52 protein-coding genes, 1 tRNA gene and 1 pseudogene (1 of these 54 running past the window's edge) are annotated in these 57,671 nt (G+C 61.9%); 29 read left to right on the top strand and 25 right to left on the bottom strand.

All coding sequences use genetic code 11. The features are described from left to right. The 6 genes in view from GQB03_RS20250 to GQB03_RS20225 are tightly spaced (at most 40 nt apart) and all read right to left on the bottom strand, a layout consistent with a single transcriptional unit that may run on beyond the window. Positions 1-556, bottom strand: the 5' portion of a protein-coding gene (locus GQB03_RS20250; protein WP_200832334.1) for a polysaccharide biosynthesis/export family protein. It extends 1,370 nt beyond the left edge of the window; only the first 556 of its 1,926 coding nucleotides appear in the window; it begins with the start codon at positions 554-556; its stop codon lies beyond the left edge, outside the window. 4 nt (positions 557-560) lie between these two features. Further along, positions 561-1,709, bottom strand: coding sequence for a hypothetical protein (locus GQB03_RS20245; protein ID WP_200832332.1), 1,149 nt, complete (start codon positions 1,707-1,709; stop codon positions 561-563). Beyond that, positions 1,706-2,371 (bottom strand): ABC transporter ATP-binding protein, encoded by a 666-nt coding sequence (locus GQB03_RS20240; RefSeq protein WP_159693184.1) that lies wholly within the window; start codon positions 2,369-2,371, stop codon positions 1,706-1,708. The genes GQB03_RS20245 and GQB03_RS20240 overlap by 4 nt, the downstream gene beginning before the upstream one ends. Continuing rightward, positions 2,368-3,201 carry an ABC transporter permease gene (locus tag GQB03_RS20235; RefSeq protein ID WP_200832330.1) on the bottom strand — a complete coding sequence of 278 codons (834 nt, stop codon included), beginning with the start codon at positions 3,199-3,201 and terminating at the stop codon, positions 2,368-2,370. The genes GQB03_RS20240 and GQB03_RS20235 overlap by 4 nt, the downstream gene beginning before the upstream one ends. A 40-nt stretch (positions 3,202-3,241) precedes the next feature. Beyond that, positions 3,242-4,357, bottom strand: coding sequence for a non-hydrolyzing UDP-N-acetylglucosamine 2-epimerase (wecB, locus tag GQB03_RS20230; protein WP_159693182.1), 1,116 nt, complete (start codon positions 4,355-4,357; stop codon positions 3,242-3,244). Positions 4,358-4,388: 31 nt separating this feature from the next. Beyond that, positions 4,389-5,396 (bottom strand): NAD-dependent epimerase, encoded by a 1,008-nt coding sequence (locus GQB03_RS20225; RefSeq protein WP_159693180.1) that lies wholly within the window; start codon positions 5,394-5,396, stop codon positions 4,389-4,391. A 227-nt stretch (positions 5,397-5,623) separates the two neighbouring features. On the opposite strand from GQB03_RS20225, the gene waaA reads away from it, so the two are divergent. Then, on the top strand, positions 5,624-6,943 hold the full coding sequence (gene waaA / locus GQB03_RS20220) for a lipid IV(A) 3-deoxy-D-manno-octulosonic acid transferase (protein ID WP_159693178.1): 1,320 nt from the start codon (positions 5,624-5,626) through the stop codon (positions 6,941-6,943). 123 nt (positions 6,944-7,066) lie between these two features. On the opposite strand, the gene GQB03_RS20215 is transcribed toward waaA, so the two are convergent. From GQB03_RS20215 to GQB03_RS20200, 4 genes are all read right to left on the bottom strand, one after another. Next, on the bottom strand, positions 7,067-8,371 hold the full coding sequence (locus GQB03_RS20215) for a TolC family outer membrane protein (protein WP_159693176.1): 1,305 nt from the start codon (positions 8,369-8,371) through the stop codon (positions 7,067-7,069). A 33-nt stretch (positions 8,372-8,404) separates the two neighbouring features. Continuing rightward, positions 8,405-8,728 carry a rhodanese-like domain-containing protein gene (locus tag GQB03_RS20210; protein WP_159693174.1) on the bottom strand — a complete coding sequence of 108 codons (324 nt, stop codon included), beginning with the start codon at positions 8,726-8,728 and terminating at the stop codon, positions 8,405-8,407. A 7-nt stretch (positions 8,729-8,735) separates the two neighbouring features. Continuing rightward, a complete protein-coding gene (locus tag GQB03_RS20205; protein WP_159693172.1) occupies positions 8,736-9,389 on the bottom strand; it encodes a protein-L-isoaspartate O-methyltransferase family protein in 654 nt (217 codons plus the stop codon). A gap of 147 nt (positions 9,390-9,536) precedes the next feature. After that, positions 9,537-10,658 carry a rhomboid family intramembrane serine protease gene (locus tag GQB03_RS20200; protein ID WP_159693170.1) on the bottom strand — a complete coding sequence of 374 codons (1,122 nt, stop codon included), beginning with the start codon at positions 10,656-10,658 and terminating at the stop codon, positions 9,537-9,539. A gap of 148 nt (positions 10,659-10,806) precedes the next feature. On the opposite strand from GQB03_RS20200, the gene GQB03_RS20195 reads away from it, so the two are divergent. Next, positions 10,807-11,853, top strand: a complete 1,047-nt coding sequence (locus GQB03_RS20195; protein WP_159693168.1) for a GGDEF domain-containing protein — start codon at positions 10,807-10,809, stop codon at positions 11,851-11,853. A gap of 24 nt (positions 11,854-11,877) precedes the next feature. Here the strand turns inward: GQB03_RS20195 and GQB03_RS20190 are convergent, their stop codons facing one another. The 3 genes from GQB03_RS20190 to GQB03_RS20180 all read right to left on the bottom strand — a co-directional run bounded on the left by GQB03_RS20190 (position 11,878) and on the right by GQB03_RS20180 (position 15,665). Continuing rightward, positions 11,878-12,165 (bottom strand): hypothetical protein, encoded by a 288-nt coding sequence (locus GQB03_RS20190; RefSeq protein ID WP_159693166.1) that lies wholly within the window; start codon positions 12,163-12,165, stop codon positions 11,878-11,880. Between the two features lie 83 nt (positions 12,166-12,248). Further along, positions 12,249-13,223 (bottom strand): quinone oxidoreductase family protein, encoded by a 975-nt coding sequence (locus GQB03_RS20185; RefSeq protein ID WP_159693164.1) that lies wholly within the window; start codon positions 13,221-13,223, stop codon positions 12,249-12,251. Positions 13,224-13,367: 144 nt separating this feature from the next. Continuing rightward, positions 13,368-15,665 carry an NADP-dependent malic enzyme gene (locus GQB03_RS20180; RefSeq protein ID WP_159693162.1) on the bottom strand — a complete coding sequence of 766 codons (2,298 nt, stop codon included), beginning with the start codon at positions 15,663-15,665 and terminating at the stop codon, positions 13,368-13,370. A gap of 307 nt (positions 15,666-15,972) precedes the next feature. Here GQB03_RS20180 and GQB03_RS20175 point away from each other — a divergent pair, with 307 nt between their 5' ends. Further along, complete coding sequence (locus tag GQB03_RS20175) at positions 15,973-16,752, top strand: ParA family protein (protein ID WP_159693160.1); 780 nt, start codon at positions 15,973-15,975, stop codon at positions 16,750-16,752. A 52-nt stretch (positions 16,753-16,804) separates the two neighbouring features. Here GQB03_RS20175 and GQB03_RS20170 read toward each other — a convergent pair whose 3' ends face one another. After that, entirely contained in the window at positions 16,805-19,042 is a 2,238-nt protein-coding gene (locus GQB03_RS20170) for a UvrD-helicase domain-containing protein (RefSeq protein ID WP_159693158.1), read from the bottom strand. A 299-nt stretch (positions 19,043-19,341) separates the two neighbouring features. Between GQB03_RS20170 and GQB03_RS20165 the strand changes: the two genes are divergently transcribed. From GQB03_RS20165 to GQB03_RS20105, 13 genes are all read left to right on the top strand, one after another. Beyond that, positions 19,342-19,668 (top strand): hypothetical protein, encoded by a 327-nt coding sequence (locus GQB03_RS20165; RefSeq protein ID WP_159693156.1) that lies wholly within the window; start codon positions 19,342-19,344, stop codon positions 19,666-19,668. A gap of 228 nt (positions 19,669-19,896) precedes the next feature. Continuing rightward, on the top strand, positions 19,897-21,903 hold the full coding sequence (locus tag GQB03_RS20160; RefSeq protein ID WP_159693154.1) for a TonB-dependent receptor plug domain-containing protein: 2,007 nt from the start codon (positions 19,897-19,899) through the stop codon (positions 21,901-21,903). 84 nt (positions 21,904-21,987) lie between these two features. Then, positions 21,988-22,902, top strand: coding sequence for an ABC transporter substrate binding protein (locus tag GQB03_RS20155; RefSeq protein WP_159693152.1), 915 nt, complete (start codon positions 21,988-21,990; stop codon positions 22,900-22,902). Further along, a complete protein-coding gene (locus GQB03_RS20150) occupies positions 22,899-25,019 on the top strand; it encodes a sensor domain-containing diguanylate cyclase (protein WP_159693150.1) in 2,121 nt (706 codons plus the stop codon). Before GQB03_RS20155 ends, GQB03_RS20150 begins: the two co-directional genes overlap by 4 nt. Positions 25,020-25,059: 40 nt before the next feature. Beyond that, positions 25,060-27,681 (top strand): leucine--tRNA ligase, encoded by a 2,622-nt coding sequence (leuS, locus tag GQB03_RS20145; protein ID WP_159693148.1) that lies wholly within the window; start codon positions 25,060-25,062, stop codon positions 27,679-27,681. Between the two features lie 113 nt (positions 27,682-27,794). Then, positions 27,795-28,304: an LPS-assembly lipoprotein LptE gene (locus GQB03_RS20140; RefSeq protein WP_159693196.1), complete on the top strand. Its 510-nt coding sequence runs from the start codon at positions 27,795-27,797 to the stop codon at positions 28,302-28,304. 6 nt (positions 28,305-28,310) lie between these two features. Continuing rightward, positions 28,311-29,330 carry a DNA polymerase III subunit delta gene (holA, locus tag GQB03_RS20135; protein ID WP_159693146.1) on the top strand — a complete coding sequence of 340 codons (1,020 nt, stop codon included), beginning with the start codon at positions 28,311-28,313 and terminating at the stop codon, positions 29,328-29,330. Between the two features lie 64 nt (positions 29,331-29,394). Then, the gene (locus GQB03_RS20130) at positions 29,395-30,672 is read left to right on the top strand and encodes a glutamate-5-semialdehyde dehydrogenase (protein WP_159693144.1); all 1,278 of its coding nucleotides are present in this window, start codon (positions 29,395-29,397) and stop codon (positions 30,670-30,672) included. A 145-nt stretch (positions 30,673-30,817) separates the two neighbouring features. Beyond that, positions 30,818-31,396 carry a chalcone isomerase family protein gene (locus GQB03_RS20125; RefSeq protein ID WP_159693142.1) on the top strand — a complete coding sequence of 193 codons (579 nt, stop codon included), beginning with the start codon at positions 30,818-30,820 and terminating at the stop codon, positions 31,394-31,396. Between the two features lie 84 nt (positions 31,397-31,480). Then, positions 31,481-31,945, top strand: coding sequence for a methylated-DNA--[protein]-cysteine S-methyltransferase (locus tag GQB03_RS20120; RefSeq protein WP_235027152.1), 465 nt, complete (start codon positions 31,481-31,483; stop codon positions 31,943-31,945). Continuing rightward, entirely contained in the window at positions 31,942-32,859 is a 918-nt protein-coding gene (xerD, locus tag GQB03_RS20115) for a site-specific tyrosine recombinase XerD (RefSeq protein WP_159693138.1), read from the top strand. The genes GQB03_RS20120 and xerD overlap by 4 nt, the downstream gene beginning before the upstream one ends. A 79-nt stretch (positions 32,860-32,938) precedes the next feature. After that, positions 32,939-33,433 carry a Cys-tRNA(Pro) deacylase gene (ybaK, locus tag GQB03_RS20110; RefSeq protein ID WP_159693136.1) on the top strand — a complete coding sequence of 165 codons (495 nt, stop codon included), beginning with the start codon at positions 32,939-32,941 and terminating at the stop codon, positions 33,431-33,433. Positions 33,434-33,517: 84 nt separating this feature from the next. After that, the gene (locus GQB03_RS20105) at positions 33,518-33,970 is read left to right on the top strand and encodes an H-NS histone family protein (RefSeq protein ID WP_235027151.1); all 453 of its coding nucleotides are present in this window, start codon (positions 33,518-33,520) and stop codon (positions 33,968-33,970) included. Positions 33,971-34,057: 87 nt separating this feature from the next. Here the strand turns inward: GQB03_RS20105 and GQB03_RS20100 are convergent, their stop codons facing one another. Beyond that, positions 34,058-34,447 carry a dihydroneopterin aldolase gene (locus GQB03_RS20100; protein ID WP_159693134.1) on the bottom strand — a complete coding sequence of 130 codons (390 nt, stop codon included), beginning with the start codon at positions 34,445-34,447 and terminating at the stop codon, positions 34,058-34,060. 164 nt (positions 34,448-34,611) lie between these two features. Between GQB03_RS20100 and plsY the strand changes: the two genes are divergently transcribed. Continuing rightward, entirely contained in the window at positions 34,612-35,217 is a 606-nt protein-coding gene (plsY, locus tag GQB03_RS20095; RefSeq protein ID WP_159693132.1) for a glycerol-3-phosphate 1-O-acyltransferase PlsY, read from the top strand. A 13-nt stretch (positions 35,218-35,230) separates the two neighbouring features. Here the strand turns inward: plsY and tsaD are convergent, their stop codons facing one another. Continuing rightward, complete coding sequence (gene tsaD / locus GQB03_RS20090; protein ID WP_159693192.1) at positions 35,231-36,250, bottom strand: tRNA (adenosine(37)-N6)-threonylcarbamoyltransferase complex transferase subunit TsaD; 1,020 nt, start codon at positions 36,248-36,250, stop codon at positions 35,231-35,233. A gap of 133 nt (positions 36,251-36,383) precedes the next feature. Here tsaD and rpsU point away from each other — a divergent pair, with 133 nt between their 5' ends. The 7 genes from rpsU (at position 36,384) to GQB03_RS20055 (ending at position 45,656) form a co-directional block, all read left to right on the top strand. Beyond that, positions 36,384-36,596 (top strand): 30S ribosomal protein S21, encoded by a 213-nt coding sequence (gene rpsU / locus GQB03_RS20085; RefSeq protein WP_159693130.1) that lies wholly within the window; start codon positions 36,384-36,386, stop codon positions 36,594-36,596. 95 nt (positions 36,597-36,691) lie between these two features. Then, positions 36,692-37,141, top strand: coding sequence for a GatB/YqeY domain-containing protein (locus GQB03_RS20080; RefSeq protein ID WP_159693128.1), 450 nt, complete (start codon positions 36,692-36,694; stop codon positions 37,139-37,141). Positions 37,142-37,150: 9 nt separating this feature from the next. Further along, complete coding sequence (gene dnaG, locus GQB03_RS20075; protein ID WP_159693126.1) at positions 37,151-38,947, top strand: DNA primase; 1,797 nt, start codon at positions 37,151-37,153, stop codon at positions 38,945-38,947. A gap of 47 nt (positions 38,948-38,994) precedes the next feature. Continuing rightward, a complete protein-coding gene (gene rpoD, locus GQB03_RS20070; protein WP_159693124.1) occupies positions 38,995-40,992 on the top strand; it encodes an RNA polymerase sigma factor RpoD in 1,998 nt (665 codons plus the stop codon). Between the two features lie 40 nt (positions 40,993-41,032). Then, positions 41,033-41,111: transfer RNA gene (locus GQB03_RS20065), tRNA-Ile, on the top strand. A 415-nt stretch (positions 41,112-41,526) separates the two neighbouring features. Beyond that, the gene (locus GQB03_RS20060; protein WP_159693122.1) at positions 41,527-42,564 is read left to right on the top strand and encodes an HD domain-containing phosphohydrolase; all 1,038 of its coding nucleotides are present in this window, start codon (positions 41,527-41,529) and stop codon (positions 42,562-42,564) included. 29 nt (positions 42,565-42,593) lie between these two features. Continuing rightward, positions 42,594-45,656 carry a response regulator gene (locus GQB03_RS20055; RefSeq protein ID WP_159693120.1) on the top strand — a complete coding sequence of 1,021 codons (3,063 nt, stop codon included), beginning with the start codon at positions 42,594-42,596 and terminating at the stop codon, positions 45,654-45,656. 18 nt (positions 45,657-45,674) lie between these two features. Here the strand turns inward: GQB03_RS20055 and gloA are convergent, their stop codons facing one another. Together gloA and GQB03_RS20045 are read right to left on the bottom strand one after the other, a co-directional pair. Then, complete coding sequence (gene gloA / locus GQB03_RS20050; protein WP_159693118.1) at positions 45,675-46,058, bottom strand: lactoylglutathione lyase; 384 nt, start codon at positions 46,056-46,058, stop codon at positions 45,675-45,677. 3 nt (positions 46,059-46,061) lie between these two features. Continuing rightward, entirely contained in the window at positions 46,062-46,862 is an 801-nt protein-coding gene (locus tag GQB03_RS20045) for a M48 family metallopeptidase (RefSeq protein ID WP_159693116.1), read from the bottom strand. A gap of 63 nt (positions 46,863-46,925) precedes the next feature. Here GQB03_RS20045 and GQB03_RS20040 point away from each other — a divergent pair, with 63 nt between their 5' ends. After that, positions 46,926-47,306 carry a hypothetical protein gene (locus GQB03_RS20040; RefSeq protein ID WP_159693114.1) on the top strand — a complete coding sequence of 127 codons (381 nt, stop codon included), beginning with the start codon at positions 46,926-46,928 and terminating at the stop codon, positions 47,304-47,306. An 18-nt stretch (positions 47,307-47,324) separates the two neighbouring features. On the opposite strand, the gene GQB03_RS20035 is transcribed toward GQB03_RS20040, so the two are convergent. The 5 genes from GQB03_RS20035 to GQB03_RS20015 all read right to left on the bottom strand — a co-directional run bounded on the left by GQB03_RS20035 (position 47,325) and on the right by GQB03_RS20015 (position 51,851). Then, a complete protein-coding gene (locus GQB03_RS20035; RefSeq protein ID WP_159693112.1) occupies positions 47,325-48,074 on the bottom strand; it encodes a competence/damage-inducible protein A in 750 nt (249 codons plus the stop codon). Positions 48,075-48,095: 21 nt separating this feature from the next. Continuing rightward, a complete protein-coding gene (locus GQB03_RS20030) occupies positions 48,096-48,860 on the bottom strand; it encodes an EI24 domain-containing protein (RefSeq protein ID WP_159693110.1) in 765 nt (254 codons plus the stop codon). A 117-nt stretch (positions 48,861-48,977) separates the two neighbouring features. Then, entirely contained in the window at positions 48,978-50,276 is a 1,299-nt protein-coding gene (locus GQB03_RS20025) for a TRAP transporter large permease (RefSeq protein WP_159693108.1), read from the bottom strand. A gap of 10 nt (positions 50,277-50,286) precedes the next feature. Further along, on the bottom strand, positions 50,287-50,805 hold the full coding sequence (locus GQB03_RS20020) for a TRAP transporter small permease (RefSeq protein ID WP_159693106.1): 519 nt from the start codon (positions 50,803-50,805) through the stop codon (positions 50,287-50,289). A gap of 56 nt (positions 50,806-50,861) precedes the next feature. Further along, the gene (locus GQB03_RS20015) at positions 50,862-51,851 is read right to left on the bottom strand and encodes a TRAP transporter substrate-binding protein (protein WP_159693104.1); all 990 of its coding nucleotides are present in this window, start codon (positions 51,849-51,851) and stop codon (positions 50,862-50,864) included. Between the two features lie 156 nt (positions 51,852-52,007). Between GQB03_RS20015 and GQB03_RS20010 the strand changes: the two genes are divergently transcribed. The 4 genes from GQB03_RS20010 to GQB03_RS19995 are packed head-to-tail and all read left to right on the top strand — an operon-like array spanning position 52,008 to position 55,160. After that, a complete protein-coding gene (locus GQB03_RS20010; RefSeq protein ID WP_159693102.1) occupies positions 52,008-52,550 on the top strand; it encodes a winged helix DNA-binding protein in 543 nt (180 codons plus the stop codon). Positions 52,551-52,560: 10 nt separating this feature from the next. Then, entirely contained in the window at positions 52,561-53,310 is a 750-nt protein-coding gene (gene pxpB, locus GQB03_RS20005) for a 5-oxoprolinase subunit PxpB (RefSeq protein WP_159693100.1), read from the top strand. Then, entirely contained in the window at positions 53,307-54,353 is a 1,047-nt protein-coding gene (locus GQB03_RS20000; RefSeq protein WP_159693098.1) for a 5-oxoprolinase subunit C family protein, read from the top strand. Before pxpB ends, GQB03_RS20000 begins: the two co-directional genes overlap by 4 nt. An 18-nt stretch (positions 54,354-54,371) precedes the next feature. After that, positions 54,372-55,160, top strand: coding sequence for a LamB/YcsF family protein (locus tag GQB03_RS19995; RefSeq protein ID WP_159693096.1), 789 nt, complete (start codon positions 54,372-54,374; stop codon positions 55,158-55,160). Between the two features lie 70 nt (positions 55,161-55,230). On the opposite strand, the gene ggt is transcribed toward GQB03_RS19995, so the two are convergent. Then, the gene (gene ggt / locus GQB03_RS19990; protein ID WP_159693094.1) at positions 55,231-57,162 is read right to left on the bottom strand and encodes a gamma-glutamyltransferase; all 1,932 of its coding nucleotides are present in this window, start codon (positions 57,160-57,162) and stop codon (positions 55,231-55,233) included. Between the two features lie 369 nt (positions 57,163-57,531). After that, positions 57,532-57,671: pseudogene (locus GQB03_RS19985) on the bottom strand (IS5/IS1182 family transposase); the annotation flags it as partial.

Below are 57,671 nucleotides of genomic sequence, written 5' to 3'. Positions count from 1 at the left end.
CGACTTCGGAATCAAAATCGAAAGCACCCCACAGACGTACTTGCAATCGATCACCAACGGTAACTAGATAGTCGGGATTGAACTGGGTGGCGCCCTGTCTGGCAAATGCACCACTGAAAAGGTTGGCGCCGAACACGTCACTCTCAAGATTGCGCCGGTAATCGAAATTCTGGGGAGAGGCAATCTCAATCGGAGGAGCAGGCTCAGCCGCTTTGCCGGAGGGAATGATTTTCGGAGCCGCCGGGATTTGCTGCGAATTCACTGAGCTCTGCATCCCGAGAGCATCATCCAGAATGGAGGACGCCGCATTGGCATTGACGTTGGCCATCGAGATTACGATCACCAGCGCAAAAAGGGTGATCCGCGACATCATGAGCCCCTGGGTTCCAGTATTTGTCCTTCCTTCAAATTTTTTCCGAAGCCATATGACCGAAACGACACTCTGGGTATACAAGCGGCACTTAGAACAGATTTGACTGAAAATCCCGAAAAAATCGATACGAAAAATGGGGGAAAGTGTCATCCGCAGGAGAAACAATGTAAGAGAGTCAATCATGGATTCAATCCTTGTGGTCGCGAATGATCGCACCAAGCAAGTGAGCAATACCGGCCAACAAGAGAGCACCGAGCGCGACCACTACGATGTTGTACACCCGACGGGGCTCCAGCGGATATTCCGGCAAAGTCGGCGACTGGACGATGGTAAGTTTCTTCAGAGTACGCGTCGCCTCTACGCGACCTTTCTCCAGTGCAACAATCGCGGTTCGGTAGACGTCCTGGGCAAACTCGGCTTCGAGCTGCAACCGCTGATACTCTTCGACTATACGGTTCAGCGCCTTGCCTTTAGTAGAGGTCAAACGACTCTCTTCTTCTCTCTTCTGCTGTTCGAGCGCTTTGATCTGGAAATCAATCTGGGCTATGTCGGGCGCGTCTAGACTCAGATATCCGAGCATTGCCTGCCGTCTAGCCTTCAACTCGCTGACTTGACTTTCAATTCGAGCAGCGATAGTGGCAAGCGTTTCGACTGCGCCTTGCGGCGACACAAGCCCGTTTGAATTCTGGAACTGTATCAGCGCACTGCGGGCCTTGCTAACCCGCAATCCAATCTGCCCGACTTGCTCTTCGATGAAAAGAACTTGATTACGTGCAAGTCGGTGAGCAATTTCGTTCAGAAACGCCTCACCCTCGGCGACCAGCTCGCGGCTTACAGCTTGGGCAAATTCGGGGGTGTAGGCTTGAACCCGAATTCGCAGCACACCGGAAAAATCGTCCAGGTCCGCACTTACGCGGGACAAATAGTATTCGTGAAACTCCTCGAGTGGGACATCCCTTCGCCACAGTCGAGACACGATGTCATACGAAACATCGCTATAGTGCCCGCGCAGGTCGAGCTTCTCATCCAGCTTTCTAAGCATATCCATGGAAAGCAGGTGATCGCGAAGCAGCAGAAGATCGTGGTTTCCTTTTGTGCCGGTGAGAAGCGCGCCAAAATCCATTACTTGCGAACTGCCTAGGTCAGTGCGATCCACTATCACATGGGCTTCCGAGACGTAACGATCGGAGGCAACCAGCCCCCAGTAGACCAGCGCAAGAAGGATTGCCAACATGGCAATCTGCAGCGGTCTTCTCTCAGAGAACCGTTTATGTGTCCGCAGCGCAAACCCTGAAACAGATTGTACGGAGATAGTCTCACGAATCTTTTCAATCATGCGGATATACTGTCCTTATAGCAGGCGAGCGCCTCGTCAATGTTGTCAAACCAGTGGGCGCGCCCTTCATGGAGCCAGATTCCGGCAGAACAAAACTCTTTGAGAGAGCGCTCATCGTGCGAAACCATAATCAGCCCGGCGTGATCGGCCAGTTCTTGAAATGCTGCACGACTTTTTTTCTTGAATGCGGCATCGCCGACGGCAGTCAACTCGTCGACGAGATAAACCTCAAAATCGAACACCAGCGATAACGCAAATTTAAGCCTAGCGCTCATTCCAGACGAGTACGTCTTGATCGGCTCGTCAAAGGCATCACCCAACTCAGAAAACGTTTGGACAAAGGCCATCTGCTCCGAAAGATGCTCATCAAAGCCGTGCAGACGACATACGAACTTGACGTTTTGCCTACCGGTGAGAGAGCCTTGCAAACCACCACCGAAACCCAGTGGCCACGAAACTCGACAACGGCGCTCGACCGAGCCGCGAGTCGGCTGATCGATACCTCCGATTAGCCGTAACAAGGTCGATTTTCCTGCCCCGTTTCGCCCGACAAGTCCCACACTACAACGCCTCGGAATTGTGAGCGTCACGTTTGTAAGCACCCACTTGCTGGTGCCGGCATCGGAGCGATAGCGCTTGGCGACATCCTTAAGAACAATCACAGAGCCACCAATCGCTTTTCGAAGCGCACATGTAATGCAAGGCCGAAAAATACCGATACAAAAGCAAACGTTGCCAAGTACTCGATATCCACGCCAGGGGTCAGGTGATAACCCGGGAAAAAGCCGCTGCGAACATATTCCAGCCCATGCATGATCGGATTCAACAGCAACCAATCGCGCGCTGCTGGTGGCAGCGCAGCCGGAGAGAACATGACTCCAGACATGAAATACAAGGGGGTAAGCATCAACGTAACGATTCGACCAATTTCGGGGATCAACTCGTTACCAACGGAAAAAACCAATCCAAGCCCGAAGCCAAAAACCCAAAGTAAACATACTCCCAATAGCGCCCGGAGCGGATCATGGGGAATTGCATCCATTCCTACAAACGCGGCACCAGCTATCACAAGGAGAAACACAATCGCCTCGATAAACCCCTCAAGCAGTGCGCGAACGATGACCGCGTCGACCGGCTTGACCTGGCGGTAGGCAAAGAGCGCCCTATTGGCATTGACGGCATTCATGCATCGGGTAGTCGGATTCCTGAACATGTGGTATCCCATCACCCCCAATGCTAGGAAAACCGCAAAATCTGTTCCCGATAACACCCGGCTCCGCAGTGTCGAGAAAACCACCATCAGGAACACCACGTGAACAATCGGCTGAAACAACAACCACAACCACGCAGCTCGGCCCGCGGCAAGGCGAGCCACCCCTTCTCTCAGGAAGAGCGCTCGCCACACGGATAACGTGACATCAAGTGAAGTGCGAGGCAAACGGGGCGTTACGTCGTTACTTTTGGACGCCTCGATCAAGGGATCAGCAGTCAAACAAATGCTCCGTCAGCTCACAATTCGTACGCAGCGCAAATCAAACCCCATCCGCTTCCAATGCTGCCGAGATCAAGACCACGATCCGTTCTGCTGCCCTACCATCCCAGAATTCGGGCCGTTGCCCCCGCTTCCCTTTGCCCGCCAAGACGGTCTTGACCTCTTCAACGATCCGCTCTGGATCCGTACCGACAAGCACATTCGTCCCCTCGTCCACGGTAACAGGCCGTTCCGTATTCTCCCTGATCGTGATGCAAGGCACGCCTAGGGCGGTGGTTTCTTCCTGCAGGCCACCACTGTCCGTAAGCACCATTACGGCGTCCTTCCAAAGGTTGAGGAACTCCATATATGCACGCGGACCGACGAGAGTGACATTTTCACCAAGCACGATGCCAAATCTTTCCAGATTACTGCGGGTACGTGGATGCACGGGAAAGATCAGCGGCAACTCCGCCGAAATCCCTTTTAATGCGCCCGCAATTCGCTTCATCGTCGCCGCGTCATCGACATTTGATGGACGGTGTAAGGTCACCACACCATAGCGAGCGTTTTCAGCCTTGAAGCGCGAGGTTTCAAAATCGGCAATATTGACCTGATCAAGCTTCTTTGCCTGATACAGCAGATTATCGACCATCACGTGACCAACGTAGTGCACGGCTTCAGCCGGCTTGCCCTCCTTGAGCAGATTGTCGCGACCACTCGGTTCGGTAACAAAGAACCAGTCGGTGATCGCGTCGGTGACGAGCCGGTTGATTTCCTCCGGCATGGCCATATCACCACTCCGGAGACCGGCTTCCACATGCGCGACCCGAATACAAAGCTTCTTGGCGACGATGGAGCAGGCGAGCGTCGAGTTCACATCGCCGACCACCAGTACACAATCGGGCCGCTCTGCCTGGCAAAGCTCTTCGAACGCAACCATGATCTTGGCCGTCTGCTGGGCGTGGCTACCGCCACCGGCGCCCATGAATACATCCGGTTGAGGAATCCCGAGTTCTTCAAAGAACACGTCATTCATCTCACGATCGTAGTGCTGGCCGGTATGAATTATCTTGAAGTCCATTCCGCCATGTGCCTGCAGGGCACGCACGATCGGCGCGATTTTCATGAAGTTGGGACGGGCGCCCGCCACGAGGAAGATCATAGGCTTTGTCATGATGTGTTTCCTGCCCTGGGGAGGGAGGCGCTCAGGCCTTGTAATAATCGCGATACCAATTTACGAAACGTGCAACCCCCTCCTTGACCGGCGTCGCCGGCTGGAATCCGGTCCAGGCCTGCAGGTCAGCGGTATCGGCGTAGGTGGCGGGAACATCGCCGTCCTGCATCGGGAGGAAATTCTTTTGCGCCTTCCGCCCAAGCGCCTCTTCGATCGCCTCGACGAAGCTCATGAGCTCCACGGGGTTGTGATTGCCGATATTGAAGACTCGAAATGGTGCACTGCTGCGGCCCGGATCCGGTTGATCAGGATCAAAGTCGGGATCGGGCGCGGCTACACGATCCAGCGTGCGGACCACACCCTGGACAATATCGTCGATATAGGTGAAATCCCGGCGCATCTTCCCATGATTGAATACATCGATCGGCCGGCCCTCGAGAATGGCCTTGGTAAACAGGAACAGTGCCATATCCGGCCGGCCCCACGGGCCATAGACGGTAAAAAACCGCAGACCGGTTGTCGGCAGACCGAAGAGGTGGCTGTATGTGTGCGCCATCAACTCGTTGGCCTTCTTCGTGGCCGCATACATGCTGATCGGGTGGTCGACGCTGTGATGCTCCGAAAAGGGCATCAGTGTATTGCCGCCGTAGACGCTGGAACTGCTGGCATAGACCAGATGCTCGACCTTGTTGTGGCGGCACCCTTCGAGGATATTCATGAAGCCTACGATATTGCTATCTACGTAGGCGTGTGGATTCTCGAGCGAGTAGCGCACACCTGCTTGTGCTGCGAGATGAATCACCCGATCGAACCGCTCGTCGACAAAGAGCTTCTCAACCCCCTCACGATCCGCCACATCGAGTTTAACGAAACGAAATTTCGGGCTCGGTTTCAAAAGATCCAGCCTCGCCAACTTGAGGTTCGGATCGTAATAGTCGTTCAGGTTGTCAAGCCCAACCACCTCATCGCCACGGGCCAGAAGCACGCGAGCCGTATTCATACCGATGAATCCCGCTGCTCCGGTAACCAGAATCTTCATCGCGTCGCAACCCCAGTACGGTCTAAACTCGACATTTTCGCATAGACAGATTACGTATGCGAAATCGTGATGCACCTATGAGCAGCGCACAACCGCTCTCCGCACGACAATCGGCTCCACAAGCCTTCCGCGCGCGCGCTCCCTTCGAGTGGCAAGCGAATCGGAGGGGGGGTTTCGGGTCGTGGCAGGATCGCCGTGATCCACGGCAGCGGTTAGACTCGTTCCCCATGTGGCGATCAATTTATACAGCGATCTGGATACTTGCCCTGCCGTTGGCCCTGCTGCGGGTCGGCTGGAGGGGACTCAGCCAGAGGCCTTACTGGCAAGGCGTCGGCGAACGTCTCTCGCTTTACCGAAACCCGCCCGCTATCGACAGGCCGATCTGGATTCATGCCGTATCCGTTGGAGAAACCCGAGCCGCCCAGCCTCTGATCGAGGCATTGCTGGCACGTTCGGGACAAACTCGCATCCTGCTCACTCAGATGACGCCTACCGGACGGGAGACGGCCGCGGAGCTGTTCCGTCACCACGGAGATCGAGTGCGCCTCGCCTATCTGCCATGGGATCTACCATGGTTTGCCCGGCGTTTCCTGCATCATTTTTCACCGACCCTTGGCGCGGTAATGGAAACCGAGGTCTGGCCAAATCTGATCTTCGAGGCGCGCGCGATGGACATCCCGATGGCGCTTGTCAACGCACGCCTCTCGCCGCGGTCAGCGCAAGGATATGGACGTCTCGGCACCTTTGGCAAAGCGGTATTCGGCGCATTCGACCTTGTTGCTGCCCAAACGGACGCCGATGCACGGCGACTTCTCGCGTGCGGAGCCAATGCGCCGGAAGTGACCGGCAACCTTAAATTCGACATCCTTCCACCTCCACGCCAGCTTGATCTGGCGCAGACGTTTCGAAAATGGATCGGCGGACGCAGAACGATCCTTGCAGCAAGTACACGAGAGGGCGAAGAAGTCCCGCTCATGACGGCGTTCATGAAACAGCGCCACCCCGGCGATCTATTGATTCTGGTTCCTCGCCACCCTCACCGCTTCATCGAGGTCGCGGAGCAGGCCCGCAGCCGGGGACTGCGAATCGCGCTTCGCTCGGACAATCGCATGATCGATCACGCCATCGATGTCTTGGTTGGGGACAGCATGGGCGAGATGTTTGCCTACTACGCTGCCGCCGACATTGCCCTCATCGGTGGGTCCTGGCAGCCGCTAGGGGGACAAAACCTGATCGAATCCTGCGCAGTGGGCACGCCAGTCGTCATCGGCCCGCATACATTCAATTTTGCTGACGTCAGCCGACTCGCTCTAGAGGCGGGCGCTGCCGTCAGAGCCGAAAATGAGGACGATGGGATGCAAACCGCCCTGGATCTGCTCGACCGCCCTCTAGAGCTCACCCTGATGGCGGACGCCGGGCTGGCATTTGCGCGCGCTCATCGTGGCGCGACGGAAAGGACGGTCCACCTGCTGGAAGGCTGGATCCACCCCGATCAGATAGCGCCCGGTGCAAACATTTGCAGCCATGGCTCAAGCAGCGGGGCTTAGCCATCACTCGTCATCCGAGACCAGCCATGGCCATGGGCAACAATGCAGACGCAGAGAGGCTATCGCGCAATGCCAGCCCCGATCAGAGCATCTCTGAACAGCCCGCGGCCACCTGACAAACGATCAATCCGGCGCCGTCTCCAGCAAGGCATTGACTCGCTGGACGTCTTCTTCGTCAAGCGCCCCGGCAGCCGCTTCAAGCTGCAACTGGGCGAGAAGGGTATCGTAACGCGCCTTGGCTAGCTGCTTGGTAGTATCGGCAAGCTGCGACTGGGCGTTGAGCACGTCAATGTTGATTCGCACACCAACTTCGTAGCCGAGGCGGTTGGCATCCAAGGCCGAGCGGGAAGATATCTCCGCTGCCTCCAGCGCCTTGATCTGAGCCATCCCACTGGTCACGCCGAGGTAGGCCTGTCGCGCAGCCAATGCCGATGCTCGCCGTGCAGACTCGAGATCCGAATCGGCCTTGAGCTTGAGCGCTGCGGCCTCCCGATCACGCGACGTCAGAGCGCCTCCCTGAAAGAGCGGCATGTTGAGTTCGAGGCCGATGCTCCGAATCGTCGTTCGGTCGGCAGTCGCGATCGGCAAGCCAGTATTGGCCTGATTGTAACGGGCGACCACATCCACAGTAGGGAGGTGGGCGGCGCGATTCCTGTCAACTTCACGGCTGGCAATCTCTGCAGCGAGCTTTTGCGCCTGGACACTATAGCTTTCGTCGACAGCAGCTTTCACCCATTGCTGCATGTCGTCGGGTTGAGGGCGCTCGAGCGTGACGCCCTTGCGCAACCTGCTCAACAACTCGGGCTCCTTGCCTACGAGCCTCGCGAGCGTCTGGCGTTTGACCACGAGATCGTTACTGCCGGCAATTTCCTGAGCACTGGCGAGATCGTGGCGTGACTGAGCCTCATGCACATCCGTGATCGTCACGGTGCCGACCTCGAAGCTCTTCTTCGCAAGCTGCAGCTGCTGCTCTGCTGCGGCTTTGAGAGAACGTACGGCATCGAGCGCATCCTGGGCATTCAAGACGTCGAAATACGCTGTCGCCACCCTCAGGATCAAATCCTGCCGGGCAAGCTCGAAACGGGTCGTTGCCAGCCCGGTCTGCAATTGCCCCTGCTTGTATTGAACCCAGTTCTGCATGCGAAACAACGGCTGGCTGAGTTCCGCACCATAGCCGTTGCTGTTATAGCGATAGTCACGCGTCGCGTAAGTAGCGTCGTTGAACGTGGTATTCGCAGCCAGGCCGATACCGGGCATCAGGCCGGCACGCCCCTGAACGGCCTTCTCCTGGCCTGCATCACGCTCCGCCCGCGCCGAGGCGAAATCGGCATCATTGGCAATTGCATCGCGATAGACTTCGAGTAGATTCGCAGCCCCCGCACCCGATGACAGTACGCCAGATATCAGTACCGCTATTGCCCTCTTCATCTTGCCTCTCGCTTGTTCGCCATGTTGGCCGATTCAGTACGTTGCCATCGATGAATCGACCTGCGCCGCCCACCCCGCAACACCCCCTGCCAGGTTGATTACCTGGGAAAAACCTTGGCGCTCAAGAAACATTGCCACCTGCATGCTACGACCGCCGTGGTGGCAGATCACCACGACCTGCCGCCCCGCATCGAGCTCTCGGAAGCGGGCCGGGACGGAATTCATCGGCATGGCCAGAGAACCTTCGATGCTGCACATGCTGAATTCCCATGGCTCACGCACGTCGAGCAGCAACGGCGGCTCCCGACCACGGTCGTCAAGCCATGCTTTGAGCTCGGTCGGCATCATCTGCTTCATGCTTTTCTCAGAAACTGAAGTGATCGCGCGCCGGCGCATTACGCAGCATCGGCACCATGGTCTCGAAAAGATCTTCAGTACGGAACTGGCCTTCGGCCACGCAGGTAATCAGACGGGCACTCATCATCGGCGCCTCGCCCACGAAGGCAAACAGGCGCCCACCTACCTTGAGCTGCTCAAGCAGACCATGGGAAAGCACGGGGACGCCACCCGAAAGAACGATCAGATCGTACGGTGCGTTTCTTGCCCAGCCCTGGGCTCCGTCACCCTCTTCGACGATCACATTCTGGACATCATTACGCGCAAGGTTGTCGTGAGCCAGGGCCACCAACGCGGGCTCGATCTCGATGCTTCTCACCCACTCTGCACGCGCAGCAAGCAAGGCTGCAAAATAGCCCGAACCTGCCCCGATCTCGAGAACCTGATCGGAGCGCTTCACCTGGACGGCCTGCAGCACCTTTCCTTCCATGACCGGCGTAAGCATGACCTGACCACAACCAATCGGAATCTCGGTTTCCGAAAAGGCCAGCGTCTTGTGGGCTGCCGGGACAAACTCTTCACGCTTTACGGTCATCATGAGATCGAGGACGTCGTTGTCCAGAACCTCCCAGGGCCTGACCTGTTGCTCGACCATATTGAAACGCGCTCGTTCGAAGTTCATCTGTAGCTCCCGGCGAAATATTAGCACGCCCTTATAAAGAAGCGCACTTCTTCAAAAATTCCCGCATTTTACCCCAGCGCAAAGGCTACGTGCAGTGCCGCACGACAAGGTCCGCCCGCCGTTCAGAAGGAGGAAATGTCACCGAAATCAGCGAGTTCCCACCCCTCTTGCCTCACGGGCGCGCTCCAGTGAATCGCGCAGCCGATAATCGGCGAGTGCATCCGCGGCTTCCCGACGAAGCGTCGCGGCACTCTCGATCCACCCGACGTGGCCGGTCTGCAGCCCCAACGCCAAAGCACGAAGTGCGTCGCGCCGCGCACCTGCGTAACGAAGCAGCTCAGCGGCACGCCAGTCACCCGTCCGCGGGGCCTCTGCGGTAAGGGCCGCGACCAACCGCTCCCATCGCGGTAGAAGCTGGCGCTCGATCTCTTCGAGCGCAGACACCTTCGAGACCGAACCATCTCCCAGCCCGCGAACGATGGCTTCTTCGGTACCGACCAGATCCGGTTGGGCCTCGATCAGCGACTGGACAGCGTCGAGTCTGAACGCATCGGGAAGGACCGTGCGACGCGGCGCCGGGATATCGTGCCACACAAGCAGACAAAGCGCGGCGCTCGCGACCACGCCGACGATACTCGCACTGCGCCGGAGGGGCCGAGGCACCGCAAGCGACACTCCGAGCAGCACCCCACCGATCAAGCCACCGACATGGGCAGCGTTGTCAATTCCCGGAATCACGAAACCGATCAGCAGTGAGTATCCGATCAGCCCCAGCGTCGCCTTGCGCAGGGAGCGAAACACCTCGGCATGAATTGCGCGGCGATGCACCAGCAGGAACACCAGCATTGCACCGAACAGTCCAAAAATCGCACCGGAAGCCCCGATGCTGACCACATTTTGTCGCCACCACAGACTTGCGACGCCGCCCACCACCCCCGACCCCAGGTAAACGGCCAGATAGCGCCAATGCCCGAACATCCTCTCGACCAACTGGCCGATCTGGTAGAGCGCCAGCATATTCAGCCCAACGTGTAGCGCGCCGCCATGAAGGAATAATGCGCTCAGCAACCGCCACGGCTCCCCGGCCAATGTATGTGCCCCTTCGTTGCCCCCCCAGGCAAGCAATAGCGGCGTACCCAGGGTCCAGATCCGGCCGGACTGGAATGCAAGGACGGCATAGATCGCCAGGTTCAGGGAAACCAGAGCGAGCGTCACGCCGGCTCGCGGCACCCGGGCGTAGAGTCCTTCGAGAAAATCGTCGTAATGCATGTGACCAGGAACAAGAGTCGAGCCGAGAGTGTAGCGGTTAGCGACCGATCGGTATGCCGGACGCCGCAGGCCTGGACAAACAGGTCGGCGATCCCGCAAAAGCGGGCTAGAATCGGCGTCAGCCGGACCTTTTCGAGCCCCAGCCGCGATGATTCATCTGCTTACCCATGTCGAACCTGTCGCCAAGCACAGCGAGCGCACCATAGTCGAACTCGGCATTGCCTGTTCATTGCGACAACTGGTCGGGGCCACCGAGACGAGCGTACACCGGATCCAGGCCGCGGGTACGGCAACCCTGCTGGAGCAGGTGACCCGGGTTCGAGGTGACTCGGTAGTTTTCGTCGACTCCGACTATCAGCAACCCCTGTCGTCCATCAAGCTGGAATCGCGGCCCGAGATGGAGGCTTGCGTCAGTGGAGAGCAGATCCTTGCGTGCGATGTACCCGACCGCCCGGAAATCATCCATTGCATACCCGTGGCGTTCGACGGCAAGGTTGCGGCCGTGATTGAACTCGTACGGGAACGCACGCTCACCGTAGCCGAACTCGAGGTGACCGGAGAAGTCGTCGCGTTCTACCGCAACGTTCTGAGCCGACTCGACGACAGCGAACGCGACGCGCTTACGGGCCTGCTGAATCGCAGCACCTTCGATCGCAGCCTCGGACAAGTATTGGCGTCGATTCAGACAGCACCGCCGGACCGTGGGGACAATCCCGAGCGTCGCGCGAGCCCCGATGTCGCCACGCCGCACTGGCTTGCCATGATCGATATCGATCACTTCAAGCGGATCAATGAAAAATTCGGCCAGCTCTATGGTGACGAGGTACTGATACTGCTGGCCAATCTCATGCGCGAGAGTTTTCGCCACCAGGACAGGCTTTTCCGATTTGATGGTGAAGCCATGGTGGTCGTCATGCGTCCTGCCGCTTTCGACGATGCGGCGCGTGCCCTCGAGCGCTTCCGCCTGCGGGTCGCAGCCCACCTCTTCCCTCAGGTTGGCCACATAAGCGTGTGCATCGGACTTGCCGCAATTGCCGGCAGCGACACGGCCGAGAACGTGCTGGCAACCGCCCAACAGGCGCTACGCCACGCCAAGAGCCATGGCCGCAACCAGCTTGCATGCTATGAAAAACTTGTCGCCGCGGGAGAAATCAAGGCGCAGCGGGCGAGTGGCGGCATCGACCTTTTCCGCTGATCCGCTCCGAATGGTCTGCGCCGGCTAGCGCGACGGTCGTCTTAGGTTGCCGAGCGCATCGCGCCGTTGACGGTCAGCGCGCCGGATTTCCCCCTTTTCTTCCTCGGAAAGCGGCCTGATCCGCGCTTCGATTGCTTCGATGAAGCGCTCCGAGCGAACCGTGATCCGGCGATCGTCGGGAAGCAGCTTTTCGATCCGGGCGGGCGGCACGCCCGCGATCGCCGCTACCCGTGCATTGAAATCATCCTCGACGCGACGCCCTTCGTTCTTCTCGCGCGCGATATCCGCCGCGGAGGGCGGCGTCTCGGCCACGCCCGTGACCGCCCAGGCGGCAAGGACAAACGCCAGCAGGCCGCTGGCAGCCCAGGTCCGACAGTGGCGCGCGCCGGATTTCATCAAGGAACCAGGATGGTCGAGCCGGTGGTTCGCCTGGCTTCGAGATCGACATGTGCCTGGGTGGCGTCCGCCAGCGCATAGCGCTGATTCACCTCGATCTTTACCTTGCCCGCTCGCACCACGTCGAAAAGATCTCCTGCCGTGGCAATCAAGTCATCACGACGGGCAACGTAGGTAAACAACGTCGGCCGGGTCACGAAGAGCGAGCCGTGCTTCGCCAGCAACCCAAGGTCGACCGGCGGAACGGGTCCGGAGGATGCACCGAACAACACCATCGTTCCGATGGGGCGCAAGCAGGTCAGCGAATCCATGAAGGTATCCTTGCCGATAGAATCGTAGACCACGGCCACACCGGCCCCCGATGTAATCTCGCGCACACGCTCTGCAAAGTTTTCCCGGGTATAGACAATCGGATGATCACAGCCGTGGGCGCGCGCGAGTTCGGCCTTCTGCTCCGATCCGACCGTACCGATCACCGTGGCCCCCAAGGCCTTCGCCCACTGGCAGGCGATAAGACCCACTCCGCCAGCGGCCGCATGGATGAGGATCGTGTCACCCGCCTGAACCCTGTAGGTCCGTCGCAGCAGGTACTGGGCCGTCATGCCTTGCAGCATCATTGCCGCACCGGTCTCGAAATCGATATCCCCGGGCAGCTTCACCAGATTTGCCGCCGCGATGTTACGTACTTCGGCGTAGGCGCCAAGCGGACCACCCGCATAAGCAACCCGGTCGCCCGGCTTCACTTCGGTTACACCTTCGCCAACGGCCTCTACGACCCCGGCGCCTTCCTGACCGATTCCCGACGGCAATGGCACCGGATAGAGGCCGTTTCGATGATAGGTATCGATATAGTTCAGGCCGATCGCCTGATGGCGCACCTGCGCTTCACCCCTCGCTGGTGGGGGTACATCGAGTGATTCCCACTTGAGGACGTCGGGTCCGCCGGTCTGATGGAATCGGATTGCGTGGCTCATGGCGTGTCTCCTCAGCGCGATGCGCACGATCTGGAGTCACGATTCTAGCGCTGATCCCGATGGGCAGGATTTCCATGCACGATCAGCCGCCGGACACGAAAATGGGGCAGCCGAAGCTGCCCCATCCCTTTGCCACGCCGTGCCTCAGACCTTACGGGCAGCGCGCAACTCCTCCGCATCGACCACTGCGATCGCCGTGATATTCACGAGACGACGCACCGTTGCCGACGCCGTAAGCACATGGACGGGACGGCCGGCGCCGAGCAGGATCGGACCAACCGTCACGCCGTCGCTGTTGGCCGACTTGCACAGATTGAAGCTGATGTTCGCCGCGTCGATGTTGGGCATCACCAGCAGGTTTGCCTCACTCTCCAGAGTCGATTCGGCAGCCGCGTTCTTGCGGATATCCAGGTTCAATGCCGCGTCGGCGTGCATCTCGCCATCACTTTCGATATCCGGCCGACGGGTCCGCAGCAAGTCCCTTGCGGCACGCATCTTGAGCGCCGAACTCGAGCGCGAACTACCGAAGTTGGAGTGAGACAGCAGCGCTACCTTCGGCTCGATCCCGAAACGCTTCAACTCATCGGCGGCCATCTCGGCGATGTCAGCGACCTCCTCGGCGGTGGGGTTCTCGTTCACATAGGTATCGGCAATCGCCAGAACCCGCTTGGGCAGCAAGAGAATGCTCATGGTTGCAAGAAGCTTGGCGTCGGGACTCAGCCCGATCACGTCGCGAACCTGCCGAACGTGGTAATCGTAGGTGCCGAACGTGCCGCACACCAACGCGTCGGCATCGCCGCGGCGAAGCAGCATCGCGCCAATCAGCGTCGTATCGCGACGCAGCTTTGCCTTTGCGGTCTCGGGCGTCACGCCGCCCCGGAACATCATCTGGTGATAATCGGTCCAGAGTTCGCGATAACGCGGATCGTCCTCGACGTTGACCAGCTCGAAGTCACGTCCCGGAACGAGATTGAGGCCGATCTTCTTGATCCGCTGTTCGATCACCGCAGGGCGGCCGATCAGGATCGGGCGTGCCAGCTTCTCCTCGATGACGACCCGCACGGCATGCAGAACGCGCTCATCCTCACCCTCCGCGTAGATAACCCGCTTCTGCTCGGGTGCCAGTGCCTTGGCACGCGAAAACAAGGGCTTCATGATGATGCCGGAGGTGTATACCAGATCAGTGAGGCTGGCGACGTAGGCATCCATGTCCTCGATCGGGTGGGTCGCCACGCCGGAATCCATCGCCGCCCTGGCAACCGCTGGAGCGATCTTGACGATCAGTCGCGGATCGAAAGCCGTCGGGATGATGTAATCCGGGCCGAAACTCAGATCCGCACCCGCGTAGGCATTGGCGACGATGTCGGACTGCTCCGCCTCGGCAAGCTCGGCAATCGCCTTGACGCAGGCGAGCTTCATTTCTTCGTTGATCTTCGTCGCACCGACATCGAGCGCGCCACGGAAGATGAACGGAAAGCACAGCACGTTATTGACCTGATTCGGGTAATCCGAACGACCGGTTGCGATGACGCAATCCGGACGCACCCGCTTTGCCTCTTCCGGCAGGATTTCGGGAGTCGGGTTCGCCAGTGCAAAGATCAGGGGCTTGTCTGCCATGGACTCGACCATGGCGGGCTTGAGTACGCCTGCAGTGGAAAGACCCAGAAAGACATCCGCACCGGCCATTGCATCGGCAAGGGTGCGGTATGCCGTGTTCTGGGCATAGCGAGCCTTGTTCGGCTCCATCCTTTCATCCCGGCCTTCCCAGATCACGCCCTTGGAATCGCAGACGTAGACGTTCTCGCGCCTGAGACCCAGACTCACCATCAGATCGAGACAAGCGATCGCCGCCGCACCGGCGCCGGAGCACACCAGCTTGACCTCATCGATGCGCTTGCCTACCACCTTGAGACCGTTCAGCAGGCCTGCCGACGAAATGATCGCAGTGCCATGCTGATCGTCGTGGAAGACCGGAATCTTCATGCGCTCGCGCAGCTTCTGTTCGATGTAGAAGCATTCCGGTGCCTTGATGTCCTCGAGATTCACGCCACCTAGCGTAGGCTCGAGCGCGGCGATGATCTCGATCAGCTTGTCGGGGTCATTCTCGGCCAGTTCGATATCGAACACATCGATGTTCGCGAACTTCTTGAAAAGGCAGCCCTTGCCCTCCATCACCGGTTTCGACGCAAGCGGGCCAATGTTGCCAAGCCCGAGCACTGCGGTGCCGTTGGTGACGACCGCCACGAGATTGCCACGCGAGGTGTACTCCCGTGCATCGCCCGGATCCGCAACGATGGCGTCGCACGCAGCCGCCACCCCCGGCGAGTAGGCCAGGGCAAGATCACGTTGATTGGTGAGGCTCTTGGTCGGGGTGACCGAAATCTTGCCCTTGGTCGGTGAACGATGGTACTCGAGCGCTGCTGCGATGAAATCCTGATTCATTTACTGTTCTCCCTCTCTCCATACGGTCTTTGAACGCCGCCGCGCAAGCTTGCAGCAAGACCTGCAACTTCGCCATCGTGGTCATCCACAGCTGTGCTCTGCATTATTGTTCCCCGGCCGCTGGCGCTGGCGGGATGCCATGAATCGGGATCAGCGGCACCGACCCCGCATACCGGGCCCTTCGGGAGGAGCGAGATCCGGCATGGAAACGAGGCAGGCAGTTTAGCCCAGTGGCCGGGAATTTGGCATAGCACCACCGCGGCCGGAGCCTTTTTGGCAGAATGGCGCCATTAGAGGGAGAATTTCGATGAGACGGGTGGTGTTCAACCAGAAAGGCGGGGTCGGCAAATCGACCATAACCTGCAACATGGCGGCAATCAGCGCGAGCAATGGCCTTCGCACTCTGGTGGTCGATCTCGATCCACAGGGAAATTCTAGCCAGTATCTTCTGGGTCGGGGTGCAGACGAAATTGACGGCACGCTCGCCGACTTCTTCGATCAGACCCTCAACTTCAAGCTCAACCCACGCTCCACTGGCGAATTCGTGCACCAGACGCCGTTCGAACGCCTCCACCTGCTGGCCTCCTCTCCTGCCCTCGAGGAGCTCGCCAGCAAGCTCGAATCACGCTACAAGATCTACAAGTTGCGCGACGCCCTCGACGAACTCGGCGACGATTACGACGTGGTCTGGATCGACACCCCCCCGGCGCTCAATTTCTATACCCGATCGGCGCTCATCGCGGCCCAGCGCTGCCTGATCCCGTTCGATTGCGACGACTTTTCCCGCCGGGCGCTCTACTCGCTGCTTGAAAACGTCGAAGAGATCCGCTCCGACCACAACCGCGACCTGGAGGTCGAGGGCATCGTGGTCAATCAGTTCCAGCCACGCGCCAGCCTGCCTCGCAAGGTGGTCCAGGAACTCATCGACGAAGGCCTGCCGATCATCGAGCCCTATCTCTCCGCCTCGGTCAAGATCAAGGAATCCCACGAGCACGCAAAACCGATGATCCATCTCGACCCCAGGCACAAGCTGTCACAGGAGTTCATCGCGCTGCATGACAGTCTGGCCCGAAAATACGGGACCTGAGGCAGGCTGTGGCCGGCAGGTGCAACGCCTCGCACCGGCCGCGTAAACGCGCTCACACGGGACTGAGCTTGGCGACCCTCAGCAACAGCCACTTGATGCCTGGCTTGCCAAAATTGACCTGCACGCGCGCCTCGGCGCCGCTCCCCTCGGCCGCGATGATGACGCCCACGCCGAACTTGGCGTGAGACACGTTCTGCCCGACCCGCAGGCCGCCGAGATCGCGACTTGGCGCCGGCGGTACCGGAGCCGAAGGGGGCACCGTCCGCGGCGACAGCCCCGAATCGTAATGACGCCTGAAACCCGCATCGGCCGTCTGTCCGCGCATGCGCGGCGGGGTCAGCCACTTCGTCAACGCTTCGGGGATCTCTTCGAGAAAACGGGAACGCAGGTTGTAGCGAGTCTGTCCATGCAACATCCGGCTCTGCGCAAACGACAGGTAAAGACGCTGGCGCGCACGGGTCACCGCTACATACATGAGCCGCCGCTCCTCCTCGAGCCCCTCGGTTTCCTGAATGCTGTTCTCGTGCGGAAACAAACCCTCCTCCAGACCGGACAGGAACACCACGTCGAATTCCAGCCCCTTTGCCGCATGCACCGTCATGAGTTGCACCGCATCGGAACCGGCCTCCGCCTGGTGGTCACCTGCTTCGAGGGAGGCATGAGCGAGGAAATCGACCAGCAATGGATGGGATGTGTCGCGCCGGTCGACCGGAATCTCGTCCGACGGCGCCCCATGAGTCGCTTCTTCGGCGACGAAGTTGGCCCCGGCGTTGATCAGTTCGTCCAGGTTCTCGAGGCGGTCCTGCCCCTCCCGTTCGGAGGCGTAATGTGCTCGCAAGGACGACATCTCGAGGACGTGATCAAAGAGTTCGGGCAGGGGAAGACCGGTCGTGTCCCGGCGCATCCGCTCGACGAGGGCGACGAATTGTGCAAGGACCGTACCGGCCTTGCCCGACAAATGGGGCACCGTGGCATAGAGACTTGTATTCCAGGTGCGGGCAGCATCCTGCAGTTGCTCCAGTGAGCGAGCCCCGATTCCCCGTGTGGGGAAATTGACCACCCTCATGAACGCGGTATCGTCGTCAGGATTGGCGATCAATCGCAGGTAGGCCAGCGCGTGCTTGATCTCCTGGCGTTCAAAGAAACGCAGGCCACCATATACGCGATAGGCGATTCCCGCAGAAAACAGCTGATGTTCGAGAACCCGCGACTGCGCGTTCGAACGGTACAGCAGCGCAACATCACTGCGCGAATGGCCATCTCGGATCAGCGCCTGGATCTCTTCGACCACCCAGCGGGCCTCGTCGAGATCGGCAAAGGCCTCGAATATCCGGATCGGCTCGCCCTCTCCCTGATCGGTCCATAGATTCTTGCCGAGGCGATTGCTGTTGTGCGTAATGATGGCGTTCGCGGCGGCGAGGATGTTGCCGTGCGAACGATAATTCTGCTCCAGCCGGATGATGTTCTCGACCCGGAACTCCCGCTCGAAATCGCGCATGTTGCCGATTTCCGCACCCCGAAAGCGGTAGATGGACTGATCGTCGTCGCCGACACAAAACAAGCTTGCCCCCTCCGCCTCGCCATTCGCCGCCAGCAACTTCAACCACTGGTACTGGAGGCGGTTGGTATCCTGAAACTCATCGACCAGGATATGACGGAAGCGATTCTGATAGTGACGTCGTATCGGTTCGTTACGCTCCAGCAGCTCATAGGTACGCAGCAGCAGTTCTGCGAAGTCGACAACCCCCTCGCGCTGGCACTGGGCCTCGTACTCGATGTACAGCTCCAGCCGGCGCTTTGCGAAATCGTCCCACGCAGGGACCGCATGCGGCCGGCAGCCGGCCTCCTTCTGGCCGTTGATGAAATGCTGGAGATCACGAGGCGGGAACTTCTCGTCATCGACGTTGAGCGTTTTCAGGAGACGCTTTATCGCCGCGAGCTGATCCGCGCCATCGAGGATCTGGAACAGTTGCGGCAGTCCGGCTTCACGGTAATGCGCACGCAGGAGCCGGTTGCACAGTCCGTGAAAGGTGCCGATCCACATTCCACGGGTATTGATCGGCAGCATCGCAGACAGGCGGGCAAGCATTTCCCTGGAAGCCTTGTTGGTAAACGTCACCGCAAGGATGCTCTGCGGGACCGCCTGCCCAGTCTGCAGCAGCCAGGCGATGCGAGTGGTCAATACCCGGGTCTTTCCCGAGCCGGCACCCGCCAGGATGAGCGCGTGACGCGACGGCAACGAAACCGCCTGGAGTTGTTCCTCGTTGAGGTTGGCAAGCAAGCTGGACATGGATGGCCTTGAGCATGGGGCTACCCATTCTAAAGCGTACAGCGATCATTCACGGCACGACACCGCTCGTCGGCGCGCCATGCCAGGCACGAGAACGACGCTTGAAATTACCCGAGCAAGGCACTATGTTATTATTTGTGCATCGCAACATTTTGTTGACTTTTTTAACATTCATGCCCCACCAAGGCATGTAGTATGCGAATCGTAGTCTTGCTGCAATGCAGTAAACCAACGCTGGAAATGTCCATCTCGGATTTCCGGCCCCAACGGGAGCATACAACCGCCCCCAGGAGGACATTATGAATAGCCCGAAACTACTGCCGTGGTATGCCCGCAAGGCGGGCGTCTCCCTTGAACGCGCCGAAGCCCTGTGGCGCAGGGCCGTGCGCGAAGCAACGGCCGAGACCGGCTGGGTTGGCACGCCCGAATACTGGGGCGCGGCCGAAGCACGTTTCCGCTGCCTGCTCGAACGGGAAAGCGCATCACTGTGCGCCCCGCGCGTGACACCGTTTCTTCGCAAGCAGAACCGCCTCTGGTCGATGCCCTTCCATGCAATGGAAAACGTGGCGCTTGCCACCGCCCGCAACTGGCAACACTTCCTGCAGAACGGTCGCAGGGCCGCCTGATCGGCGACTGCCCGACGGATCTCCGGGCAGTCCCGCCGCTTTGTCTCCCTCCCTCTCCTTCATTGGAGAATTCGGCGCCCACTCGGGCGCCTTTTTTTGTCCGCGACCGTTCCGATAGATTGGTCGCGGTCCGAATGCACTCCAGTTTCCAGTCGATGTGCCGCTATAGGCTGACAATCAGACAATGCAACTATCTGTTCAACATATCCTGATCTGGAGAGCGGGACCATGCAGCCTTGCCGAGCGCCGAGCGCTGCCGCCGTTGCGGCCTGCCTTGCCGCGCTGTGCACCTCGCCGAGCGCCGGGGCGGCCGACGACAGTGTGTTCTTCGGCGAGATTCCTCTGGTTCTTACGGCCTCCCGGCTTTCGCAGGCAAGCAGCGATGCCCCTGCCCCGATCACGGTAATCGACCGTCAGCTGATAGATGACTCGGGTTTCACCGAACTGCATGACCTGCTCAGGCTCGTACCGGGATTCCTTGTGGCCGACTGGGCGACGGGATCACCGACGGTGGCCAACCACGGCCTCGGGGACGCATACGGCAGACGCCTGAAGGTCCTGATCGATGGCCGTACCGTAAACGACCCGTTCTGGGGCAACGTCGATTGGCAGGACCTCCCTATAAGAGTCGATGATGTGGAACGCATCGAGGTCGTCCGCGGCCCCAACGGTGCAGCCTACGGGGCAAACGCCTTTCAGGGAGTGATCAACATCATCACCCGTTCGCCGCGCACCGAATCGGGTTCGACGATCACGCTGCGGGGCGGCCATCGGGAAGCTCACGAGCTCGCCGCCAGGATCAGCGGCCAGCGGACGGACGCGCTGGCCTGGCGAGTCACCGCGTCACGACGCACCGCGGACAACTTCCTGCCTTTCGATGGGGAACCCGGAGAAAAGATCGAACGCAGCGTTGCCAATCTGCAGGTGGTCTACCAACCGACCGTGCGGGACGAATTGCGTCTGCAGGCCGGCGCCACCACCGGCTTCAATCTGAGCGGTGCCGTGGGAGACCTGAGCAACCCGTTCGGGAAGACGCAGATCAGAAGCAACTATCTGCAACTGGGCTGGACCCGCACCCTCGCGCCGGAATCGGAACTCTCGCTGGAATACCATCACCAGGATCACGGCAACCGCAAGTCCTGGATCATCCCCTACGGCGGCGTCGATGTGCATACCGATCAGGACCTGGAGAGTCGCCGCGACGATATCGAATTGCAGTTCAGCCATCGCCTCTCGCCCGCATGGCATATCCTGGCCGGCGCGGGGGTGCGCCACGACAGTACGACGTCGATGCGCTATTTCAGTACGGGCAAGACGTACGGCGGCACCCAGTGGCAGGTGTTCAGCAGCCTGACCTGGAAACCATCGGAGCGCTGGGCGGTGAATCTGGGCGGTAATCTCGAGCACCACTATTTCAGCGGGGACCTGTTCTCGCCACGGATCGCCGTCAATTACGCGCTCGACAATCACGCGAGCCTGCGCGCCAGCACCGGCATCTCCTACCGCGCGCCGCAAGCCTGGGAAAGTCGCAGCTTCGAAACCGTCAGCCTGAACGGCCAGGTGCTCGCGATCGGTTACTGGGCGGCGTTGCCGCTCGAACCGGAAAGAGTCCGATTCATCGAACTGGGTTTCGCCGGCCGCGTGGCACCGCTTTCCCTCGAGCTCGATGCGAGGTTTTTCCGCGAAGCCTACGACAATTACATCGACGACCAGGCCTGCCGCTTTTCCCGTGGAACCTGCAGGTTCGCCCCGCCTCCCGGGTATCTCGGCACGCTGAACAATACCTCCGTGTTCTATTTCGGAAACAACGGGGCAGTCACCACCACCGGTTTCGAACTAAGAGCGGACTGGCGCAGGCCCGGCTGGGGCCGGGTGGTCCTGAGCCAGGCCTTTGTCAACATCGAGAACACCGGCCTGCCCGGCCAGGACATCGACCTCGAATCAAGCGCCCCCGATAGCATGACCAGCCTGCTGATCGCCGCCGAACTCCCCGCCGGCTGGCGTGCCAGCATCGGCTTCTATCACGCAACCCGCATGAAATGGCTCAACGACGGCGACGTGATTCCGAGCCATGGGCGCACCGATCTGAAGCTTTCCAGACGATTCGGAAAGGCCGGACACGAGAACGAATTCGCACTTACCTTCCAGAGTCTCGAAGGCGACTATTCGGACTTTCACGAGGGGAACTACCTGCATGAATCCGGCATGCTGGCAAGTCTCAAGCTTTCCTGGTAAACGAACAGCTTGAACGCCACCGCCCGCCCCGCACCCGATCCCTCGAACGCCCCGCGGCGACGCCTGGCGTGCGGGGTGCCGGGCATGCGCCGGATGCTGTATCTCTGCATGGCTCTGGTATGCGGACATGTGGGCGCGTGTGCAGCCGCGGAAATCCTAATTCTGCAGTCGCGCGCGGGAGAGGTGCAGGATGCGTTCGTCGAGACCCTTGCTGGGCAACTGCAGGCGGACGGCAAACATCGTTTCCACATCCAGTCGCTCACGGATCTGCCGCAGGCCGGTGTGCCGCCGGCAGGGGCCGATGTCGTCGTAGCCGTCGGCGCCGCGGCATGCCGGCTTGCCGCGAAGAACGCCGGCACCCCGGTACTCGCGGCGCTGATCTCGCGCCAGGAAGCCTCGGATCTGAAGGAACGGACGGGGAACAGACAGATCGGTTTCATCGTGCTCGATCAACCGTTGCGCCGCACGCTAAGATTGACCCGCCTGATTGCACCGAAAGCAACCCGCGTCAGCGCACTTTTCGGCGCGGCCACCGGACCCGAAGAGTCCGCATTCCAGAAGATAGCGACGCAGATCGGCCTTGCAACGGCGACGGCGCGCATCAGCGACGAAAGCCAGATCGGCCCCAGCCTGGACCGGCTGCTCGAAACCAGCGACGTACTTGTTGCCTTGCCTGACGGACAGGTATTCAATCGCGATACCGCGATGAGCATCCTGCTGACCAGCTACCGCTACCGCAGGCCGGTCATCGGCTTCTCGGAAGCGTATGTGCGTGCCGGCGCAATCGCCGCGGTCTTCAGCACCCCCGCCGATATCGCGCACCAGGCCGCAGAATGGCTGAACGAGCTGACCGATTACACTCAACTGGCCGGACAGATTCGCGCGCCTCGTCACTTCCGGATCACGGTCAATGGACGTGTTGCGGAGGCGCTGGGTCTCGACCAGCAGGACCCCGAGATGCTGGCCCAGGCACTTCGAGCCGAGGAGGCCCGTCGATGAGCTTTCTGGACACGCTGTCGATCCGCAGGCGCCTGCTGCTTGGCAGCCTGGTACCGGCCGCGCTGATCGGCATCTTTGTTTCCATTTTCTTCGTCGTCAATGCGTCGCGCTCACTCGACGAGAGCCTCCGCGACCAGGGGCTGGCAATCACCGGTTTTCTCGCACCGGCAAGCGAGTACGGCACCATCTCGGGAAACCGCGACAGCCTGACCGCCCTGCTGCAGGCAACCCTTGGGCAACGCCCGGTGCGCGGCGCCGCAGTCCTCGATCATCTCGGTCATACGATGGCCATCAGCGGCCCCCTGACGCTACCCTCGATAAACATGCTCAAGGCGGCCAAGGGGCCGACGGCGACCCCACCCACCGACCGGGCGCTGGGATTCATCGCGCCGATCCGGCGCTCGCCGGTCGACCTTGGCGAGTTGCTCGATGCCCCTGACGCCCGCACGCAACGCACCGACGTGATCGGCTGGGTCTATGTCGAACTCGACCTTGGACCGCTCGCCCAGCGCAAGAAGGACCTCTTGCTCGCCAACACCGCGCTGCTGATGCTCTACATCGCACTCGCCGCCTGGATCGCCAACCGGATTGCCGGCGCGGTCACCGGCCCTGTCGTGGCACTCGCCCGTGCGGTCAATGCGATGGCAGAAGGTCGCACGTCGACGCGGGTCCGGGAAGACACGGGAGGCGAACTCGGCGAACTCGAACGCGGCTTCAACAACATGGCCCACGCGCTCGAGGAGATGCATCACGACATGCAGTCGCGCATCGACAGCGCGACCGCGCAGCTCAGCCATCTCGCCAACCACGACGTGCTCACTGGATTACCCAATCGCCGAGCGTTCGAACAGGCAACCTCCGAGGCCATCGCCGTTGGGCGCCGCCGCGGCGACCAGCACGTACTGTGCTTTATCGACCTGGACCGGTTCAAGATCGTCAATGACACCTGTGGCCATGCCGCCGGGGACGAACTTCTCTGCCGCATTGCAGCCCTGCTGCGCAGCCGGGTGCGTGAGCAGGACATGGTCTCCCGCATGGGCGGTGACGAGTTCGCGGCGCTCCTGCGCGATTGTGGCATCGAGAATGCACACCGCATCGCAGAGAATCTCCGCGCTGCGGTCGAAAATTTCCGCTTCGTCAGAGAAGAGCGCAGTTTCAGTGTCGGCGCGAGCGTCGGTCTGGTGGCGCTCGGCGATCATGTGCACGACCTCAACGATGCGCTCGCGGCGGCGGATCAAGCCTGTTACGAGGCGAAGCGGCGGGGACGCAACCTGGTCGTGGAAGCACGTGCCGAGCACATCCAGGGGAACGGCGCCATGCCCGCGCCTACCCAAGATGACAGCGTGGAAGAGATGATCGGGGGCGGACGCCTCAGCCTCGACGTGCAACCGATACTGCGGGCGGACGGTCTCCCGCAACCGTGGCTCGAAGTCCTGCTGCGCATCGACGGCGAACCTGCCGGTCTCGCGGCGATCCTTCATGACGCGCGTGGCCCCGAGGCCGGCGGACTCAAGCTCGACACCTGGGTCCTCGAACGGACGGCCGAAGCACTCGGCCGCATGCACGCCCAGTACCCGGCCTGCAGACACATGAAGGCGAGCCTCAACGTGGGGCGGCACAGTCTGCTCGCCTCCCGCCAGTATTGCGTCGCGCTCAAGCTCGCGATTGCCCGCTACCAGATAAGCCCCTGGCAGCTGATTTTCGAACTCGGCGCCGACCTCGCCGCCCAGCTTCCCGGCGAGGCGGCCGCTTTCGTCGAAGAGGCCCGCATTCTGGGTTGCGGTATCGTACTCGATCGCTTTACCGACCAGTCTCCGGCCCTGCTTCGCGCCATCGGACCGGATTACGTCAAGATCCGCTACGACCTGCTGGTCGGAGAGTACGGACCTTCCGATGCGCTCGCGCTGGGCGATGGCCTGGCAGGCATCGCGGCACGCACGGGCTATTCGGTGATCGTGGCCGGCATCGAGGAAGGCAACTCGATTTCACCGCGGGTTCAGGACAGCTTCTACCTGCAGGGCAACGGACTCGTGCCGCCCGTGCCGCTCGAGCAATGGCGGCCGGACACGGTCGACGGGCAGGAGGCAGAAACTGCCTCGGGCGAAGCGCGCGCTTGAAGCTATAATTCGCTCCTTTCGCGCTTACGAAAGCCCCGCCATGCAGGAAAAATACACGCCCGCCGCCATTGAATCCGCGGCCCAGCAACACTGGGATAGCCAACGATCCTTCGAGGTCGCGGCCGATCCATCGAGGCCCAAGTACTACTGTCTCTCGATGTTCCCCTATCCCTCGGGCAAGCTGCACATGGGGCATGTGCGCAACTACACCATCGGTGACGTGCTCTCGCGATTCCATCGCATGAAAGGCTACAACGTGCTTCAGCCGATGGGCTGGGATGCATTCGGCCTGCCGGCGGAGAACGCCGCGATCAAGAACAAGGTCCCGCCGGCAAAATGGACCTACGACAACATCGACTACATGAAGCAGCAGCTCAAGTCGCTCGGCTTTGCCATCGACTGGAGCCGCGAGCTGGCCACCTGCACGCCTGAATACTACAAATGGAACCAGTGGCTGTTCCTGCGCATGCTTGAAAAAGGCATCGCCGAGCGCAAGACCCAGGTCGTCAACTGGGACCCGGTCGACCAGACCGTGCTGGCCAACGAGCAGGTCATCGACGGACGCGGCTGGCGTACCGGCGCATTGGTCGAGAAGCGCGAGATCCCGGGCTACTACCTCAAGATCACCGACTATGCCGAAGAGCTGCTCGGCGATCTCAATGAGCTCGAAGGCTGGCCCGAGCGGGTCAAGCTGATGCAGGCCAACTGGATCGGCAAGAGCACCGGCGTGCGCTTCGCCTTCACCCACGACATTGCCGATGAGAACGGACTTATCGGGGACGGCCACATGTGGGTGTTCACCACCCGCGCCGACACCATCATGGGCGTGACCTTCTGCGCGGTGGCCGCCGAACATCCGCTGGCATCCCATGCGGCGAAGAACAATCCGGAACTCGCCGCCTTCATCGAGAAGTGCAAGCTCGGCTCGATGATGGAGGCCGACATGGCCACCATGGAGAAGGAAGGGCTGCCGACCGGACTCAGCGTCACCCACCCGCTCACCGGCGAACCGGTCGAAGTGTGGGTCGGCAACTATGTGCTGATGAGCTACGGCGACGGCGCGGTGATGGGCGTGCCGGCGCACGACGAACGCGACTTCGCCTTCGCGAAGAAGTACGGCATTCCGATCAAGCAGGTGGTGGCGGTCGCCGACAACGCATACTCACTCGACGCCTGGCAGGAGTGGTACGGCAGCAAGGACGGCGTGTGCTTCCATTCCGGCAAGTACGACGGTCTGGGCTACGAAGCCGCGGTCGAAGCGATTGCCGCGGACCTCTCGGCCAAGGGCATCGGCGAGAAGAAGATCCAGTGGCGCCTGCGCGACTGGGGCGTCTCGCGCCAGCGCTACTGGGGCTGCCCGATCCCGATCATCCACTGTGACGACTGCGGTTCGGTGCCGGTGCCGGACGACCAGCTGCCGGTGGTGCTGCCGGAAGACTGCGTACCGGACGGCTCCGGCAACCCGCTGGGCAAGCGCGAGGATTTCCTGAATGTCGATTGCCCGTGCTGCGGCAAGCCGGCAAAGCGCGAAACAGACACCATGGACACCTTCGTCGATTCGTCCTGGTACTACGCGCGCTACGCCAGCACCTTCAGTGCGGACAGCATGGTCGATACGGAAACCGGCTACTGGATGACGGTCGACCAGTACATCGGCGGCATCGAGCACGCCATCCTGCACCTGCTCTACTCGCGTTTCTGGACCAAGGTGATGCGCGACCTCGGGCTGGTGAATTACCGCGAACCCTTCGCCCACCTGCTTACCCAGGGGATGGTGCTCAACAATGCCTTCTTCCAGAAGCCCGAAGGCGGCGGCAAGAACTATTTCTGGGAAAGCGAGATCGATCTGCAGCGTGACGCCAAGGGCCAGATCACCGGCGCCACACTCAAGGCGGACGGTTCGGCGCTCGAGCACGAGCTGACCACCATGTCCAAGTCGAAGAACAACGGCGTGGACCCGCAATCGCTGATCGAGCAATACGGCGCCGACACCGCGCGCTTCTTCATGATGTTCGCGGCGCCGCCGGAGCAGACCCTCGAATGGTCTGACGCGGGCGTGGAAGGCGCGCACCGCTTCCTGCGGCGGATCTGGAGCTTCGGTCACGGCTTCGCAGCGGAACTACGCGGCCTGATCGGCGGCGAGCGCCAGCTCGACGGCACGAAGTTGCCGGACGATCTCGCGACACTGCGCCGGGAGGTACACCTGTTGCTCAAGCAGGCCAACTACGACCTCGGCAAGCAGCAGTTCAACACCGTCGCGTCGGCCTGCATGAAGATGCTCAACGCGCTGGAAAAGGCGCCGCGCGACACGGCTCTGGCCGCCGAAGTCATCGAAGAGTGCTTCGGCATCCTGCTGCGCGTGCTATCGCCGATCACACCGCACATCGCCCACACGCTGTGGCAGGAGCTCGGCTACGGCGACGAGATCCTCGCCGCCAGCTGGCCGGAGCCCATCGATGCAGCCCTGGTGCAGGACGAAGTGGAACTGGTACTGCAGGTCAACGGCAAGCTGCGGGGTGCCGTGCGGGTGGCAGCGGAATCCTCGCGCAGCGACATCGAGGCGGCCGCGCTGGCCTCGGAAGCGGCCGTGCGCTTCATGGAAGGCAAACCTGCGCGGAAGGTCATCGTGGTGCCAGGCAGACTGGTGAACATCGTCTGCTGACCCACGGAAACACATCGCGTCGCCCGCCAGTCAGGGCCTGCGACGCGCATTTCTTGCATGCACCGGGCCGGCTAGCGCGGCCCGGTTGATGGCTCGGAGACACAGTTGTGACGATGCATTCAACCTTTCCGGCCCGATACCTGGCCCTCGCAATCATCGCAGGCAGCACGCTCATCGCAGGCTGTGGCTTTGCGCTGCGGGGCAACCACCCCTTGCCCTTCGACAGCCTTTTCGTCACCGCCGACGCCACCAGTTCGCTTGGCCGCACACTTCGCCAGCAGATCGAAACCGGTGGTTCGACCCGGATCGCAGAGAGCCGCACGACCGCGAGCGCCACGCTGGACATCCTCTCGAGCCGGCGCGACAAGAGCATCATCAGCCTGACCAGCGCCGGCAAGGTGCGCGAATACCGCCTGACCCAGACCTTGCGATATCGACTGCTCGACCGGAAGGGCGAAGAATTGACGCCGCCCACCGAGCTCAGTGCATCGCGGGAGATGACGTACAACGACGGGCTGATTCTTGCCAAGAATCAGGAAGAAGCACTGCTCTACCGGGATATCGAACGCGACCTCACCAGCCAGTTGCTACGCCGCCTGGAAACGGTAAAGCGCGCGGACTGAGCGCCGATGCCCAACCTGCGCCCGGAACAGCTGGCCGCCGAACTCGAAAAGCCGCTCGCGCCGCTTTACCTTCTGCACGGTAACGAACCGCTGCTGGTCGAGGAGGCCGGCGACGCGATCCGCGCGGCCGCAAAACGCCAGGGGATCGACGAGCGCGAAGTGCTGGTGGCGGGACAAGGGTTTCGCTGGGAATCGCTGGCGCTGGCGTCGGGCAACATGTCCCTGTTCGGCGGCAGCAAACTGATTGATCTGCGCATCCCGAGCGGCAAGCCGGGCAAGGACGGTGGCGAGGCCTTGCAACGCTTCGCCGCCAGCGCCGGAAACGGCACCGTCGGCCTGATCACGCTGCCCGAGCTCGACTGGGCCGCCCGCAAGGCTGCGTGGTTTACCAAGCTTGCCGGGCTCGGCGTGACAGTCGAGCTCAACGCACCCCTGCGCGAACAGCTGCCCGACTGGATTGCCCGCAGGCTTGCACGACAGAAACAGAGTGCCCCCCCGGAAGCCCTCGAATTCATCGCCGAGCACGTGGAGGGCAACCTGCTCGCGGCCCACCAGGAAATCCTCAAGCTCGGGCTGCTGCACCCCGAGGGTAGCCTGACCCTCGAACAGATTCGCGAAGCCGTGCTCAACGTCGCCCGCTACGACATCGACAAGCTGCGTCACGCCCTGCTCGAGGGCGACGCCGGCCGCTGCGCCCGCCTGCTCGAAGGCCTGCGCGGCGAGGGCGAGGCGCCACCGCTGATCCTGTGGGCCCTGGCGAGCGAGATCCGTGCGCTCGCCAACCTGCGCGCAGCAATGGACCAGGGCCAGCCGCTGGCCGGCGCCCTGAAGGCCGAACGGATATTCGACGAACGGCGCAAGCGTGCCATGCAGGGCGCCGTAACGCGCCTGCGCGCCGGCCAGCTCAAGGCAGCCCTGATGCAGGCTGCACGCATCGACCGCATGATCAAGGGCGTCGCCCCCGGTGAAGTGTGGGACGAGTTCCTGCAGCTCATGCTCAAACTACGCGTCCACGCCCGAGGCTGATGGTTTGCGCATTGCAATAAGGGTGCTTTAATAGCGGATTAGCCCTTTTGCCCTGCGTCGAACCATGGATATCCGAAGTTACATGCAGGCCATCGGACGGCAGGCCCGCGAAGCCTCCCGTGCCATGGCTGCCGCCTCGACCGAGGCCAAGAACACCGCACTCACCACCATCGCTACAGAGATCCGCGCGCGCCGCGAGAGCCTCCTCGCCGCCAACGCGAGCGACCTCACGCAGGCCCGCGCAGACGGACTGGAGCCGGCGATGATCGACCGTCTGACCCTCAGCGCCGCCGGCATCGAGTCGATGGCCGCGGGCCTCGAGCAGATCGCCACCTTGCCCGACCCGGTGGGCGAGATGACTGACATCAAGCGCCGCCCGAGCGGCATCCAGGTCGGCAAGATGCGCGTGCCGCTGGGCGTCATCGGCATCATTTACGAGGCGCGCCCCAATGTCACGGCCGACGCGGCGGCGCTGTGCCTCAAGTCCGGCAACGCCGCCATCCTGCGCGGCGGCAAGGAAGCCCTGCACTGCAACCAGGCGATCGCCGCCTGCGTGCGCGCCGGGCTGGAAGCCGCCGGTCTGCCGGCCAGCGCGGTGCAGGTCATCGAGACCACCGATCGCGCCGCGGTAGGCGAGTTGATCACCATGCCCGAATACGTCGATGTGATCGTACCGCGCGGCGGCAAGGGGCTGATCGAACGGATCTCGCGTGATGCCCGGGTGCCGGTCATCAAACACCTCGACGGCAACTGCCACGTCTATGTGGACGACGCGGCCGACCCCGACAAGGTCGTGCCCATCGTCGAAAACGCCAAGACACATCGTTACGGCACCTGCAACACCGCCGAAAGCCTGCTGGTGGCGCGCGTGGTCGCGCAGCGCTACCTGCCCGAAATCGGCGCGGCGCTGGCGGCCAAGGGCGTCGAGATGCGCGGCTGCCCGGAATCGCTCGCAATTCTGCGCGAGAGTGGCGTCGACGCAGGTCTGCTGAAGGATGCCAGCGAATCCGACTGGGCTGAGGAATACCTCGCGCCGATCATCGCGGTGCGGGTGGTGGACGGCATCGACGCGGCGATCGACCACATCAACCGCTACAGCTCCGGCCATACCGAGGCAATCATCACCGAGAACCATACCCGTGCAATGCGCTTCCTGCGCGAGGTGGATTCGGCATCGGTCATGATCAACGCCTCGACGCGCTTCGCCGACGGCTTCGAGTACGGCCTCGGTGCGGAGATCGGGATCTCCACCGACAAGATCCACGCCCGCGGCCCGGTCGGCCTCGAAGGTCTCACCAGCCAGAAATGGATCGTCTTCGGCAACGGCGAGGTACGTCGCTGACAGCGTGCTTCTAGGCGCCGGACTCTAATTCCGACGCTATCAAATTGTTAGCATCGAGACGCCCGACACCGGACGACGGATCGGGCGTCTCGTCATTTTCAGGTTCCGGCAGAGATGCCACCAAAACAATTCCGGAGGAAGCACCATGAATCGATTGCTGAAAGGCGTACTTGCGGGTGCTCTGTGCCTTGCACTGAACGCCCAGGCCGCCGTCGAGATCGCTGGCGTGAAGTTCGAAGACAGCGTCCGCGTCGGCACCGAGACATTGGCGCTCAACGGAGCCGGACTGCGCACGAAACTCTTCTTCAAAGTGTACGCGATGGGCCTTTACCTACCGGCCCGCGCCAACACCGCCGCGGAAGCAATCGCCAGCCCGGCCCCACGCCGCATTCACATCGTCACCTTGCGCGAACTCACCGCCGAACAGTTTGCCGACGCACTGGTGGACGGCATCCGCAAGAATTACGACGAGGCGACCTTTGCGGCGCTCAAGCCGCGTACGGAGGCTTTTCGAAACGCTCTCCTGAGCCTGGCCAGTGCGCCCGAAGCCACGGTTGTCGACATCGATCAACTGGCCGACGGAAGCACCCGCCTCTCGGTTGGCGGCAAGCAACGCGGACCGGATATCGACGGCGCGGATTTCTATCGCGCCTTGCTTCAGATCTGGCTGGGAGAACACCCGGCGGACGAAGCACTCAAGCGTGCCTTACTGGGCAAGCAATGACGAGGCGGGGCCTTCACGCAAAGCCCTGAGTCGCGCACAATCCCGCCTGTGACACCCAAAGACTTTTCCCCTTCATTCTCGACCGTGCTTCGCGCACCTTTTGGTGCCGTCGGTGTGTGCTCCGACGATCTGGTGATCCGCAGCATTGTTTTTCTCCCACCAGGCACACCCCCGCTCGCACCGCGCGACGCGCTCGCCGAGCGGGCACAGCGGCAAATCCTCGCCTACCTGGAGGACCCTTACTGCAGCTTCGACCTGCCGCTGGGGCTTTCCGGCACCAATTTCCAGAGACGGGTCTGGGCCGAGATATCCCGGATCCCGGCCGGCGAGCTTCGGCGCTACGGCGACCTTGCACGTCGACTGGCAAGCGCCGCACGTGCGGTCGGCCAGGCTTGTGGTGCCAACCCTTATCCACTGGTGGTTCCCTGTCACCGGGTGGTTTCGGCAGGCGGACTGGGAGGCTTCGCCAATGCCACCGGCGGCTTCCTGCTCGACACCAAGCGCTGGCTTCTGGCCCACGAGGCCGCGCCCTTGCCACTGACGCAATGAGTGCTGCAGAAGATGGCTTGTCGCCGGCGGATCGCGCTTCGCTCGACCGGTTTGCCGATGCCATGTGGCTCGAACACGGCCTCGCGGGCAACACACTGGCCAGTTATCGAAGTGATCTGACGCTCTTCGCCACATGGCTCGAGAAACGGCATATATCGCTTGCGGCCGCCGAAGCGGTCGACTTACAAGCCTATCTTGCGGAATTCAGCCTTCGCTCAAAACCCGCGAGCCAGCGACGTTTGCTTTCAGCCTGGCGAAGGTTTTATCGCCATCTGCTGCAATTGAACGAGATAACCGACGACCCCACACTCACGATCGATCCGCCGATCGCTAACGAACGCTTCCCGAAAACACTGTCGGAAAGCCAGGTCGAGGATTTGCTCGCTGCTCCGGAATTAGATAATCCCCAGGGACTCCGCGACCGGACGATGTTCGAGATCTTATATGCGACGGGACTCCGTGTTTCGGAATTGATCTCGCTGAAGATATTCGAGATCAGCAGCACCGAAGGGGGCGTGAGGATAATGGGGAAAGGTGCGAAGGAACGTCTCGTGCCGCTTGGCGAGACGGCCCTCGACTGGCTCGCACGTTACCTTCGGGAGGCGCGCCCGCAATTACTTGGAGGGCGTCGCTGCGACGAGGTCTTCGTTACTCGACGAGGCGCCGGAATGACCCGCCAGATGTTCTGGAAGCTGATCAAGCATCACGCACGGAAAGCCGGAATTCCGGAGTCACGCATCTCGCCGCATACCATCCGCCACGCCTTTGCGACACACCTCATCAATCACGGGGCGGATCTGCGCGTGGTTCAGCTGCTGCTCGGCCATGCGGACATTTCAACGACGCAGGTATACACCCACGTGGCGCGCGAGCGATTGAAAGAGTTGCATGCGAAACACCATCCTCGTGGCTGACGTGCCGGCCGAATTGCAGACGCTCGGGATTCCATATTAAGGATTAGAATCCGGGCTGATTTCGAATCCGGAACAAGAAATGAGCAAACACGACGAGCGCGCACCGGAGACGCCGGCCACGCGCTTCCTGCGCGCCCACAATATCGGCTTTTCCACTCATCTCTACGAATATGAAGAGCATGGGGGAACCAGCCATTCGGCTCGAAGCCTCAATGTCAACGAACACGCGGTTGTGAAAACACTGGTCATGGAAGACGAAAAGGGTCAGCCCCTGATCGTACTGATGCACGGTGATCGCAAGGTATCGACCAAGGAGCTGGCAAGACAGGCCGGTCGCAAGCAGATCAACCCCTGCAAACCCGAGACCGCAAACCGACATTCAGGCTATCTGATCGGAGGCACCTCACCCTTCGGCACCCGCAAGGCAATGCCGGTATTCATGGAAAGCAGCATTCTTGATTTACCACTTATTTATATCAATGGCGGACGGCGCGGCTTTCTCGTAGGCATTCATCCGCATGACATCATTTCTGCGTTGAAACCTCAGACGATCAATTGCGGCCAGCCCGGATGACATGGCGCTTTCCGTTTCAAGTGACAGAACGACGTTTTCAATCTGCCAATCACCAATTGAAAAACCATAGATTCACGTGGCAGAATGAAAACCGTCGTCCGATCGGTGAGACATCCGGCCGCTCCAGACAATAAGTCGAATAACACCCTGAGGTTCAGAATGGAATTGAACAAGCTTTCGCTGATCGAACTTCGCCGCTTGAAGCAGCGTGTCGAAGCCGAAATAAAGAAACGCGACGACTCCGCACGGCGTGACCTGCTCAAGAAGATGCAACGTCTCGCCGCAGATCACGGCATGACGCTCGATCAGGTTGTTGGCAAACCGTCCGGCACCGGCGAATCGAAGCAAGGACGTCGAGGACGCCCTGCAGCTGCCGTCGCAAAACCCGCGCGCAAGACCGGCAAGGTTCCGCAGAAATATCGTCACCCTGAAAATGCGGATCTCGGCTGGACCGGACGTGGCAGGAAGCCGCTCTGGATTCAGGACTGGATTGCCGCGGGAAAATCGGTGGACGAACTGCTGATCGACAAGAGCTGAGACAACGCTCTCTGGAAAAATAAAAATGGCGTCGTTTCCGGCGCCATTTTCTTATCTCTTTTCCGGGCATCAAATCTACCCGAAATTTCAGCTTTTCGGACGCGCATCGCCTGCGGGCAGCTCGACCCCCTCCCTGCCTCGCTGAATGAAAACGCCCACCCGCTTTACGCCCCGCATCACGCCAATCTTGGCAATGTGAATCTTGACCCAAGGCGCACCGAATTCATCAAACAGCAACTTCACGACGAACTCGCCCAGTGATTCGATGAGATTGAAATGCCGTTTCGACAATTCGTCGCGAATTCGCTCGATCACCGTCGCGTAGTTGATCGTATCGGCGATGTCGTCACGCTGGGCGGCCGAATCCGGCACACCAAACGTCAGATTCAACTCGAGGCGCTGCGGTGCAGCCTTCTCGCGATCATAAATCCCGACACGAGCCTCGACGCGCAAGTCTTCGATGAAGATGAAATCCATGCTGGCTCTCGATTAGAATTGGCGGCCATTCTAGCCCAGATGTCCGACCCGGTCGGCCCACGCGCCAAAGGAGTCTCGCGCATGTCCCATCTCCGCAGCCAGCCCCCCACGGTCCGGCCGCACGGCACGTCGCCGTGCAAGGTTTCCACGCAGGCGCTCCACCCGTGACCGAGTCGATCTTCCTACTCGTCGCCTACCTGATTGGCTCGGTTCCGTTCGCAATGGTATCCAGCCGGATTTTCGGACTTGCAGATCCTCGCAGCTACGGCTCGGGCAACCCAGGTGCGACCAACGTGCTACGCAGCGGCAACAAGAAGGCGGCCATCGTCACCCTCATCGGCGACGCCTTCAAGGGCTGGCTGGCGGTATGGCTGGCAATGCACCTGGCGCCGTCAGCGGACGCTGCCCGGTGGCTCGCCCCGGCATGCGGTCTCGCAGCTTTCATCGGCCATCTCTTTCCGGTAACGCTGGGCTTCAAGGGGGGTAAAGGGGTAGCAACCGCCCTCGGCGTGCTAGCCGGCCTGGCAGGCAGCTTGGCACTTGCCACCGCTGGAATCTGGCTGCTCACCGCATATGTGTCACGATATTCCTCGGCCGCAGCATTGGCCGCGGCAGTCGCCGCACCGCTGCTGACTCACTGGTTTGTCGGCACACCGGAGGCAGGCGCGGTGATCATCGTCATGGCGATCATGCTGGTATGGAAACACCGGGACAACCTGCGGCGTCTGCTCGCCGGCACGGAAAGTCGCATCGGAAGCAAGAAACAGTAAGCGCAGCCCTCGCTCAGGGGGGAGTCACCTCACCCAGCGGCCAGCGGGGTCGCACTTCGACCCGGCCGGAGCGCTGCCCCTGTGCCCCGGCACTCAGTCGCATGGCGCCGGCGAAGGCAATCATCGCGCCATTGTCGGTGCACAACTCTGGTTCGGGGTAAAAAACCCGCCCCCCGCGTCGGCGTACTGCGGCATCGAGCGAGCGGCGAAGATTCCGGTTGGCGCCGACCCCGCCCGCCACGACGAGTTGCCTGAGCCCGGTCTGTTTCAACGCGGCGACCGATTTGGTCACCAGCACATCGACAACTGCCGCCTGGAAGGACGCGGCAAGATCTGCCTTTGCGTCACTTGCAAAACCGGGACTCCGCGTCACGGTCAACACTGCGGTCTTCAGCCCGCTGAAACTGAAGTTCAGGTCGCCGGAATGCAGCATCGGCCTGGGCAAGCCGAACCTCTTGGCATTTCCGGCATCGGCCAAAGCAGCAAGCGCCGGCCCGCCAGGATAATCGAGCCCGAGAAGCTTCGCAGTCTTGTCGAAGGCTTCACCCGCCGCGTCGTCGACAGTCTCGCCCAGTAGTGCATATGCTCCCACGCCCGAGACCCGCATCAGCTGGGTGTGTCCACCCGAGACCAGTAGCGCCACGAACGGGAAGGCGGGCGGTTCTGCGGACAGCAGGGGTGACAGCAGATGCCCTTCCAGGTGGTGGATCGGCAACGCAGGCAAGCCGAGCGCAAACGCCAGCGCTTCGGCAAAGCTCGCCCCCACCAGCAAGGCCCCCGCCAGCCCGGGCCCAGCCGTGTAGGCAACGGCATCCAGCTGTGTCGTCCGCAATGCCGCATCGCTCAGTGTTTCGCGCACAAGCAGAGGCAGCCTGCGAATGTGGTCGCGCGAAGCGAGTTCCGGGACCACGCCGCCATAGGCAGCATGCAGATCGATCTGGGAATGAACCCGGTGAGCCAGCAACCCGGCATCGGTGTCATAGACCGCAACACCGGTCTCGTCGCAGGAAGATTCGATACCGAGGACTTTCATGAGCCGCCGGGAAGAGTGGGAAGCGCGCATTGTAACGCTGCGACAGGACAACATTAAGGTCTACTTGGCAAAAGTCCGAAGAACGAGTACATTCTCGGGTTCTTCGCTCACCGAATAGATCAAGGAAGCAGTAATGCCGGGTATCCGCGTCAAAGAAAACGAGCCGTTTGAGGTCGCGATCCGCCGCTTCAAGCGCACCATCGAAAAAGCCGGGACGATCACCGAACTGCGCTCGCGCGAGTTCTACGAAAAGCCGACCGCCGAGCGCAAGCGCAAGCTGGCCGCCGCCGTCAAGCGCAATCACAAGCGCCTGCGCAGCCAGCTGCTGCCGCCCAAGATGTACTGATCGCATCCGCGTTTCAGCAGCATATCGCCAAGCCGGTGCGAACCATTGCGTTCGCGCCGGCTTGGCTTTCTCCGTTTCAAAGGCAGGGTTTCCACATGTCGCTCAAGAACCAAATCACCGAAGACATGAAGTCCGCAATGCGTGCAAAGGACGCGCCGCGTCTGTCGGCAATCCGCATGCTGCTGGCGGCCATCAAACAACGCGAAGTCGACGAGCGGATTGAGCTCGACGATGGCGCGGTGCTTGGCGTAGTGGAAAAGCTGATCAAGCAACGCAGGGATTCGGTCTCGCAATACGAAGGAGCGGGCCGCGAAGACCTGGCCAGCGCAGAACGCTTCGAGATCGAGGTGTTGAGCGCCTACATGCCGGCAGCCCTCAGCGATGCGGAAGTGGAAGCCGCAGTCGCCGCGGCGATCGTGGAGTCGGGCGCAGCCTCGCCAGCGGATATGGGCAAGGTAATGGCAATCGTCAAACCGCGCCTTGCCGGACGGGCCGACATGGGAAAGGTTTCCGCACTGGTCAAGGCCGGGCTTCAGAAAGCCTGACGCGCCCGCGTGATTCCCCAGTCCTTCGTCCAGGACCTGCTCGCGCGAATCGACATCGTCGACCTCATCGAGCGCTATCTGCCGCTCAAGAAGGGCGGCGCGAACTATTTCGCCTGCTGCCCCTTCCACGGGGAAAAGAGCCCGTCATTCTCGGTCAGCCCGACCAAGCAGTTCTACCATTGCTTCGGTTGCGGCGCGCACGGCAGTGCGATCGGCTTTCTCATGGAATACAGCAGCCTCTCGTTCGTCGAAGCGGTAAAGGAGCTGGCCAGCCAGGTCGGCATGCAGGTTCCGGAAGAGGAACGAGGTCATCGACCGCCACAGGCTGACAACAGCTCTCTGACCGACACAATGGCCAGAGCTGCGAGCTTCTACCGGCAACAGCTACGGATTACTCCGCGCGCAATCGACTACCTGAAGCGTCGCGGCCTCACCGGGGAGATCGCCGCCCGTTTCGGGATTGGCTACGCGCCCGACGGCTGGCAACCACTCGAAGCCGCCTTTCCCGCATATCAGGACAAATCCCTGCTCGACACCGGCCTCGTCATCGAGAACGAACAGGGGCGACGATACGACCGCTTTCGCGACCGCATCATGTTTCCCATCCAAGACCAGCGCGGCAACATCATCGCGTTCGGCGGACGGATTCTCGACAAAGGCGAACCCAAGTACCTGAACTCCCCGGAAACAGCGCTTTTCGAAAAGGGACGCGAACTGTATGGGCAGGTACAGGCACGACGCGCGATCCGAGAACACGAAACGGTGATCGTGGTCGAAGGCTACATGGATGTAGTCGCACTCGCGCAGTTCGGTGTCGAGAACGCAGTCGCCACACTCGGGACTGCCACCACCCCCAGCAACGTCCAGCGCCTGCTTCGCATGGCCGAGCGCGTCGTTTTCTGCTTTGACGGCGACAATGCCGGTCGCAAGGCCGCGTGGCGGGCACTCGAATCGGCGCTCGAACATCTGGCCGACAACCGGACGGTTGCCTTCCTGTTTCTTCCTGCCGAGCATGATCCGGACTCCTTTGTCCGCGAAAACGGCGCCGAAGCCTTTCAGCGCGCCGCAGGCAGCGCCACACCACTGGCCGAGTTCCTGCTCCAGGAGCTCGTGTCGCAGACGGATACCGCCAGCGCCGAGGGGCGCGCCCGCCTGGTACACGATGCCCGCCCGCTCGTAACGCGGATCGCGGCACCGGTACTTCGACTGCAGGTCATCAAGTCACTCGCGGAGCGGGCCGGCATGATGCAAACGGAAATCGAACAGGCCTATGGACTCAAGAGCGCCCCGCGCACCCAACGCGAGGGCGACGGGGAACGCTTCGGGCGTCGCGGGCGTAGCGCGATCATGCCGCGCCGCAAGCCGTCGAGCAGCGTCGAGAAGCTGCTGCGCATGGTGCTGATGCAACCCACCTGGGCCGGACGGGTACCGATCGATCTGGTCCCCGACGACAGCGACGAAGGCGCAGCACTGATTGCAATCGTCGACATGTACAGCATTGGCGAACTGCCGATGCGCGGCGGAATCGGCCCACTGCTCGAGCAATTTCGCGACACGCCGCACGAGCAGGTGCTCGCACGCAGCGCACGGACAATGGACGATGCCTCACTCGATGAATCGGTAGACGAAACGGTTTTTGCAGACACCCTTCACAAACTCCACACCGAATCCGTTAACAAGGAGTTTGAGGCCCTCACCGAGAAAGCACGCAACACCACGCTCTCGGCCGAGGAGCGAAGAAGGTATGCAGATCTTCTGCTTGAGCGCCGAAACCCGGGCGACTCGCCAAAGATCTCGGATTCGTAATATAATTCTTTGTTTTTCGCAGCATTTTATTCAAATTGAGGTCCGCAATGGCCAGGGATAAAACCAAAGAGCCGCGCAAGGAATCGACCCGCGCAAAGTCAGCCAAGTCGAAAGACAAGGGTGGAGCGGTCGTCGACAACACGCCGGTCGTCCAACTCGATCCGGAGGTGCGCCGCACGCGCCTCAAGACGCTGATCACCCTCGGCAAGGAACGCGGCTACCTCACCTACGCGGAAATCAACGATCACCTGCCCGATGACGTGGTCGATGCCGAGCAGATCGAATCGATCATCGCCACATTCAACAGCATGAGCATCCAGGTCTACGACGAAGCGCCGTCGGCCGAGGATCTGTTGATGAATGACGGCGTCGCTGCTTCGGTCAATGAAGAGGACGTCGAAGAGGAAACCGAGCAGGCGCTGTCCACGGTGGACGCCGAATTCGGCCGCACCACTGACCCTGTACGCATGTACATGCGCGAGATGGGCACGGTCGAACTGCTCACCCGCGAGGGCGAGATCGAAATCGCGAAACGCATCGAGGACGGCCTCAAGCACATGGTGCAGGCGATCTCTGCATGCCCCACCACGATCGCCGAGATGCTCGATCTCGCAGCGAAAATCGAACGTGACGAGATGCGGATCGACGAGCTCGTGGACGGTCTCATCGACCCGAATGCCGCAACCGGAGAGGCGGCAACCGACAGCGACGACGACGCGGACAGTGACGACGGCGGTGACGACGAGGAAGGCGACGACAGCGACGACGACAGCGACGGTGACGACGAAGAGGACGATGACGGCAGCGCCGCCGCGGCCGCCTCCCTGCTGCAGCTCAAGACCGACGCCCTCGCCCGCTTCCAGGTGATCCGCGAAATCTACGAGCGCAAGATGAAGAGCCTCGACAAGAGCGGCTCGCAGGATCTCACCTATCTCGCGCTTCAGCAGCAGATCTCGGACGAATTGCTGAACATCCGCTTCACCGCCAAGACCATCGAGCGCCTGTGCGATTCCGTACGCCACATGGTCGAGCAGGTTCGCTCGCACGAACGCCACATCCTGCAGCTCTGCGTGGATCGCGCCGGCATGCCGCGCTCGCATTTCATCAAGGTGTTCCCGGGCCAGGAAATCAATCTCGATTGGCTCAAGGACGAGATTTCGGCCGGCAAGAACTACGCCGAAGGCCTGATGCGCATCCACCCCGCGGTGCTCGAGGAGCAGCAGAAGCTCATCGACCTGCAGGACCGCATCGGCATCCCGCTCAAGGAACTCAAGGACATCAACAAGCAGATGTCCACCGGTGAAGCCAAGGCACGCCGCGCCAAGCGCGAGATGACCGAAGCCAACCTTCGCCTAGTGATCTCGATTGCCAAAAAATACACCAACCGCGGGCTGCAATTCCTTGACCTGATCCAGGAAGGCAACATCGGCCTCATGAAGGCGGTGGACAAGTTCGAATACCGGCGCGGCTACAAGTTCTCGACCTACGCCACGTGGTGGATCCGCCAGGCGATCACCCGCTCGATCGCCGACCAGGCACGCACCATCCGCATCCCGGTGCACATGATCGAAACCATCAACAAGATGAACCGGATCAGCCGCCAGATCCTGCAGGAAACCGGTCAGGAACCTGATCCCGCGACGCTGGCCGAGAAGATGGAGATGCCCGAGGACAAGATTCGCAAGATCATGAAGATTTCCAAGGAGCCGATCTCCATGGAAACGCCGATCGGCGACGACGACGACTCGCACCTCGGCGACTTCATCGAAGACACCGCGACTCTGGCCCCGAACGACGCAGCCATGTACTCGGGCCTGCGTGACGCGACGGGCGAAGTGCTCGACTCGCTCACGCCGCGTGAGGCCAAAGTGCTGCGGATGCGCTTCGGCATCGAAATGAACACCGACCACACCCTCGAGGAAGTCGGCAAGCAGTTCGATGTCACCCGCGAGCGGATCCGCCAGATCGAGGCCAAGGCACTGCGCAAACTCCGCCATCCATCGCGGTCGGAGAAGCTGCGCAGCTTCCTCGACAGCGAGCCCTGAGACAGACTTACCGGTCAAAGGCAGATCGCCTGCGACCAACGGGCCTCTAGCTCATGCCTGGTTAGAGCAGCGGACTCATAATCCGTTGGTGCTCGGTTCGACTCCGAGGAGGCCCACCAATCAAAGCCCCGTACCTCAAGGTTGCGGGGCTTTTTCTTTGCATGCTGCGCATCGGCGGGAGTCGGCCCCTGCACGAACGTGAAAACCAAGTGGGTCATCGCACCCGTCAATCCGGCGGGCACCGTCAACACAGCGCGACCGGATGTACCGCTACACATTCTGGAAGCGGCTCCCTTGCTTGAGAAATCCCGTTGGCACCATTCCCTTAGCACAGAAGGGTCGACACCTCCGCCGATTGCCATGCCTCTGGTCCGGCGAACTCCTTACCGGAACGGCGAGACGCTCCAGCACATCGTCCAGGCCTCATCGCAGCCACGGAATATCAATTTCACATCGAGTCGCTTCAGAGTTGCCCCGAGAGTGCCGTAAGGCTCAATGTGGATTCACATTCGAAAACGCATGGGCGGCCACAGAATGAACGTAGTCATTGTCGATGACACCCCGCTGAACCTCACCCTCATGCAGGCCTTGGTAAGCAAGGTCGAAGGCTGCACCGCGATCAGCTTCGGCAACCCTCGCGAAGGCCTGGAATGGTGCCTTCAGAACGACCCGGACCTGCTGATCGTCGATTACATGATGCCGGAGATCGACGGTATCGAGTTCATCCGCAGACTCCGCGCCGACAAGTTCTCGGAAGGCCTTCCGATCCTCATGGTGACGGCCGATCACGAAAAGCAAACGCGCTACGACGCACTGCACTGCGGCGCCACCGACTTCCTGAACAAACCGATCGATCGCCACGAATTTCAGCCTCGGGTCAGAAACATGCTGGCGCTGCGCCGGGCTCATCTCGCAACGCGCGAGCAAGCCCGGATACTCGCTGTCGAGGTCGAGCGCGCGACCGCCGAGATCCACTCGAGGGAAAGAGAAACGGTCGCCCGGCTTGCGCGAGCCGCAGAGTTTCGGGACCCCGAAACCGGCGCACACATCCAGCGCATGGCGCACTATTCAGCGCTTATCGGCCGCAAGCTCGGGCTTTCTGATCACTTCGTGGATGCGCTGCTGCAGGCAGCCCCGATGCATGATGTCGGAAAGATGGGCATCCCCGACCACATCCTTCTCAAGCCCGGGAAACTGACCCCGGAAGAATTCGAGATCATGAAAGGCCATCCCAGGATAGGCCATGACATTCTTAAGGACTCGAGTTCGCCGGTACTGCAGCTCGCCGCGAGCATTGCGCTCCATCGTCACGAAAAATTCGATGGAAGCGGTTATCCACAAGGGCTGCATGAAACGGCCATCCCGCTGGAAGGACGGATCGTTGCAGTGGCCGACGTATTCGACGCGCTGACCTCGGCACGCTCCTACAAGAAGGCGTGGCCACTCGAACAGGCGGTTGAAATGCTCCGCGAGGGTAGAGGCAGGCATTTCGACCCCGAATGTGCCGACGCCCTGCTCGGAGCCTGGGACGAAGTACTACAGATCAGGGACCGGTTCCGCGACGAACAATGACACGGCAAGCACGGCGGTCTTCAACAATCATGCAAACCTCGCTTGGCTATCGCCTCGCGGGTCTGTTCAGTCTGGTTTTTGCGCTGATGCTGGCGGCGTTTGCCTACTACACGGCAGGGACGCAGACCCGTCTCATCAACCAGCGCCTCGAGACCCACGCGCTCACACATGCGCGGGTGCTTGCGGCAGCGGCCGAACTCGCACTTGAGACAGGATCCAACGAGGCGCTCGAAGCGGCGCTGGTGGCAGTCTCCGGTGCGCCGGGACTGTACTCGGCAGAGGTCGTTGCGGGCAACGGCGCGATCCTCGCTTCACGCATCCGCTCGGCTGACGGAAGCTGGCAGGATCCGGGGCCACGCACGTCGCTCCCGAAACCATCCGCAGAGCGGATCGGACAGCCTGCGGATCTATTGTTCAGCGGAGCGTCCATCGGTCCCGGCGGCGCACTTGGACGGGTGGGGCTGACGTTCGACCGCAGCGCGGCTCGCAATACCGACAAACAGATCCGCAGCAATGCGATGGCCGGCGGTGCGATCATGCTGCTCATCACGATCTGCACGGTCTTTCTGGCCTTGCGCCGGCCGATGAACGACGTCGCACGGGCGGCTGCCTTCGCCCGGGGCCTGTCGACCGGGAAGCAGCCCCCGCTGGAAACGTCCTCCGCAGCGCCGGAGCTGGCCACGCTGGCAGACGATCTGAATCAGGCAGCCGCATCGCTGGAACAAGGAAGACGGGCGCTGGCCTACAGCGAACGCCACTACCGCGAACTCGTGGAGACGCTTGCCGAACCGGTGTTCGAAGCCGACAACGAATTCCTGATCACGTATGTAAACGCGCCCTGGGAGCACGTACTTGGCCGCAGCCCGGAGGAAACGCTGGGCAAACACCTGAATGCCTTCATCACCGGTGACACCAACGAAACCTTCAGCACCGCCCTCGGAACATTGCAGCATGAAGGAGCCGCTGCCGGCCCGGTTGTCATTCACGGTCTGCGTCCGCGTGCGCGTGAGGGATCACTCGACCTCAGGATTGCGCCACGATTCGACGACGCCAACCGGCTGGTTGGATACAGCGGCGCAGTCAGCGATGTAAGCGTGCACAAGGAAGCGGAACGCAAGCTCAAGGACTCGATCCATGCAGCCGAAGCGGCCAGCCGCACGAAGAACGCATTCCTGGCCAACATCAGCCACGAGATCCGCACACCGATGAATGCGATCATCGGGATGACCGATCTGGTGCTCGATTCCGAGCTATCCGACGAGCAGCGCGAATACCTCGGACTGGCACGCAATGCTTCGGAAACCCTGCTGGGGATCATCAACAACATCCTGGACTTTTCCAGAATCGAATCTGGCCAGGTGGATTTCGAACAGATTCCCTTCAGCCTCAGGGCATGTGTCGATCTCGTCATCGAGGGCGTCGCCGAAAGCGCTCACACCAAGCGGCTCAAGCTGAGCAGCCAGGTCGATCCGATGGTCCCCGACGCACTGGTTGGCGATCCGCACAGAATCCGGCAGGTACTGCACAACCTCGTTGGCAACGGCATCAAGTTTACCGATCAGGGCTTCGTCAGCCTGCGGATCGAACTCCTCTCACGGGATGAAACCGAAGTCGTCCTTCGGTTCGCGGTTCGCGACAGCGGCGTGGGCATTGCTCCGGACAAACAGGCATGCATCTTCGATGCCTTCAGCCAGGTGGACGATTCGGCAACCCGCCGTCATGGTGGCACCGGGCTCGGCCTCACCATTTCCGGCGAGCTTGTCGCACGCATGCATGGACGGATCGAGGTGAACAGCGAACCCGGCGAGGGCAGCACCTTCAGTTTCACCGCACGCCTGCCCATCGCCCAACCGGCCTCGCAGGCCAATAACTCTGACTGGACGCTCGAGAACATGCCCGCGCTGATCGTCACCGGCGGCGAGCGTCAGAACTGCCCCCTTTGCGAGATGATACGCAACTGGCAGATGCAGCCCGTTCAGGCCGAGAGTGCGAGCCGCGCCCTCGAACTCCTCGAAAGTCACGCCACGGCAGGACAAGCGTTCCCGTTAGTCATTCTTGGCGACAGTCCGGGCAACGATGACGTATTCGAGCTCGCCGAATCGATCCAGCACAACCCGCTGGTCCGCCCTCGGGTCATGATCCTGGTCGCAGGTGCCGGACAGCGCGGTGACGCGGCGCGCTGCCGGGCACTTGGCGTATCCGCTTACCTAACCCGCCCGATCGAGGCATCGGATCTTTTCAACGCAATCCTGCAAGGCTTTTCCCCCCGTCGCGACGGCGCGCTGATTACACGCCACAGCTTGCGCGAGCGCCATAACAGCCTCCACGTCCTGGTTGCCGAGGACAACCCGGTCATGCGGGAAATGACGCTCAAGCTGCTCGAACGTCTCGGCCATTCCGCGCACAGCGTTACAAACGGGCTCGAAGCGGTCGAAGCGAGCGCGGCAGCACGTTTCGATCTGATACTGATGGACATCCAGATGCCGGAAATGAGCGGTCTGGAGGCCACCGCAGCAATCCGCAAACGGGAAGCGAGCGAAGGTCACTACACACCGATCATCGCCCTTACCGCCGAGAGCCGCGAAGCGGATCGCGAGGCAAGCCTCGCGGCCGGCATGAACGGTCACGTCACCAAACCTGTCCGCGCTGCGGAATTCGCCACGATGCTCGACGCGGTAGCCCGCGGCAGCGCTACCGGTAGCGCCGAGGCCCAGGCAGTCCGCGACGAAGGGAAAGCCGAAAAGACCTTCGACCGCGAAGCGGCCATCGATTATCTGGGAGGCGACACCGCGCTGCTGTCCCAACTCGTGAAGATGTATCTCGAAGGCGAAGCCGAGGCCCGCACCCAGCTCAATCGCAGTATTGAAGATCAGGACTATCGCGCGGCCTACGCGATAGTCAGTACCATCAAGGGTTCGGTCGGAAGCCTTGCCGCAAATCCGGCAGTGGCGGCGGCAAGCCGCGTCGAACAGCTGTGTCGCGACGGCGGAAGCCCCCTGCTCGCCGATGCGCTGCGCACGCTTCAGCAGGAACTGGGCAGATTGGCCGAAGCGCTGCGCAACGAATTGACAGCCTCCCCCGGCCCCGGCTGACGCGCGCCGGCGCCGCGCTCAGGCGCGCTGTATCAGCTCGATCTTGTAGCCGTCAGGATCCTCGACGAAGGCGATCACGGTTGAGCCGTGTTTCATCGGGCCAGCCTCACGCACCACCTTGCCACCACGGGCCCGGATATCGTCACAGGCCTTGTAGGCATCATCGACTGCCAGCGCGATATGCCCGTACGCTGTCCCGAGCTCGTATTCCGTGACGCCCCAGTTATGCGTCAACTCGAGCACCGCCCCGTTCGCCTCGTCCTGGTAGCCAATGAAGGCAAGGGTAAACTTGCCTTCGGGATAATCCTGGCGTCGCAACAGCTTCATGCCCAGCACCGAGGTATAGAAATCGAGCGACCGGTCAAGATCACCGACCCTCAGCATGGTGTGAAGAATCCTCATTTTTCAGTCCTCCTGCATCAGATTGTCGTACCCATCCTGCGCCTCGATTCTCGGCAGGCCGGCCGATTCAGTCCGCAGCGCTGCGCGTGCGGCACGCCACTGCGGGCAAAGCGATTCGACGACGGCCCAGAATCGCGGGGAATGATTCATCTCACGCAAGTGCGCGACCTCGTGAGCGACAACATAGTCAATCAGCTCCGGCCGCAGGTGGACTAGCCGCCAGTGCAGCCGGATACCCGTACGGCTGCTGCAACTGCCCCAACGGGTGCGCGCCGCAGTCAACCCCACCTTTGGGCACGATACACCGAGTCGCAGGCAATATTCGGCGACCCGTTCGCGATACCAGCCGATCGCCCTCATCCGCAATGCGCGAACCAGCGTCTGCTGCAGATCGCCCCCGCCGGGAAGCTCCAGCCCCTCGCCGCCGTCCGGCGTTCGGCGCCAGCGAGCACCGCGGCTTCGCTCGGCAATGCTAATCCTCACCTGCTCGCCGAGCACCGGCAATAGCGCGCCATCCACGATCTCGAATGCCACCGGCCGCGGCCCGGCAAGCTGGCGCGACAGCTGACGTTCCAGCCAGTCGCGGTGCTGCGCGACGAAGGCTTCGACCTGCGATACCGGCGTACCGAAGGGCGCCGCCACCCGCACCCCGCGCGGGTCCACCTGCAAGGCCAGGCTACGACGCTGCGAGAACCGCAGCAAGTAGCGAATTTCCCGCTCGCCCAGGTGGAAAACCTGCTCGCGGCTGTTTGCCGGCCGACTGCGGGAAGCCGACGAGGAGCCCGGGCCGCTCAAGCCGAACATCCCGCTTCAAGCATTCTGAGATTCATCCGATAATTCCATGATCATCAACTCGCGTTGCCCATCATGTCCCACATCGAAACTGCCATCCACACTGCCTCGCAGTCGCTCGAGGAACCTTTCCAGGCACGCATCTGCACCATTTGGGGCGTGTGGGTCCGGCTGCTCAACCAGGACCATCTCAAGGGCGCCTTCAGCCGCGAAGAGGACGCGCGCGCCTTTGCCCGAAAGGCCGCCGGCCCCCAGATGCTGGCCGAAGTGCGACAGACACGGGTGATCATGAACCTCGATGCCAATGAAGCCTATCCGCTGGGCGAACCGAAGGACAGGCTGCGCGCCATCGACGTGGACTTCATGCATCGCACGCGCTTGCAGACCCTGCGCGCACAGGCCTTGTCGCGCCTTTCCGAGGAAGAACTGTCTGCCCTGGGGTTGCTCAAGGGCTAGGGTTTCCCCAGGCAGCACTCAGGGTTTGTCCTGCCACTCATAACCAAGTGCCCCGACTTCCCGCTTGATGCGCGTCATCGCCGCGCTGACCCGCTCTTGCGGCCCTTTCATGCCTAGCTCCACGGAACGGCGCCCCCCCTCGCCGGCAATGGTCGGCAGGCTGAACAACGTCGCATCCGGAAAATCCGCGGTAATCGCCTCCATCAGCTGAATCAGCTTGCCTTCGTAGGCATCCCAGACCGTAATCGCCTGCTCCACATAGTCTTCCTGATGATGCAGGTGCGCGAAGCGTGTATCGAGCACCCATTCGACCATCGGCCAGGCCATGACCGGAAAGCCCGGAACGAAGAAGTGTTGCCGTATCGAGAATCCGGGAATCTGGTTGTAGGGGTTGGGGATGATCTCGCTGCCAACCGGATAAACCCCCATTTGCAGACGGTGTGCGGTGGTCTCGTCGCCGAAGCGCAGGCGGATCTCGCGCTCCGCATCGGGGTGCAGCGCCATCGCCAATCCCAGTGCCGCACCGCAACATTGCCGGGTATGGTCGTCAGGGGTCGCGCCGATGCCGCCAAAGCTGAACACGATATCTCCGGTGGCAAAGCTCTCCTTCAGCGTCTGGATCAGCCGCGGCGGCTCGTCGCCGACGTAGCGGACCCACGAGAGCTTGAGACCTCTCGCCAGCAGCATCTCGGTCAATTTGCTGCGATGCTTGTCCTCGCGACGGCCGGACAGGATTTCGTCACCGATGATGATTGCGCCAAAGGCCATGTCTATCTCCGCAAGAACGTGTCAGGGTTGCTGCCGCGGGGCCGCATCGACCACCACCCAGCCGCTCTCCTTGCGATGCTGCTCGAGCGCAGTGAGCAGGTAGTGAACGAAAGCCAGGCCACAGAACGCCGGCGCAAAGAGGTTGACCACCGGCACATAGGCGAGCGCCGCGCAACCGATGCCGAGCAGCAGCATCGAGCCGTCATGGCGCTTCGACAGCGCTTTCATCTCGTCGCGATCGGCATGCATCATCAGCGCATCGTAGCGGAAGGCCCGGCGGTTCAGCCAGGCGGTGAGCATCAGCGGAATCGCCAGCCCCAGCCCGGGGACCAGCCACAAGGGCAGCGACAACAGCATCGCCACCGCAAAAACCAGCGCCGCCCAGAGCGCGTTGAGCGCACTGCCGGTCTGGCTGCCACCGCGCCGCTCCTCAAGCAGGGCGTAATCAGTGCGCGCCACACGCTCGAGCATCAAAGGCAGCGAGATCGTGGCAACGAGTATCGCCGCAGTCACATAAATCAGCGGCAGCAGCGCAAGCGCCAGCGCGATCTGCACCGTGACCGACACGAAGCCGGCACCGAATTCGGACGAGCTCGTCCACGAGTGCAGCCAGTCCCAGCCATTGAGCGCACCCATGGCCATTCCGGTAAGCGTCCCCCAGAAGCCCACTGCCAAGCCGATCCACACCACCAGCGACAGCAGGCCCGGCCACAGCAGGTGCCAGAGGATGTCACGGCGCGCAAGGCTGCGGATGGCATGGGCATAGGCACGGAGGATTTCTTTCATCTGCTTGCGGTCTTCAATCTGCCTGGGGGACAAGCACGGATTGTAGCGCCGGCCGGGATTTGCCGCCCGGCGCCTCCGGCCGCAGCCGGCGGGCAGCGGCATCGCGCCGCGGCAAACTCAGCCGATCATCTTCGCCGGCAGCCAGGTCACCAGCCCCGGAAACAGGTAGAGCACGACAACCGCCACGCACATCAGCAGGAAATACGGCATCGCGTAGCGCGCCACTTCAGTCATCTGTTTTCCGGTCATGCCTTGCAGGACGAAAAGGTTGAAGCCGACCGGCGGCGTGATCTGGGCCATCTCGACCACCACCACGACAAAGATTCCGAACCACAGCGGATCGATGCCGGCAGTCTGGATGGTCGGCAGCAACACCGCCATGGTCAGGACCACCACCGAAATACCGTCGAGAAAGCAGCCCAGCAGAATGAAGAAGCCGGTCAGGGCGAGCAACAGGCCGGCCTGAGACAGACCGAGCCCGGAGATCCATTCGGCGAGATGGCGGGGTAGTCCGATATAGCCCATCGCCAGCGTAAGGAAGGCCGAGCCGGCAAGGATCAGGGCGATCATGCAGTACAGGCGGGTGGCCCCCATCAGGCTGGCCACGAAGGTCTCGCGCGACAACGCGCCTTGCGTGGCGGCAATCACGAAGCTGCCGAGCACGCCGAGCGCCGCTGCTTCGGTGGCGGTGGCGATTCCCAGGTAGATCGAGCCGAGCACCGCGCCGATCAACAGCGCCACCGGAATGAGGCTGGCCGACAGCCGCAGCTTCTCGACGAAGCTTGTCGGCGCATCTGGCGCGGGGATCCTGTCCTTGTTCCTCAACGACCAGAGGATCACCCAGCCCATGAACAGGCTGGCCAGCAGCAGGCCCGGGAACACGCCGCCGATGAATAGCTTGGCGATGGAGACATCCGCCGAGACCCCATAAACGATCATGATGATCGATGGCGGAATGAGCAGCCCCAGGGTACCGGCGCCGGCGAGCGTGCCGATCGTCATCGATTCCGGATAGCCGCGCTTCGCCAGCTCGGGCAGGTTGATCTTGCCGATCGTGGCACAGGTGGCAGCCGATGAGCCCGACACCGCGGCGAACAACGTGCACCCGATGATGTTGGTATGCAGCAGCCTGCCGGGCAGCGCGCCCAGCCACGGCGCCAGCCCGCGAAACATGTCGGACGACAGGCGCGTGCGGAAGAGGATCTCGCCCATCCACAGGAACAGCGGCAAAGCGGTCAGCGTCCAGCCGGAACCGGTCCCCCAGATCGCCACTGCCATGCCGTCGCCCGGCGCGCGGGCGGTGAACATCATCATCCCCAGGTAGCCCACCGCCATCAGCGCCAGGCCGATCCATACGCCACCTGCCAGCAGTAGCAACATCGCGACAACGAGAAAGCCCGCAGTCATCAGTTCCATCGGAGCGTCCTCATTCGAAGCGGGCAGCTTCCTGGCCGGGAGCGGTCAGGCGTGCGGGTTGGCGACCGAGCGAGGTCATCACCAGGTCGTCGAGCAGTGCGATCAGAAGTACCGCCGTGCCGACAGCCATTGCAATCTGCGGGATCCACAAGGGCGTGGCATCGACACCCTGCGAGACATCCCCGAATTCGTAGGACTGCAACACCAGCCGCAGGCTGTACCAGCCGAGCAGCGCCACGACCCCGCTTGCGACCGCCAGCGACACCCACTCGAGAAGGCGCCGAAGGCCTGCGGGCACGCGCTCGAGCAGGAGCGTGACGCGGATGTGCTCGCCGTGCTTGAAGGTATAGGCAAGCGCAAGAAATCCGCAGGCCGCCATGCAGTAGCCGGCGTAGTCATCGGTGCCGCGCAGGTAGATACCCAGCGGACGGCTGAAGATTCCCGCCGAGACCATCAACAGGGTACCGACCATGCCGAGCGCGGCGAGCACGCCGGCGAAGCGGTAAAGAAAATCCAGGAACTGTCGCATGATGCGCTCCCACCGGACCACGGACGTCGGGCGACGCCCGCGGGACGGTCAATCGGTCACTTGGACGCGCGGTAGGCGTCGAGCACCGCCTTGCCCTCGGGGCCGGCTTTGTCGAGCCACTCGGCGGTCATGCGGTCCCCCACCTTGACGAGGTCTGCACGCAACGCATCCGAGGCCGGCAGCACCTTCATGCCGTTCTTCTTGAGCTGATCGACATACCACGCGGTTTTTTCCTCCGAGACTTTCCAGCCACGCGTCTCTGCGGCGACGGCAGCGTCGAGCACCACCTTGCGAGCTGCGGGATCAAGCCCGTCGAAGACCTTCTTCGAGACGAAGACCATGTTCTTCGGCAACCACGCCTGCACATCGAAATAATAGGAAAGTTGCTCCCAGCTCTTCGAGTCGTAACCGGTGGAAGACGAGGTGATGTTGGCCGAGACCACGCCGGTGGCCAGCGCCTGGGTCAGATCCGCAGCCTGCACGGTTACCGGCTGGGCGCCCATCAGTTCGATCATGCGCGCGACCGTCGGGCTGTACGAGCGGATCTTGACGCCCTTGAGGTCGGCAATCGAGGTCAGTGCAGTCTTCGAATAAATGCCTTGCGGCGGCCAGGGCACAGCGTAAAGGAGCTTCAGCCCGTTCTTTGCGAGCCGCGCCTCGACAGCCGCGCGTGACGCTTTCCAGAGCCTTGCCGATTCCGCGTAGCTGGTGGCAAGGAAAGGCACGGTATCGATCGCGTAGATCGGGTCTTCGTTGGCCAGGCTGGAGACCAGCAACTCGCCGATCTGGGCCTGCCCGCCCTGCACCGCACGCTTGATCTCGTTTGCCTTGAACAGCGAGCCCCCGGGATGCACCGTGATCTTGAGCTTGCCGCCGGTGCCCTTGGCGATGTCGTCGGCAAACTGCTGGATGTTCTCGGTATGGAAATTGTTGGCGGGATAGGGCGTAGGCATGTCCCAGGTGGTCTGGGCAAGCGCAGCGGACTGGATCCCCAGCGCTGTGAATGCCGTGCAGGCAATGGAGCAGAGTCGCGGCAGTTTGATCATCGTGCTTACCTCCGGAGATTTCGACGGCGAAACATGAACGGATGGATGAAACGGGGAAGAATCGCGCTCGATGCGACCTCTCGGATCACATCGACGTTGCAAGACTGGTATTTTGTCTATAATTTGTCAAGACATTATCGACGAAGTGAGAACACTATGCCCCGATCAGCCACGTCGCCGGCAGGCACCGAACCCAACCGCATCGTCTCCTCGAATCATCTCGTGTCCGCCAAATCGCCAGAGCTCTCCGAGTTCGAGTACGGCATGATCGTCGCGTGGCATGCCTTTTCCCGCTGGATGATGCGCTGCATGGCGGCCACCGGCTACGAGGACATGACCACCATCGACGTGCTCGTGCTGCACCATGTCACCCACCGCGACACGGCCAAGCGGCTGGCCGACATCTGCTTCGTGCTCAATGTCGAAGACACCCACGTGGTGTCGTACTCGCTCAAGAAGCTCGCCGGGCTCAAGCTGGTCAGCAGCGCGCGCAAAGGCAAGGAAGCCTTTTTCTCGGCAACCCCCGAGGGGCGGGACGCCTGCATGCGCTACCGCGGCCTGCGCGAAGCCTGCCTGATGCCCGGTTTTTCCGGGAACGAGGACGAGAACGAACACCTCGGCGAGCTTGCCCGTCTGCTTCGTACGCTGTCCGGCCGCTACGACCAGGCCGCCCGTGCCGCGTCCACATCGAGCCTGTGAGCCCACCCCGATGAATCCGCGCATTCTCGACGTCGGCAACACCGCCTTCACCGTCGAATTCGGCAATCTCATCAGCCCAGCCCTGCTCGCCGAGGTCAACGCGCTCGACGCTGCGATAGCACGCGAGCGGGGCAATCCCGCATTCGCCGGCATCATCGAGACCGTGCCGACCTTCCGCTCCCTGACGATCATCTACGATCCGCTCGCCACCTCACGCGAAACGCTCGAAAGCGCGCTCCAGGGGCTGCTCGACGAAACCGAGCATGCGCCGCTGCGCGCCGGTCGCCATTGGCGCCTGCCTGTCTGCTATGGCGGCGAGAGCGGCCCGGACCTCGACCACGTAGCTGCCGCCAGCGGCCTGGACACGCGGGAAGTCGTTGCCCTGCATGCCGAGACCGAATACAGCGTGTACATGCTCGGCTTCCTGCCGGGCTTCCCCTTCATGGGCGATCTGCCGCCTGCACTGCATCTGCCGCGACGCACCGAACCGCGGGTTCGCGTGCCGGCCGGCAGCGTGGCGATCGCCACCGGGCTGACCGCCATCTATCCCTGGGAGAGCCCCGGCGGCTGGCATCTTCTCGGCCGCTGCCCGGTTCCGCTGTTCGACGCCCGCTGTCCGGCGCCGGCCCTGCTCGCGGCAGGAGACCGGGTGTGCTTCGAGGCGGTCGACAGCGCCACCTGCAGCACCATCGCAGCTGATTGCGCTGCCGGCAGGATCGACCCGCACCGCTGGTGCATCGCGGAGGCAACACAGCCATGAACCTCTTCGAGATCAAGAGTGCAGGCGCACTCTCGTCGATACAGGACGCCGGCCGCCGGGGCTACAGGCGCTTCGGCGTGCCCTCGGCCGGCGCGCTCTCAACGCCCTTGATGCGCATCGCCAACCGGCTGGTCGGCAATGACGAACACGCGCCCGTCATCGAATGCTTCGGCGGCGGCCTGCACCTCGTGGTACGCGAGGGCAGCATCCGCGTCGCGCTGACCGGCGACGCCACCGCGCAGTTTTCGCGCGAAGGGACGAAAACCCCGCTCGCGCCGTGGCGCAGCACCACGCTCGTCGCCGGCGACGAACTGCGCCTGCAGGGCAGCGGTCGCGACCGCGCGGTAACGCTCGCAGTGGCCGGTCTGGACTGCCCGCGCCAGATGGGCAGCGCCGCAACCTACGCGCGCGCCGGACTCGGTGGCCAACATGGCCGCCCCCTGGCCGCGGGAGACAGCTTGCGGGCAGCCGAGCCGCCCGGCACGCCGGAACAGGTACTGCGCAAACCGCCAGCGATCGACCGCGGCGCGTCAATCCGGCTGGTCGCCGGCCCGCAGGCCGATTTTTTCGACGAGTCGGCGCTGGCGCGCCTTAGCGCATCGGAGTACCGCATTAGCTCGGAGGCCGACCGCATGGGCATGCGCCTCGAGGGCCCGCCTCTGGCCCATCGCGACGCCGCATCGCGCGAGATCATCTCGGACGCGACAGTCCCCGGGTCGATCCAGGTGCCGGGCAACGGCTTGCCGATCGTGCTGCTCGCCGACGGGCAGACCGCCGGCGGCTATCCCAAGATCGCCACGGTCATCTCGGTCGATCTGCCACTGCTCGCCTTGCGCCGGCCCGGCGACCCGGTGCGCTTTTCACTGGTCTCGGTGGCAGAAGCGGAATCGCTGGCCCGCAGCGAGGAAGCCCGCATCCGCGCCCTGCTTGCGGCCATCGTCCCGCTGGCGGAAGACGGTATCGACCTTGAAGCCCTGTACGCCGGCAATCTCATCGGCGGCATGATCGACGCGCTGTCACCCGAGTACCGGACGCTCACCTGAACCCACGGAAGACACGACATGCAGCTCAATCTCAACGCAGACCTCGGCGAATCCTTCGGCGCCTGGAAGATGGGCGAGGACGATGCGCTGCTGGGCATCGTGGATTCGGCCAACATCGCCTGCGGCTTCCACGCCGGCGACCCGCTGGTGATGCGCCGCACAGTACGTGCTGCCCTTGCCGCCGGCACCAGCCTCGGCGCCCACCCGGCCTTCCCCGACCTGCAGGGTTTCGGCCGACGCGTCATGCACATGGCGCCGGACGAACTCGAGGCCGCGATCATTTACCAGCTCGGCGCGCTGACGGCCATGGCCACCGCCGAGGGCGGGCAGCTGAGTCACGTGAAGCCGCATGGCGCACTCAACAACATGGCCTGCGAGGACGCCGCGATGGCGGCCACGGTGGCACGCGCGGTCAAGGCCTTCGACGCGGGCCTGATCCTGCTCGCACCGGTGCTCTCGGAGCTCGCCCGCGCGGGCGAGCAGGCGGGCCTCGCGGTGGCGCTCGAAGTCTTTGCCGATCGCGCCTACACCGAGCGGGCCACGCTGGTGCCACGACGCGAGGCCGGCGCCGTGCTGCACGAGTCGAGCGACTGCATCGCCCATGTCCAGGGCATGATCGAGGCCGGCGGCGTGGTCACCGTCAGCGGCAAGGTCTTGAAAACGCCCTTCCACAGCATCTGCGTGCATGGCGACAACGCCCACGCGGTCGATACCGCGCGGCAGCTGCGCAGCAGCCTCGAGGCGGGGGGCCATACCCTGCTGCCGCTGCCGGCACTGTTTGGTCGAACGGTCCGGACAAGGTCATGACGGCTCCGCGCCGCAAATGACAACGGGCGGCCGAAGCCGCCCGTCTTACCATCACCCGCCTCGACGGGCTCTACATGCGGTGACCTTGAGCGCGCTTGTCGCCGCGATCGCCGTACCAGTCATCATGCCCGTGCCGCGGCCGCGGCAGACCGATCACCGTACCTTCGCGGCGCTGGTCTGCCCCGCCGTACTGCTTGCCGGTACGCAGATCCACCACCACGCCCTGCACCGAGCCGATGCTCGCGGTACAGGTAGGCACGCCACCGACCATCGGCAGGCTGTGCCCCAGGCTCGACAGGAAATCGAGCGAGGCCTGCGGGAAGGCCGGCTCCATGCCCGGCTCGCAGGACACCGACCCGCCGGCGCTGGTCACCGACAGGCGCGGCGCATCGATCGCCTGCTGCATGGTCATGCCGTGGTCGATCAGGTTCAGCGTCATGTTGAACACCGAGTTGATGATCGTCGAGCCGCCGGGCGAGCCGTAAGCTGCCACGGGCTTGCCATTCTTGAACAACATCGACGGTGACATCGACGAACGCGGCCGCTTGAAAGGCGCCACATCGTTGGCACCGGGGTTGCCGGTGGCGGCATCGTACTGCGGCGTGAAGTTGAAATCGGTGAGCTCGTTGTTGAGCAGGAAGCCGTAGCCCGGAACCATGATGCCGGTACCCCAGGTGCTCTCGATGGTGGTCGTGTAGCTGACCATGTTGCCCCACTTGTCCACCACCGAGAAGTGGGTGGTGTGGATGCCTTTCTCTTCATCCAGCGGCGCCAGCGCGAGCTTGGTATCGCTATCGATCGCGGCGATGTTGCACGGGTTGGGATCGCCGGCCAGCGGGGTGCTCATGCGGGAGAGCGGATCGATCAGCGCACGCCGGGTGGCAAGGAAACACTCCGACAGCAGCCCCCGCTCGGGCACCGGCACGAAATCGCTGTCTCCCATCCATACCGCGCGGTCTGCAAAGGTCACGCGCATCGCCTCGATCATGGTGTTCATGGTTTTGGGCGCACCAAAACCCCAGCCGGCGGATACATCACCCACCGGGAAAGGCTCGAGAAGCTTGAGCATCATGATCACCGACAGGCCGCCCGAGGACGGCGGCGACATCGACTTGATGGTGTAGCCCCGGTAGGTACTCTCCACCGGCTCGCGGATCTTGATGTCGTAGGCCGCGAGATCGTCCGTTGTCATGCGGCCGACGCCCGCATCGCCGATCTGGCTGCGCTTCTGCACCGCGACGATGGCGTCGGCGATCTCGCCCTTGTAGAAGACGTCGATACCGTTCTTGGCGATCAGGCGGAAGGTCTTGGCCAGGTCAGGCTGCTTGAGCAGGTAGCCTTCGGGCAGGGGACTGCCGTCCGGCAAACGGAAGATCGCCTTGGTCTCGGGCTGCAGTTCGGTCCGGGAGCTCTCGATGTTCGCCGCCAGGAAACGGTTGATCATGAAACCGTCCTCGGCCAGCTTGATGGCCGGGCGCAGCGCGTAGGCGAGCGACTTGGTGCCCCAGTTGCGCAGCGCATGATCAACGCCCATCAGCGTACCGGGCACCCCCACCGAGACACCACTAGTCGACGCGCCGGTAAAGGTCTGCCCGAGGAACATGTCAGGCGTCGCCGCGGCGGGCGCCTTCTCGCGCGACTCGACAACGAATGTCTTGTTCTGCTTTGCCAGGTGGATGACCATGAAACCACCACCGCCGATGCCCGAGAACTGCGGCTCGACCACATTGAGCGCGAACTGAATGGCCGCGGCCGCATCGATCGCGTTGCCGCCATTCTCCAGCATGCGCGCGCCCGCCTCAGCCGCGAGGGGATGCGATACCGCGACAACCCCTTGGGTATAGCCACGCCCTTCGACCGCCAGCGAATCGAACTTGCTCTGGCCGTGGCCCCACTCGTCCCGACGGGAATCGTCGCGGGCAACGGCGGGCCCGATCAGGCTGAAGGCGAGGATGCCCGAAACGAGGGCACCCACCGCCCCCCTTGTCCTTCTGAACGCCATGGTATGTCTCCCATTCTGACTATTGTTGTGTCGGCGCGCCTCCGATGCGTTCGGAGAAACACTTTCTCAGTCTAGACGGGTTGGGCCTGAAAGAAAGGACGTCGTCACCCGTACATTAGCGCAAACCCGGTGCAGGGGGTTTTCGGCTCATCGGGCCCAACATCGACGCATGACCGTGGCTTGGTATGCCGAGCTTGCGCTGTCCCGCCCAGCTAGCAGGCTGATGCAAAAGCGCCAGACTCCTCACCAGCAAATGACCCCAGCGTAATTTTCATGGCGACTTCACGGTGAGATTTGATTTCTCAATTCGATTCGAGGTGCCGAATCGCGCATCGGAGGACGCTCCGACGGGCAGTTTCGGATACCACTTCATGCTTCCGCTCTCGAATTGCTCAATTTCGCAATTCTGAGAAGGTTGTAGGCCGCGCCGGATATGAAGGCCGCCATCTGGGTTTTCGCCTGACCAATGAATCGGGTCTTTCTCATTCCGCCCACCGTCTTGAGCCAGC

Origin of the sequence: Cognatazoarcus halotolerans, from assembly GCF_009800965.1 — a bacterium.
Classification (GTDB): domain Bacteria; phylum Pseudomonadota; class Gammaproteobacteria; order Burkholderiales; family Rhodocyclaceae; genus Cognatazoarcus; species Cognatazoarcus halotolerans.
Note: the sequence above shows the minus strand (reverse complement) of the source record. Positions and strands in the feature narration are given on the sequence as shown.

Bases quoted from the DNA above. Each gene is read 5' to 3' on its own strand.
- GQB03_RS20245 (WP_200832332.1), bottom strand. From the start codon at position 1,709: ATGATTGAAAAGATTCGTGAGACTATCTCCGTACAATCTGTTTCAGGG.
- wecB (WP_159693182.1), bottom strand. From the start codon at position 4,357: ATGACAAAGCCTATGATCTTCCTCGTGGCGGGCGCCCGTCCCAACTTC.
- GQB03_RS20225 (WP_159693180.1), bottom strand. From the start codon at position 5,396: ATGAAGATTCTGGTTACCGGAGCAGCGGGATTCATCGGTATGAATACG.
- waaA (WP_159693178.1), top strand. From the start codon at position 5,624: ATGTGGCGATCAATTTATACAGCGATCTGGATACTTGCCCTGCCGTTG.
- GQB03_RS20215 (WP_159693176.1), bottom strand. From the start codon at position 8,371: ATGAAGAGGGCAATAGCGGTACTGATATCTGGCGTACTGTCATCGGGT.
- GQB03_RS20210 (WP_159693174.1), bottom strand. From the start codon at position 8,728: ATGAAGCAGATGATGCCGACCGAGCTCAAAGCATGGCTTGACGACCGT.
- GQB03_RS20205 (WP_159693172.1), bottom strand. From the start codon at position 9,389: ATGAACTTCGAACGAGCGCGTTTCAATATGGTCGAGCAACAGGTCAGG.
- GQB03_RS20200 (WP_159693170.1), bottom strand. From the start codon at position 10,658: ATGCATTACGACGATTTTCTCGAAGGACTCTACGCCCGGGTGCCGCGA.
- GQB03_RS20195 (WP_159693168.1), top strand. From the start codon at position 10,807: ATGATTCATCTGCTTACCCATGTCGAACCTGTCGCCAAGCACAGCGAG.
- GQB03_RS20185 (WP_159693164.1), bottom strand. From the start codon at position 13,223: ATGAGCCACGCAATCCGATTCCATCAGACCGGCGGACCCGACGTCCTC.
- GQB03_RS20180 (WP_159693162.1), bottom strand. From the start codon at position 15,665: ATGAATCAGGATTTCATCGCAGCAGCGCTCGAGTACCATCGTTCACCG.
- GQB03_RS20175 (WP_159693160.1), top strand. From the start codon at position 15,973: ATGAGACGGGTGGTGTTCAACCAGAAAGGCGGGGTCGGCAAATCGACC.
- GQB03_RS20170 (WP_159693158.1), bottom strand. From the start codon at position 19,042: ATGTCCAGCTTGCTTGCCAACCTCAACGAGGAACAACTCCAGGCGGTT.
- GQB03_RS20165 (WP_159693156.1), top strand. From the start codon at position 19,342: ATGAATAGCCCGAAACTACTGCCGTGGTATGCCCGCAAGGCGGGCGTC.
- GQB03_RS20160 (WP_159693154.1), top strand. From the start codon at position 19,897: ATGCAGCCTTGCCGAGCGCCGAGCGCTGCCGCCGTTGCGGCCTGCCTT.
- GQB03_RS20155 (WP_159693152.1), top strand. From the start codon at position 21,988: ATGCGCCGGATGCTGTATCTCTGCATGGCTCTGGTATGCGGACATGTG.
- GQB03_RS20150 (WP_159693150.1), top strand. From the start codon at position 22,899: ATGAGCTTTCTGGACACGCTGTCGATCCGCAGGCGCCTGCTGCTTGGC.
- leuS (WP_159693148.1), top strand. From the start codon at position 25,060: ATGCAGGAAAAATACACGCCCGCCGCCATTGAATCCGCGGCCCAGCAA.
- GQB03_RS20140 (WP_159693196.1), top strand. From the start codon at position 27,795: ATGCATTCAACCTTTCCGGCCCGATACCTGGCCCTCGCAATCATCGCA.
- holA (WP_159693146.1), top strand. From the start codon at position 28,311: ATGCCCAACCTGCGCCCGGAACAGCTGGCCGCCGAACTCGAAAAGCCG.
- GQB03_RS20130 (WP_159693144.1), top strand. From the start codon at position 29,395: ATGGATATCCGAAGTTACATGCAGGCCATCGGACGGCAGGCCCGCGAA.
- GQB03_RS20125 (WP_159693142.1), top strand. From the start codon at position 30,818: ATGAATCGATTGCTGAAAGGCGTACTTGCGGGTGCTCTGTGCCTTGCA.
- xerD (WP_159693138.1), top strand. From the start codon at position 31,942: ATGAGTGCTGCAGAAGATGGCTTGTCGCCGGCGGATCGCGCTTCGCTC.
- ybaK (WP_159693136.1), top strand. From the start codon at position 32,939: ATGAGCAAACACGACGAGCGCGCACCGGAGACGCCGGCCACGCGCTTC.
- GQB03_RS20105 (WP_235027151.1), top strand. From the start codon at position 33,518: ATGAAAACCGTCGTCCGATCGGTGAGACATCCGGCCGCTCCAGACAAT.
- GQB03_RS20100 (WP_159693134.1), bottom strand. From the start codon at position 34,447: ATGGATTTCATCTTCATCGAAGACTTGCGCGTCGAGGCTCGTGTCGGG.
- tsaD (WP_159693192.1), bottom strand. From the start codon at position 36,250: ATGAAAGTCCTCGGTATCGAATCTTCCTGCGACGAGACCGGTGTTGCG.
- rpsU (WP_159693130.1), top strand. From the start codon at position 36,384: ATGCCGGGTATCCGCGTCAAAGAAAACGAGCCGTTTGAGGTCGCGATC.
- GQB03_RS20080 (WP_159693128.1), top strand. From the start codon at position 36,692: ATGTCGCTCAAGAACCAAATCACCGAAGACATGAAGTCCGCAATGCGT.
- rpoD (WP_159693124.1), top strand. From the start codon at position 38,995: ATGGCCAGGGATAAAACCAAAGAGCCGCGCAAGGAATCGACCCGCGCA.
- GQB03_RS20060 (WP_159693122.1), top strand. From the start codon at position 41,527: ATGAACGTAGTCATTGTCGATGACACCCCGCTGAACCTCACCCTCATG.
- GQB03_RS20055 (WP_159693120.1), top strand. From the start codon at position 42,594: ATGCAAACCTCGCTTGGCTATCGCCTCGCGGGTCTGTTCAGTCTGGTT.
- gloA (WP_159693118.1), bottom strand. From the start codon at position 46,058: ATGAGGATTCTTCACACCATGCTGAGGGTCGGTGATCTTGACCGGTCG.
- GQB03_RS20045 (WP_159693116.1), bottom strand. From the start codon at position 46,862: ATGTTCGGCTTGAGCGGCCCGGGCTCCTCGTCGGCTTCCCGCAGTCGG.
- GQB03_RS20040 (WP_159693114.1), top strand. From the start codon at position 46,926: ATGTCCCACATCGAAACTGCCATCCACACTGCCTCGCAGTCGCTCGAG.
- GQB03_RS20035 (WP_159693112.1), bottom strand. From the start codon at position 48,074: ATGGCCTTTGGCGCAATCATCATCGGTGACGAAATCCTGTCCGGCCGT.
- GQB03_RS20030 (WP_159693110.1), bottom strand. From the start codon at position 48,860: ATGAAAGAAATCCTCCGTGCCTATGCCCATGCCATCCGCAGCCTTGCG.
- GQB03_RS20025 (WP_159693108.1), bottom strand. From the start codon at position 50,276: ATGGAACTGATGACTGCGGGCTTTCTCGTTGTCGCGATGTTGCTACTG.
- GQB03_RS20020 (WP_159693106.1), bottom strand. From the start codon at position 50,805: ATGCGACAGTTCCTGGATTTTCTTTACCGCTTCGCCGGCGTGCTCGCC.
- GQB03_RS20015 (WP_159693104.1), bottom strand. From the start codon at position 51,851: ATGATCAAACTGCCGCGACTCTGCTCCATTGCCTGCACGGCATTCACA.
- GQB03_RS20010 (WP_159693102.1), top strand. From the start codon at position 52,008: ATGCCCCGATCAGCCACGTCGCCGGCAGGCACCGAACCCAACCGCATC.
- pxpB (WP_159693100.1), top strand. From the start codon at position 52,561: ATGAATCCGCGCATTCTCGACGTCGGCAACACCGCCTTCACCGTCGAA.
- GQB03_RS20000 (WP_159693098.1), top strand. From the start codon at position 53,307: ATGAACCTCTTCGAGATCAAGAGTGCAGGCGCACTCTCGTCGATACAG.
- GQB03_RS19995 (WP_159693096.1), top strand. From the start codon at position 54,372: ATGCAGCTCAATCTCAACGCAGACCTCGGCGAATCCTTCGGCGCCTGG.
- ggt (WP_159693094.1), bottom strand. From the start codon at position 57,162: ATGGCGTTCAGAAGGACAAGGGGGGCGGTGGGTGCCCTCGTTTCGGGC.